At 46.8% G+C, this 49,187-nt stretch carries 35 protein-coding genes and 4 pseudogenes; 16 read left to right on the top strand and 23 right to left on the bottom strand.

The genetic code is table 11. The annotated features are described in order from the left end of the window. Positions 1–5,751, bottom strand: a 5,751-nt coding sequence (locus BLU87_RS09135; RefSeq protein ID WP_245706431.1) for a GLUG motif-containing protein, incomplete at its 3' end; no start/stop codon positions are given. Here BLU87_RS09135 and BLU87_RS17650 point away from each other — a divergent pair. Continuing rightward, positions 5,743–6,075 (top strand): hypothetical protein, encoded by a 333-nt coding sequence (locus tag BLU87_RS17650; RefSeq protein WP_245706430.1) that lies wholly within the window; start codon positions 5,743–5,745, stop codon positions 6,073–6,075. The genes BLU87_RS09135 and BLU87_RS17650 overlap by 9 nt on opposite strands. 642 nt (positions 6,076–6,717) lie before the next feature. Here the strand turns inward: BLU87_RS17650 and BLU87_RS17980 are convergent. Then, positions 6,718–7,287: pseudogene (locus BLU87_RS17980) on the bottom strand (two-partner secretion domain-containing protein); the annotation flags it as partial. Positions 7,288–7,299: 12 nt separating this feature from the next. Here BLU87_RS17980 and BLU87_RS17640 point away from each other — a divergent pair. Next, positions 7,300–7,443 (top strand): hypothetical protein, encoded by a 144-nt coding sequence (locus BLU87_RS17640; RefSeq protein ID WP_245706428.1) that lies wholly within the window; start codon positions 7,300–7,302, stop codon positions 7,441–7,443. A gap of 18 nt (positions 7,444–7,461) precedes the next feature. On the opposite strand, the pseudogene BLU87_RS17975 reads toward BLU87_RS17640, so the two are convergent. From BLU87_RS17975 to rhuM, 9 genes and pseudogenes are all read right to left on the bottom strand, one after another. Beyond that, positions 7,462–7,548: pseudogene (locus tag BLU87_RS17975) on the bottom strand (ESPR domain-containing protein); the annotation flags it as partial. Positions 7,549–7,631: 83 nt separating this feature from the next. Then, positions 7,632–7,844, bottom strand: coding sequence for an Os1348 family NHLP clan protein (locus BLU87_RS09130; RefSeq protein ID WP_092347162.1), 213 nt, complete (start codon positions 7,842–7,844; stop codon positions 7,632–7,634). A 202-nt stretch (positions 7,845–8,046) separates the two neighbouring features. Then, positions 8,047–9,402: a sigma-54-dependent transcriptional regulator gene (locus BLU87_RS09125; RefSeq protein ID WP_092347159.1), complete on the bottom strand. Its 1,356-nt coding sequence runs from the start codon at positions 9,400–9,402 to the stop codon at positions 8,047–8,049. Positions 9,403–9,415: 13 nt separating this feature from the next. Further along, entirely contained in the window at positions 9,416–11,869 is a 2,454-nt protein-coding gene (locus BLU87_RS09120; RefSeq protein WP_092347156.1) for an ATP-binding protein, read from the bottom strand. A gap of 311 nt (positions 11,870–12,180) precedes the next feature. After that, a complete protein-coding gene (locus tag BLU87_RS17970; RefSeq protein ID WP_217637486.1) occupies positions 12,181–12,537 on the bottom strand; it encodes a flagellin in 357 nt (118 codons plus the stop codon). 1,035 nt (positions 12,538–13,572) lie between these two features. Then, positions 13,573–13,983, bottom strand: a pseudogene (locus tag BLU87_RS17965) (flagellin N-terminal helical domain-containing protein); the annotation flags it as partial. Positions 13,984–14,292: 309 nt separating this feature from the next. Next, positions 14,293–15,648, bottom strand: coding sequence for a sigma-54-dependent transcriptional regulator (locus BLU87_RS09110; protein WP_092347150.1), 1,356 nt, complete (start codon positions 15,646–15,648; stop codon positions 14,293–14,295). Continuing rightward, positions 15,645–18,266 carry a hybrid sensor histidine kinase/response regulator gene (locus BLU87_RS09105; RefSeq protein ID WP_092347147.1) on the bottom strand — a complete coding sequence of 874 codons (2,622 nt, stop codon included), beginning with the start codon at positions 18,264–18,266 and terminating at the stop codon, positions 15,645–15,647. Before BLU87_RS09105 ends, BLU87_RS09110 begins: the two co-directional genes overlap by 4 nt. 379 nt (positions 18,267–18,645) lie before the next feature. After that, a complete protein-coding gene (gene rhuM, locus BLU87_RS09100; RefSeq protein ID WP_245706427.1) occupies positions 18,646–19,209 on the bottom strand; it encodes a RhuM family protein in 564 nt (187 codons plus the stop codon). Between the two features lie 702 nt (positions 19,210–19,911). Here rhuM and BLU87_RS09095 point away from each other — a divergent pair. Together BLU87_RS09095 and BLU87_RS09090 are read left to right on the top strand one after the other, a co-directional pair. Beyond that, positions 19,912–21,192 (top strand): MgtC/SapB family protein, encoded by a 1,281-nt coding sequence (locus tag BLU87_RS09095; protein WP_092347144.1) that lies wholly within the window; start codon positions 19,912–19,914, stop codon positions 21,190–21,192. Between the two features lie 304 nt (positions 21,193–21,496). Next, positions 21,497–21,835, top strand: a complete 339-nt coding sequence (locus tag BLU87_RS09090) for a recombinase family protein (RefSeq protein ID WP_092347141.1) — start codon at positions 21,497–21,499, stop codon at positions 21,833–21,835. A gap of 15 nt (positions 21,836–21,850) precedes the next feature. Here the strand turns inward: BLU87_RS09090 and zupT are convergent, their stop codons facing one another. Next, positions 21,851–22,681, bottom strand: a complete 831-nt coding sequence (gene zupT / locus BLU87_RS09085) for a zinc transporter ZupT (protein ID WP_092347139.1) — start codon at positions 22,679–22,681, stop codon at positions 21,851–21,853. A gap of 365 nt (positions 22,682–23,046) precedes the next feature. Between zupT and BLU87_RS09080 the strand changes: the two genes are divergently transcribed. The 8 genes from BLU87_RS09080 to nosR all read left to right on the top strand — a co-directional run bounded on the left by BLU87_RS09080 (position 23,047) and on the right by nosR (position 35,494). Next, the gene (locus BLU87_RS09080) at positions 23,047–23,349 is read left to right on the top strand and encodes a hypothetical protein (protein WP_092347136.1); all 303 of its coding nucleotides are present in this window, start codon (positions 23,047–23,049) and stop codon (positions 23,347–23,349) included. Between the two features lie 420 nt (positions 23,350–23,769). Further along, positions 23,770–25,337, top strand: a protein-coding gene (locus BLU87_RS09070) for an IS3 family transposase (RefSeq protein ID WP_425429686.1) whose coding sequence is annotated in 2 segments (ribosomal slippage) — positions 23,770–24,250 and positions 24,250–25,337 — 1,569 coding nt in all. Because the reading frame shifts where the segments join, the coding sequence is not laid out codon by codon here. 933 nt (positions 25,338–26,270) lie between these two features. After that, positions 26,271–28,130 (top strand): ATP-binding protein, encoded by a 1,860-nt coding sequence (locus tag BLU87_RS09060; RefSeq protein WP_139167516.1) that lies wholly within the window; start codon positions 26,271–26,273, stop codon positions 28,128–28,130. Between the two features lie 11 nt (positions 28,131–28,141). Then, positions 28,142–29,416 (top strand): sensor histidine kinase, encoded by a 1,275-nt coding sequence (locus BLU87_RS09055; RefSeq protein ID WP_175498329.1) that lies wholly within the window; start codon positions 28,142–28,144, stop codon positions 29,414–29,416. A 360-nt stretch (positions 29,417–29,776) separates the two neighbouring features. Then, a complete protein-coding gene (locus BLU87_RS09050) occupies positions 29,777–30,622 on the top strand; it encodes an HDOD domain-containing protein (protein ID WP_092347118.1) in 846 nt (281 codons plus the stop codon). Between the two features lie 669 nt (positions 30,623–31,291). Continuing rightward, entirely contained in the window at positions 31,292–33,268 is a 1,977-nt protein-coding gene (locus tag BLU87_RS09045) for a sensor histidine kinase (protein ID WP_092347115.1), read from the top strand. After that, a complete protein-coding gene (locus tag BLU87_RS09040; protein WP_092347112.1) occupies positions 33,261–34,115 on the top strand; it encodes a response regulator in 855 nt (284 codons plus the stop codon). Before BLU87_RS09045 ends, BLU87_RS09040 begins: the two co-directional genes overlap by 8 nt. Positions 34,116–34,138: 23 nt before the next feature. Further along, positions 34,139–35,494: a response regulator c-di-GMP phosphodiesterase, NosR family gene (nosR, locus tag BLU87_RS09035; RefSeq protein WP_092347109.1), complete on the top strand. Its 1,356-nt coding sequence runs from the start codon at positions 34,139–34,141 to the stop codon at positions 35,492–35,494. A gap of 197 nt (positions 35,495–35,691) precedes the next feature. On the opposite strand, the gene BLU87_RS09030 is transcribed toward nosR, so the two are convergent. From BLU87_RS09030 to BLU87_RS09000, 7 genes are all read right to left on the bottom strand, one after another. Next, positions 35,692–38,379: a hybrid sensor histidine kinase/response regulator gene (locus tag BLU87_RS09030; RefSeq protein WP_175498328.1), complete on the bottom strand. Its 2,688-nt coding sequence runs from the start codon at positions 38,377–38,379 to the stop codon at positions 35,692–35,694. Between the two features lie 362 nt (positions 38,380–38,741). Next, entirely contained in the window at positions 38,742–39,068 is a 327-nt protein-coding gene (locus BLU87_RS09025; RefSeq protein ID WP_092347103.1) for a TfoX/Sxy family protein, read from the bottom strand. 265 nt (positions 39,069–39,333) lie between these two features. Next, entirely contained in the window at positions 39,334–39,510 is a 177-nt protein-coding gene (locus BLU87_RS17415) for a hypothetical protein (RefSeq protein ID WP_217637471.1), read from the bottom strand. A gap of 14 nt (positions 39,511–39,524) precedes the next feature. Further along, on the bottom strand, positions 39,525–39,746 hold the full coding sequence (locus BLU87_RS17860) for a Rieske 2Fe-2S domain-containing protein (RefSeq protein ID WP_092347100.1): 222 nt from the start codon (positions 39,744–39,746) through the stop codon (positions 39,525–39,527). Continuing rightward, positions 39,743–40,183, bottom strand: a complete 441-nt coding sequence (locus BLU87_RS09010; RefSeq protein WP_092347097.1) for a DUF3795 domain-containing protein — start codon at positions 40,181–40,183, stop codon at positions 39,743–39,745. The genes BLU87_RS17860 and BLU87_RS09010 overlap by 4 nt, the downstream gene beginning before the upstream one ends. A gap of 105 nt (positions 40,184–40,288) precedes the next feature. Further along, on the bottom strand, positions 40,289–40,825 hold the full coding sequence (locus BLU87_RS09005) for a TetR/AcrR family transcriptional regulator (protein WP_217637470.1): 537 nt from the start codon (positions 40,823–40,825) through the stop codon (positions 40,289–40,291). A gap of 290 nt (positions 40,826–41,115) precedes the next feature. Further along, positions 41,116–41,697 (bottom strand): helix-turn-helix domain-containing protein, encoded by a 582-nt coding sequence (locus BLU87_RS09000; protein ID WP_092347091.1) that lies wholly within the window; start codon positions 41,695–41,697, stop codon positions 41,116–41,118. A 182-nt stretch (positions 41,698–41,879) separates the two neighbouring features. Between BLU87_RS09000 and BLU87_RS08995 the strand changes: the two genes are divergently transcribed. The 3 genes from BLU87_RS08995 (at position 41,880) to BLU87_RS08985 (ending at position 45,159) form a co-directional block, all read left to right on the top strand. Continuing rightward, positions 41,880–43,493, top strand: a complete 1,614-nt coding sequence (locus tag BLU87_RS08995; protein WP_092347088.1) for a hypothetical protein — start codon at positions 41,880–41,882, stop codon at positions 43,491–43,493. A 204-nt stretch (positions 43,494–43,697) separates the two neighbouring features. Further along, on the top strand, positions 43,698–44,498 hold the full coding sequence (locus BLU87_RS08990) for a DNA-binding protein (RefSeq protein ID WP_092347085.1): 801 nt from the start codon (positions 43,698–43,700) through the stop codon (positions 44,496–44,498). 109 nt (positions 44,499–44,607) lie between these two features. Continuing rightward, complete coding sequence (locus BLU87_RS08985; protein ID WP_092347082.1) at positions 44,608–45,159, top strand: recombinase family protein; 552 nt, start codon at positions 44,608–44,610, stop codon at positions 45,157–45,159. 77 nt (positions 45,160–45,236) lie between these two features. Here BLU87_RS08985 and BLU87_RS08980 read toward each other — a convergent pair whose 3' ends face one another. Beyond that, positions 45,237–45,788: a transposase gene (locus tag BLU87_RS08980; protein WP_281242537.1), complete on the bottom strand. Its 552-nt coding sequence runs from the start codon at positions 45,786–45,788 to the stop codon at positions 45,237–45,239. A gap of 552 nt (positions 45,789–46,340) precedes the next feature. On the opposite strand from BLU87_RS08980, the gene mobI reads away from it, so the two are divergent. Continuing rightward, the gene (mobI, locus tag BLU87_RS08975) at positions 46,341–46,871 is read left to right on the top strand and encodes a conjugative transfer protein MobI(A/C) (RefSeq protein ID WP_092347076.1); all 531 of its coding nucleotides are present in this window, start codon (positions 46,341–46,343) and stop codon (positions 46,869–46,871) included. Between the two features lie 46 nt (positions 46,872–46,917). On the opposite strand, the pseudogene BLU87_RS17960 reads toward mobI, so the two are convergent. The 3 genes and pseudogenes from BLU87_RS17960 to BLU87_RS08960 form a co-directional block, all read right to left on the bottom strand. After that, positions 46,918–47,993: pseudogene (locus BLU87_RS17960) on the bottom strand (IS256 family transposase); the annotation flags it as partial. 213 nt (positions 47,994–48,206) lie between these two features. After that, on the bottom strand, positions 48,207–48,713 hold the full coding sequence (locus tag BLU87_RS08965) for a GNAT family N-acetyltransferase (protein WP_092347073.1): 507 nt from the start codon (positions 48,711–48,713) through the stop codon (positions 48,207–48,209). A gap of 189 nt (positions 48,714–48,902) precedes the next feature. Beyond that, positions 48,903–49,187, bottom strand: a 285-nt coding sequence (locus BLU87_RS08960) for a tyrosine-type recombinase/integrase (protein ID WP_175498327.1), incomplete at its 5' end; no start/stop codon positions are given.

The raw sequence follows: 49,187 nt of genomic DNA, 5'->3' as shown, positions 1-49,187 counted from the left end.
ATCTGCACTGATGGTGTAGCTGCCGACGTTTTCACCAGCAGTGCGGCTCAAATTACCGGCAAGGGCATCGTCGCCAACCAGATTGCCGGTGGTGACTTGGTAGCTCAGTGCGGGGTCATCGTTGCCGTAGACTTTGCTCTGATCATCAGCGGTGACCGTAATCGGGCGGACGGTAATACTCGCAGTCAAGCCACTTTGCTGAATCAGGTTGTAGTTGTCCGCATCTGCCCCAGTGAGACTCAGACCCGTTATGGTAACGGTTTTGCCTACGCCAACATTCTTGTTGGCAAACTCGCCGGTTGCAGTACCGGTCAGACTGACCGTATCGTCGGTGTAGTAGAAACCATCGTCGTCAGCTGATGCACCGTTGATGATTGCTTCTGTACCGGACAATGATGCAACAACGCTTGCATTATAGACTTTGTCCGCTGCGATCAACCCGGTGACATTCAGGGCTTTTACCGTGACTTCAACCGATCCTGACAGGTCATAACTGATGTCATAACTCATTTGGTTAGAATAGAGTCCCGATCCGTTGAATCCACTTGTGTAGGTCGCAACATTCTTGCTACTGGTGTTGATAGCCAAGGTGCCGAGCAGGTTGGCATCGGGAGATGTGCTGTAGGTTGGTGTATTACCCAAATCAGTTACATCGGTGGTGCCGTCATAGACCTGGCTGCCGGAAACTGTAGCACTGACAGTCAGCGGAGTCAGAAAACTGCGAAGCAGCGGAGAAGTGAAACCTTCGTAGATGCGCCAGATTTTTTCGCTACCGCCCTCTGCATCGATATTCCATCCGCTAAAGGTGGCCAGCTGCATCATCTCTGCCGTGGTTTTGTCGGTGCCGCCGGCGCTGGTTTCCTGCCCGCTGGTTTGAGTATCCCAGAAGCTGTCGCTGACAACACTGTCATCTTCGTTATACCCCACCAACCCACCAACAGTGTTAGTTCCCTCTACCGTTCCACTGGCGTAGCTGTTGCTGATAGTGGAAGCTTCGGAAATCATCCCCACCAGTCCGCCAACAGCATTAGTTCCTGCAACAGAGCTATTGGAATAGCTGTTACCAATCGTGGTAGTTAAATTACCTCCTACCAACCCACCAACAATGCTTAAGCCTGTAACCGTACCGCTAGTGTAGCTGTTGTCTATGCTGCTACCACTAACCACTCCCGCTAGTCCGCCGACGTAGATCCCCCCGGTAACATTCCCACGCGCATAGCTGTTGAGGATTGAACCTCCATGACTATAACCCACTAACCCGCCGACGGCATTTTGCCCTGTAATATTCACATTGGTTAGCTCAATATTGCTGATCGTAGTGTCAAGAATGTAACCGAACAGCCCTTGTGATTCAGTGTTTAAACGGTCAGTCGTGAGGCCGTCGATAGTGTAATGGTTGCCATCAAAGGTGCCGATAAACGGGGTGCTGTTGTCAGTGTCAGGTTTGACATCATCGTCGAAATAGCCAATACCAATAGGCGCCCAGCCAGTGCCGTCGTTAGCGAGGGTATCGCCATCTTGCACCTGAGTGGTATAGCCGTCGGTTGCCGTGCCTAGATCGTTGGAGAGGACAAAATCGAATCCTTGAGCCAGAACGTTGTTGATATTTTGCAGCTGCGTCCAGTTGGTGATGGTATAAGCCCCACCACCATCGGTATCGCCCCAGCCCGCAGCAAAGAGAGTGGAACGAGACAAGGCCTCTTTGTCTTCTTCACGGGTGACATCGGTCAGATAGGGGGAAGCGACTTCGTAGCCCTCTACCGCGTCACCACTACCCGCATCAAATGACCAGATCGACTCATCCCAAGCATTAAAGGTAGCACTATTGGTCATCTCCTCCGTGGTTTTGCCGGTGCCACCATCGCTGGCTGTTTGCTCGCTGGTTTGAGTATCCCAGAAGCTGTCACTGACACCATCCGAATCATCATACCCCACCAGTCCGCCAACAGCATTAGCCCCTGAGACCGCGCCGCTGGCGTAGCTGTTACTGATGGTGGAGAAATCATGGTTATACCCCACCAACCCGCCGACCCCAATATTGCCTGTAACCGCGCCGCTGGCGTAGCTGTTGCTGATGGAAGCGTTTTCGAAGTTGTCTCCCACTAACCCGCCAACATAGTTTCCAGTACCTGTAACAACACCGCTGGTGTAGCTGTTGCTGATGGTTGCTTTCGAGCTGTGTCCGACCAGCCCACCGATATAATCGCCTCCTGACACATTACCGCTACTGTAGCTGTAGCTGATGGTTCCTTCCGAGATGCGTCCGACCAGCCCACCGGTATAATCGTCTCCTGACACATTACTGCTACTGTAGCTGTTGCTGACGGTTGTGGTGTAGGTGCCTCCAACTAATCCACCGATATAATCGTTTCCTGACACATTACCGCCACTGTAGCTGTTGCTGATGGTTGCTTCTGAGGTGCGTCCGACCAGCCCGCCGGTATATTGATCAAGTCCCGTTACGATGCCGGAGCTGTAGCAGTTGTCAACGGTTCCACTGTCAAGATATCCAACCAGCCCGCCGACATCATTCAATCCCTCTATATTGACATTGGTCAAGCCGAGATTTTTAATCTCCGCTGCATTCGTATCAACAGAACCGAAAAGACCTATAAACCCAGCGCTGCTGCGGGCAATGGTGAGGCCGTCGATGGTGTAATCCCCGCCGTCAAAGGTGCCGGTGAATGCTGCGCTCTCTTTACCAATGGGCATCCAGCCTTCACCACCGTTGGCGAGGGTGTTGCCATCTTTCACCTGAGTGGTATAGCCGTCAGTTGTCGTGTCCAGATTGTTGGACAGGGCGAAGTCATAGCTTTGGTCTATAACGGTGTTGATGTTTTGCAGCTGTGTCCAGCCTGTTATCGTGTAAGCGCTGCCATCGGCACCAGTCTGGTCTCCAACCGTCAATCCTCCCCAGCCACTAGCAAACAGGGTAGTTGTCGGTCGGTCTGCTGCGGTTGTTACATTGGTTAAATATGGCAAGGATAACTCATAACCTTCAACCGACTGCCCGGCACCGAACGACCAGGTTGCTTCATTCCAGGCAATATCAAGACCATCGGTGCTTGTATTAGTAAAAGTGGCACTATTGGTCATCTCTGCCGTGGTCTTACCGGTGCCACCAGCGCTGGTTGCTTGTCCAGAGGTTTCGGTATCCCAAAAGCTGTCGGTGACACTATCATCATCATCGTTTCTCCCTACCAGTCCACCGACGTCGCTTTCAGTTCCTGTAACCGCAACGCTCGCATAGCTATTTGTGATTGTTGAGGTGCTGTTAGCCCCAACCAGCCCACCAATTTTGCCACGCCCTGATACCGTGCCGCTGGCGTAGCTGTTGCTGATGGTGGAATTGTTATTGTTATGCCCCACCAGCCCGCCGTTATAGTAATTCCCTGTGACTGTTCCAGTGTTGTAGCTGTTACTGATGCTTGAGTCGTCAGCATATCCAACCAACCCACCAACATAGTCTGCCCCTGAGACCGCGCCGCTGGAGTAGCTGTTGCTAATGGATCCGGAGTTGATTCTCCCAATCAACCCGCCGGTATCATAGAGGCCTCCCGAGACGCTTGCGGTGTTGTAGCTATTGCTGATGGTACCTTTCCAGGTGCGTCCGACCAGCCCGCCGGTATATTGATGGAGTCCCGTTACGGTGCCGGAACTATAGCAGTTGTCGACGGTTCCACTGACGAGATATCCAACCAGTCCGCCGACATCAGTCAATCCCTTTATATTGACATTGATCAGGCCGAGATTTTTTATCTCCGCTGCATTGGTATCAACAGAACCGAAAAGACCCACATACCAGGTGCTGCTGCGATCAATGGTGAGGCCGTCGATAGTATGATCATCACCATCAAAGATGCCGGTGAATGAGGGAATGGGTAGCCAGCCTTCACCATCGTTAGCGAGGGTATCTCCATCTTTTACTTGGGTGGTATAGCCGCTGGTTGTCGTGCCCAGATTGTTGGACAGGACGAAGTCATAGCTCTGGTCTGCAACGGTGTTGATATTCTGCAGTTGTGTCCAATTGGTGATGGTGTATGGGCGGCCATCAGCCTCTGTGATACTGTCGTTAGCTTCAGTCAGTCCGCCCCAGCCACCGGCAAACAGGAGTGTTTGATCCGGGAGATCCGCCTCGACTGTCACATCGATCAAATAAGGTAGGGATATCCCATAACCCTCAACCGACTGCCCGGCACCGAATGACCAGATTGCTTCATCCCAGGCACTCTCAAGACCAACCGTGTTTGTATCAGTAAAGGTCGCAATATTGACCATCTCTGCCGTGGTTTTTCCGGTGCCACCAGCGCTGCTTTCTTGCCCGCTGGTTTCAGTATCCCAGAAACTGTTAGTCACTGTGCCTGTGCCGAAATGCTGCCCCACCAGCCCGCCGACGTGCTGGTTTCCATCTGTGACCACGCCGCTGGCGTAGCTGTTGCTGATGGTGGAGTCGCTGTTATACCCCACCAGCCCACCGACATATCTTACACCTGTAACCTTGCCGCTGGCGTAGCTGTTGCTAATCGTGGAGGAGATGTTAACCCCCACCAGCCCGCCGGAGTGGCTTCCTTCGACCACGCCGCTGACGTAGCTGTTGCTGATGGTGGAGTCGCTGTTATACCCCACCAGCCCGCCGACATAACTTACACCTGTAACCTTGCCGCTGGCGTAGCTGTTGATGATCAGGGTGGAAGCATTCCGCCCCACCAGCCCGCCGACAGTGTCTTGCCCTGTGATATTTATATTGGTCAGCCCGATATTGCTGATGGTGGCGAGATAGGTGTAGCCGAACAAAGCCTGATAGTCGCTCGAGCGATTAATGGTGAGACCGTCGATGGTGTGATCACCGCCATCAAAGGTGCCGGAGAATTTTGTGGTAAAGTTGCCAATGGGCGTCCAGCCTTCGCCGCCGTTGGCGAGGGTTGCGCCATCTTTTACTTGGGTGGTGTAGCCGTCGGTTGCCGTGCCCAGATCGTTGGACAGGGCAAAATCATAGCCTTGGTCTACAACGGTGTTGATATTCTGCAGCTGTGTCCAGTTGGTGATGGTGTAAGCGCCGTCACCACTGGTATCGCCCCAGCCATCGGCAAAAAGGAGTGTTTGATTCGGGCGATCCGCTTCGGTTGTCACATTGGTCAAATAGGGTCTGGACATCCCGTAACCCTCAACTGACTGCCCAGCCCCGAATGACCAAATAGCCCCATCCCATCCAGTGAAGGTGGCCAACTGCATCATCTCTGCCGTGGTCTTGCCAGTGCCGCCATCACTGAATTCTAGCCCGCTGGTATCGGTATCCCAGAAGCTGTTGGTCACTGTGCAGTCCGGATCGTTAGCCCCGAGCAGCCCGCCGATGGCATTCCACCCTGTGACCGCTCCGCTGGCGTAGCTGTTGCTAATCGTGGAGCTGGTGGTGTTAAACCCCACCAGCCCGGCGGCGAAGCGTTGACCTATGACCGCCCCGCTGGCGTAGCTGTTGTTGATGGAGGAGGAGACTTCGTTATACCCCACCAGCCCGCCGGCGTAAATGTCTTCACCTGTGACCACGCCGCTGGCGTAGCTGTTGCTGATGGTGGAGGAGGAGTTCACCCCCACCAGCCCGCCGACGAAGCTCCTTCCTGTGACCGCCACACTGGCGTAACTGTTGTCGATGGAGGAGTTGTTATACCCCACCAGCCCGCCGACATGGAGGTAACCTGTGACCACGCCGCTGGCGTAGCTGTTGTTGATGGTGGAGGCATCGTTATGCCCCACCAGCCCGCCGACTGCTATTCCCCCTATGCCTGTGTTGACAGCAGTGATACTGACAGCAGTGAGCCCGATATTGCTGATGGTGGCGCCAGAGGTGTAGCCGAACAAAGCCTGATAGTCAGTGCCTGGGCGATTAATGGTGAGGCTGTCGATGGTGTGGCCGAGGCCGTCAAAGGTGCCGGTGAATCTTGTTTCGTAATAGCCAATTGGACTCCAGCCGGTGTTGGTGTACCAGCCGCTGGTGGTGCTGGCGTCGATGTCTGCTCCGAGTGCGTATTTACCGCTAAGGGTGCCGTTCATTCCTTGCAGGTCGGTGCCGGTGGTTGAGCCCGCCGCGCCGAGTGCGGTGATGACGGTGTAGTTGACTGTGGCACCGTCACTACCCAGTTTAGTGTCGAAATTCTGCCCGGCTAGCAGATTTACTTGTGCGCCAGTGCCGAGGGAATAGGTGTCGGTGTTGCCGGTGGCAAGGGCGCCTTGACCATATTCGAGGGCGAGTTTGCCCCCACTCCCGCCGCTCGCGTCGATCGTGGCATTGATTTCAATATTGCGTTGGGCGTTCAGCGTCAGGGTATTTCCGCTGCTCCAAGTGATATCATCATTGACGAAGATATCGCCGTTGCCGCCGGTGTCTGCACCGTTAACACTTTCAATGGTGACGTTGGTGCTACCAAGATTGGTAGAAAGTTGCGTGCCGGTAATGTCGCCATCGCTGATGGCAATGGTATAATCGTTGGGATCAATCAACCATTCGCCGGTTTTTCCGTTCTCAGCTGTTGTTGTGACCATCAGATCATGCTGTATTCGCACCTTTGCCGCGCTGGTTTCGACAAAGCCGCCGTCGCCGCCGTTGGGGGCAGAGGCATCGAGGGTGCCGGCGACGATGGTTTCGCCGTGCACCATGTCGCCCATCAGGTAGATGGCACCGTTTTCGCCGGTGGTCAGGGTTTGCGCTTGGCTGATGCCGCTGTGGTTGATGACACTGCTGGCCAACTCACTGGCGGCTTTGGCAGTAAGGTAAACCATCCCGCCATCGGCTTTGATGGCTCCGCCCTGTTCAATGTAGGTATCAAGCAGAGCCTGTTCGACTTCTATCTTAACCGGGCCACCGAGGTCGAGGGTGACTTTATGTCCGGCACCGAAAAGGACGTTGCCATGTGGGGCTTCGATGCTGCCTTGATTGATGATGCGCGCTGCGATCAGGGCGATGGTGCCGCCGTTGGTGGCGTTGAGGTTGCCCTGATTAATGATGGCATTGGCGCTGGTGCCTGCAAAAGTAAAATTGCCGGCCATGAAATCGTCATTGCTTATATTCAATGTTGAAGCCACCAGTGCGCCAACATTGACTCGTGCTGTAGAAGAGAAGAGCACGCCGTTGGGGTTGACCAAGTACACCTGACCATTGGCGTTGAGGGCTCCCTGAATCACAGAAGCATCAGCTCCGGTCACCCGGTTCAGCGCGGCGGCAGTGTTGGAGGGCTGAACGAAGTTCACGGTATTATTCTGCCCGATGGAGAAAGATGTCCAGTCGGCGGCCATGCGCTGGCTGTCTTGATTAATGGTCAGGGTCGCCCCGCTCTGGTTGATCGTGCCGCAGCCAGCGACAATATTGCCACCAGTGGGCAGATCCGCCGCATTGGCAAAGCCGGAGCAGATTGTCAGCGTCAGAAACAGGGAGATGGCAAGCAAGCGTAAGCGGCCTCTTTTACCGGACCCTTTGCCACGCGCCGAAACGATTTCTGCGACCGCGATAAAAGTGCCAAGAGCCTCACTCCAGATACTACGAAAAATATGGTTCATGCTTTACTCTCCTGTTGATGCTAGGGATTCCTATCAAATAAACCTAGATGCGAAACAGATACCTCAGTGATTGCGTTGATGACTTAACCTCCAGCCCTTCGCAGGCCGGGATTAATTTCGTCAGAAAGTGCGGCGATGCATCCCTGCTTCAGATTCGCAAGCAGTAGAACCTCATTCGGGGCTAGAAGGTAGCCCTCTTGCTGACATGCTTTCGCGAATGATTCGGCTGCACGGTGACGGAACCGCTCATCCGTTATCAGTCGTCCCAACACCTGTTCGACAACATTCTGTGACATACGAACTCCCAATTTATCCATTCTGTCCGAAATGGGACAGATGCCCTCTGTGCGCAAGGGATAACCAGAGTAAATAGCGAGAACTGTGCCAAGGTTAGATTTGTTTAATTGCGGGGGATTATGGATTTAATCAAAAAACAGACCGTCCCATACGGGACAATCTGTCCGAAATGGGACAAACGCGAGAAAAAAAAAGGGGGGGTTAATAGAAAATTTTACGCGAGGCCTTCAGAAGCCGGGCTGCCGAAGATTTATTGTTGTTACATTTTTCCAGCGCCCATTCGATGACCTGGCGATGAATGGCAGCGAGGGAAAACTCTTCTGCGGAGAAATTGAAGTTGAAAATGACCCGGTCTGTGCCGTTATCATCAAGGCTCAAAGGAGAGGACTGCAGCCGCAGATGTTCCGGTTGGATCAACTCACCATTCGTGACAATGGCGGCATATTCTAGCAGATTGCGGAGTTCGCGAATATTGCCAGGCCAGTCGTGAGTGAGCATCAGGTTAAGAGCTGCTTTCGAGATGCCGGGCAACGTTTTGCCCTGGTGCTGACGAAAACTTGTCAGAAAATGTTCCGTCAGTTGTGGAATATCTTCAAGCCGTTCGCGCAAGGGAGGGATGGTTAAGGGAAAGATATTCAGCCGGTGGTAGAGGTCACGCCGAAAGCGGCCTTGATGACAGCATTCGTCCAGATGACAGTGGGTAGCAACGATAATTCGGAAATTGGCGCTGACTGGTTGATCCGAACCAACTTTTTCGTAGACCCGTTCTTCAAGCAGGCGCAACAGCTTGGGTTGCAGTGACAGGGGCATGTCGCCGATTTCATCAAGAAATAGAGTTCCACCTTCAGCCCGGCTGCACTTTCCCTGGCGGTCGCGATCGGCTCCAGTAAATGCCCCGCGCACATGACCAAAGAGTTCACTTTCTAAAAGAGTTTCCGGGATGGCAGCACAGTTGATCGCGACGAAGCTGGTCATATCCTTTTTAGTGGCAATATGAATGGCCCGCGCCAGCACTTCTTTGCCGACTCCGCTTTCGCCAAAAATGGAGACCGTCGTCTGCGGCGAAGTTGCCACCTGTTGCGCTGAAGCGAGCACCTGCCCCATTGTCGGTGAGGTGCTGACGATGTTCTGAAAACTGAACTTTTTCTGATCTGACGCAAGCATTCGCGCATAGCTACGTTGTTGCTGCGCGGACTCGACTAACCGCGCCACCTTAAACAACAATTCATCCCAGTTCAAGGGTTTGAGCAGGTACTCGCTGGCCCCCTCTTTCATCGCAGCCACAGCACTATCGACGCTGCCATGGGCGGTGATGAGGACAAAGAGCAGTTGTGGATAGAGCGCGTTGATTTGACGCAGCAACTCCAGGCCATCCATTTTTGGCATGACCATATCGGACAACACCATGTCATAATGGTTTTGAGCCAGTTCGGTTAAGGCTTCAGCAGCGCTGGCGACGCAAGTTACATGGTAACCGGCGTCATCCAGACAATTTTTAAGCAAAAAGCGAAAGCTCTGGGTGTCGTCGACAACGAGTATGTGGGTGGAATTTTGCATATATTTCACCTTTTTAAATTCCGCAACCGGTCAAATGTTGACAATCGGATTCCAGTTTATCAACGGCTTGTTGCAGTTGTGCAAAGGGAGCTTCGGCATTCTGTTGCAACCATTTGGCCTGTTTGGCAAGGGCTGGATTGGAGAGTTGTGCAAGTAAGCCTTTCAACGTATGAGCACTGAGTTCCATTTCGCTGCGCTTTTGCTGTTGCAGGGCGCGATGCAAACGCTGCAATTCAGCGTCGATATCATTGCGTAATAAATCGTGATATTGGCAGGTTCGCACCGGGTCATCACCCAGACCTTTTTGCGTCTGTACGTTCAAGGGCAAAACTTCCCCAACTGGGGTGGTCAGAGGCATATTAAGGTGGATCGCAATAGTTCGGGCCAATTGTTCCGGGATGATGGGTTTTGCCAGCACTGCGTTCATACCGGCCTCAAAACAGACAGTCCGTGTAACAGTGTCGGCATCAGCGGTTATAGCGATAATCGGCAGTGGAGACACGACGCGCTCCTGTTCATTTTTTCTGATCTGACGGGCAACTTCAATACCGTTAATGTCCGGCATACGGACATCCAACAGAATCAGATCGAATGTTTGATGATCGACAAGCTGTAACGCCTGCTGACCATTTTCTGCCAGTACCACTTGATGCCCCCAGGACAAGAGGATATCTGCCAGTAAGAGGCGATTAAACTCGTTATCCTCGACTAACAAGGTATTTACACGGGTCGTTAACGCTGAGAGGATATGATCTTCCGCAACAACTTCCGTTTCTTTGAGTGGCAGCTCGACGATGAAACAACTGCCAAGACCTTCATGACTATTGACCCGGATCTCTCCTTGCATCAGCATAACCAGACTATGGACAATCGCCAATCCGAGGCCGGTTCCACCAAATTGACGCGTGATGGAAGGGTCGAGCTGCCGAAAGGGTTGAAAGAGCTGATCGTGGTAACTACCCGGAATACCGATACCCGTATCACAGATCTCGAAACAGAGTCGTTGCTGCTCGACATCTGCAACTGATTTATTCAAGCCCAGAGTAAAGTTCACCTCACCTTTGTGGGTAAACTTGATCGCATTGTTCAAAAGGTTATCGAGAATTTGGCGAACTCTGACTGGATCACCGATATACCAATTCGACACATCGCTGTTCACAACCACATTGAAGACTAACGATTTTCCCTCTGCCAGTGGCCGATACTGGTCTTCAAGTTGGCTGATCAGTTGCTGCAAACTGAATGGAACGGCATCGACTTGCATGCGTTCTGCCTCGATCTTGCTCATATCAAGAATATCGTTAACCAGTGCCATCAAAGAGCGGGAAGATTGTTCAAGAATATTGAGGTACTGATCAAGTTTCTCTGGATTGGTCGTTGTGCGGGCCAGGGTACTGAATCCGAGCAGCGAGTTGAGTGGGGTCCGAATTTCATGACTGATGCTGGCAAGAAACTGGCTTTTTGCCTTGTTGGCTTCTTCCGCAGCCGCTTTGGCCTGTCTTACTTCGTCTTCAATCTGCTTACGTTCGGTGATTTCTCTGGAGATCCCATAATGACCAATAACAGCTCCGTCAGCATCACGCTCTGGAGTCGCGCTGACTTCCACCCAGAGCCAGCGGCCATCTTTACAGCGGTGACGCGCCTCAAACATGATGCTGCCGGTGTTTATTCCTTGCAATTCGGCCTGCAGTCTTGCAGCGGCAAACTTTTTGACTGTGGCAACCCCGGCTTCGTCAAAAAGTTCAAAAATATGCTGACCGAGAACTTCGTCGGCGCGGTAACCACGCAGTCTTTCATCAGAGGGGCTGATATAAGTGAAGCGATAGTCACGATCCAGCTTCCAGACCACATCCGAAACATTTTCGGCAATGAGCCGGAAATGGGCCTCACTCTCTTGGCGTGCCTTATTCGCTTTTTGATGTTCTGCAATTTCGTGTGCCAGTTGTTCATTGACCTGTTGCAGTGTTGCATTTACTTCAGAAAGTTGTTGGGTGCGTTCAGCCACCTGCTCTTCCAGAACACGATGACTCTCCACCAGTTTCTGGAGTGGGTAGACTTCACCGTCACGCACCAGATTGTAAGGGATAGAAATACTACTGTGGCAGATCTTCCAGCCGTGAGACTCCTGACGGAAAATCAGGACCAGACGGGCTGTTTCGCGCGACAGAATCTCATCTTTGATCGGGAGATGGATATGGAAAAAACCTGTCGCTACGGCAAGAGTCTCGGACAACGATTGAACTGATAGGTCCAAAAGTTCGATCTGTAGCGGCTCTTTAACCTGTGCAAAATCCTGACGTGTGATTTCCACCCAGGTATCACGATCTTTGACCAGAAAATCACCGCCACCGGTAAAACCAGAAAAATCCGCACTAAAATAATCAGTGAGTTGATCATCGCGAGAAGCGTACATCCGCACATAGTCATCGAAGAGTTCCTTTATTTCCTGTTTGTCTTTGAACTCCATCGAGTCGCCCTTGATTGCACTATGGTTTTGTTAAGATTTATTCCCTTGTCGGGAATGAAATTGGCAAGCGTCGAGAAGAATACGATATTTCCCGAGACATGATAACTCTTTTTCGTTCGATTCAGGCAAGGCGCTAACCTTTAATAGGTTAGATGCCAGCACTTTGACGGGGAGCAGGATAATCTTCCTCCAGGATTTGATATTGAGTAGAAGGCTTTCTACGACAGATGGGGAACCATACTATGAGTCAGGAAGGTACAATCTTGATGCTGGGGCTGTATATGGGTAAACATTGACGGCTTGTTAAGTGACTAACCAAGCAGACTCAGCGCCAGCTGAGGCATTTGGTTCGCTTGGGACAGGATGGAGATACCCGCTTGTTGTAAAATGTTCTGTTTGGTCATCGACGAAGTTTCCATGGCGATATCGGCATCTAAAATCCGGCTACAGGAGGCACTAAGATTTTCCGAAACATTCTGTAGGTTAGAGATGGTGCTCGCAAAGCGATTTTGAATTGCACCCAGTTCACCACGTATCGTGCCAATCGTAGCCAGAGCTGAGTCAACGCTGCTGATAGCAGAAACAGCTCCTTCACGGGTTGAGATGTCCACCCCATTAATGGTGGTCGTCGTTGCCTCACTTTCACTGGCCAAACCTGCGATAGTCATGCCGGTGCCATCAAATACGACATCTGCCCCACTGCTGATCGCTATTTTGTCGGCAAGGTATTCAGTGTAAGTGGAGTCAATACCAACAAAACCGCCTGTGGTTTCGTTACCGTTGGCATCAAGGTGGTTTTCTCTTATGCTAAAGCCTGCAACGTTATCCGAGGAAAGGACAATTTCACCCGCATCATTCAGAATAGCAGAAACACCATGATGATCAGTCCCATCATTAATTTTTTCAACCGCATCAGCCGCGGTAAAAGGTGCGGCACCAATACCGTTGGAGACCGTCCAGCCATTGCCCGCTACGTAAAGAGAGTACCGCGAGTCAGGATCAATAATGATAGCGTCCCCTGTTAAAACATCGGCTTCGGCTGTGACTGTATAATCAGCCGCGACGTTTTGAATAATGGTCAAATCAAAACTCGGGAAACCTCCGCCGTCGTCGTTAGTAACAGTAAAATCAGCCGCAATAGCTCCCGTTGAAGTGTAATTATCTGCAATCGCAGTGGCTAAGTCCTCTCCCGACAATAGTGCCCCGGTATTGTTGGTGTACGAAATTGTATCGTTTCCACCATCGCCAACACTAATGGTAATGCTGTCACCATCATCTAGTATAGCTTCCATAAAGTTGACTTCAACTTCCGCTTTTTCTGAAGTCAAAGTGTCACCGTCTCGTACCGTTGAGGCCGCTGCTGAATCTGCCGCAATTCTCGGAAGTATCACTTCCTCAAAAGTAAAAACTTGTTGATTGGTGGCCGATGCAATATTTTCTCCTGCCGCGGTGTTGATTGCCGCAACAATATCCGTTATGCCAGTGGCCGCTGCAACAGCGACACCGTTAACTGTCAAAGTGTCTGCCAGTAAAGCAGCATCGGTAGCGACAGTGGTGCCGGTAAAATCATCACCACCTGTGGTCGTTTCTTCAGCACTCCCTAGATCGGTTGTTTTAGCACTATCAATACTAAATGAGATTGTTTGGCTGACTCCAGAATTCGCACCCACCTGAAAAGTCGCATCGTTCATTGAGCCATCGAGAAGCTTTTTACCGTTAAACTCGGTGGTTTCAGCGATACGATCTAGCTCGGCTTTTAGCTGTGAAACCTCTGCTTGCAAGGAGGTTCGGTCGCTGGAGCTGTTGGTGTCATTGGCCGATTGAACAGCCAGTTCACGCATCCGCTGGAGGATATTGGTACTCTCTTGCAGGGCACCCTCAGCCGTTTGTGCTAAAGAGATAGCATCTTGGGCGTTTCGTGCTGCTTGATTTAGTCCACGAATTTGCGAGGTCATGCGATTAGAGATCGCTAGCCCAGCAGCATCGTCTTTGGCACTGTTGATGCGAAAACCAGAGGAGAGCCGTTGCATGGATTTTACGAGTTTTGACTGAGACCTGTTCAGATTCCGTTGCGCGTTAAGTGAAACGACATTCGTATTAATTGTTAAAGACATACTGTCCTCCGTGAGGGTGATGATTCGGGCTTCCTTGCCCTGAAATACTTTACGCTTCTGGTTCGTCAGTTATCAGTCAACTCAGTACGTGCTCAACGATTTCTAGTGACATGCTTACCCCCAATCAATAGATATCTGTCCGATATGGGACAGCTATGGCCTTTATGTAGGGAGCAACAAAGATAAGTAGCGAGAGTCGTGCCAAGAATGGGTTTGCTTTAATTACGGTAGGTTAAAAGTCCAACGAAAAGACAGGCTGTCCCGTTTGGGACAACCTGTTCGATATGGGACAAGTGTGCGAAGTGGGTTTTAGTAGAAGAGTTTACGCGAGGCCTTCAAAAGACGTGCTGCTGAGGATTTATTGTTGTCACATTTTTCCAGCGCCCATTCGATAACCCGCCGGTTGACAGCATCAAGTGAGAACTCTTCGGCGGAGAAATTGAAGTTGAGCATGACTCGGCCAGCGTCGCTCTCCTCGTGATCCAGGGGAGCGAGCTGCAAGCGCAGGTGTTCCGGTTGGATCAGCTCGCCATTGGTGACGATGGAGGCATATTCAAGCAGGTTGCGCAGTTCGCGAACGTTGCCGGGCCAGTCATGGTCGAGCATCAGATTCAGGGCCGCTTGCGAGATGCCGGGCAGGGCTTTTCCGAGATGCTGGCGAAAATCATTCAGGAAATGTTCGGTGAGTTGCGGAATATCCTCGCGACGTTCGCGCAGGGGCGGAATGGTCAGGGGGAAGATGTTCAGCCGGTGGTAGAGGTCGCGCCGAAAGCTACCCTGCTGACAACATTCGTCCAGATTACGGTGGGTGGCGACGATAATTCTAAAGTCGGCACTGACCTGTTGATCCGAACCGAGTTTTCCATAGGTCCGTTCTTCAAGCAGACGTAACAGCTTGGGTTGGAGTGACAGTGGCATATCGCCGATTTCATCAAGGAACAGGGTGCCGCCTTCCGCCCGACTGCACTTTCCCTGGCGGTCGCGGTCGGCACCGGTAAATGCCCCCCGCACATGACCAAACAGCTCACTTTCTAAAAGGGTTTCCGGGATGGCCGCACAATTGATTGCGACAAAGCGGGTCATGTCCTGCTTGGATGCAATATGGACAGCCCGCGCCAGAACTTCTTTGCCGACTCCGCTTTCGCCAAAGATGGCCACCGTTGTGCGCGGCGTGGCTGCCACCTTCTGAGCTGCAGCCAATACCCTTCCCATGATTGGTGCGGTGCTCAACAGGTTCTGAAAACTAAATTTTTCCTGCTCCGATTCAAGCATCCGGTTATAGCTGACCTGCAAACAGGTATGTTCCAGCTGCCGTTCAACCACCACCAGCAGTTCTGCCTGGTTGAGTGGCTTCAGCAGGAAGTCAGCCGCTCCCTCTTTCATGGCTGCCACAGCGCTATCGATACTACCGTGGGCGGTGAATAGCACAAAAGGAAGTTGTGGATGAAGGCTGCGTACCTTGCGCAGCAGCATGGCTCCGTCCATCTCCGGCATCACCATGTCGGACAGCACGAGGTCAAAGGGGGACTGCTCAAGTTTTGCCAGAGCTTCGACTCCGTGGGCAGCGCAGTTGGTCTGGTAGCCAGCATCCTCAAGATAGCCTTTGACCATGAAGCGGAAGCTCTGTTTGTCATCAACCACCAGTATTTGTGCACCACGACTCATGAATTGTTCTCCTGTGATAACCTGGACTGAAGTTGTTCGATCACCAGCCGCAGCCGCTCGTTAGGAGCAGACGGGGCATTGAGTTGCAGCCAACCTGCGAGTTCCGCTGGTTCTTGGTCTGCCAGGTGTCCACACAACCCTTTCAGAGTATGAGCTGCCTGACCCAGTTCATCGCGGGCTTCGCGTTCCATCGCGGCCTGCAGGCATTTCAGTTCTTCGTTGATATCGGCCATCAACAGTTTCCGATACTGCCGACTGCGTTCAGCATTATTCCTCAAGTCATGGCAGGTCCGCGTGTTTAGCTGCAGTTCAGCTGTGGGGGGCACCGCCATGGTTCCTTCGCAGTGTTCTGCAATGGTCCTGGCCAATTGATCGGGAATCACCGGTTTTGCCAGCACCGCGTTGATGCCGGCGGCGAGACATAATTTGCGCGTCGTGATATCAATATCAGCGGTAATCGCGATAATCGTAACGGGTGTCTGTGCTCCTTCAATTTCTCTCTGCCTGATACGCTGGGAGACCTCAATACCGTCAATGCCGGGCATGCGAATATCCAGCAGAACCAGATCGAAATGTTGCTGCTCCATAAACTGCAGGGCCTGATGACCATCCATCGCCAGCACAACCTGCTGGCTCCAGCTCGTCAGGATATCGCCCAAAAGTCGGCGGTTGAACTCGTTATCCTCAACCACCAGGACCGTACCTATTGCTGGTAGCGCCGTTACAGTATTCTGTGTTTCCGGCAGTGCTTCAGTTTCTGGCAGAGGCAGCTCGACAACAAAACAACTCCCAACCTGTTCGCAGCTGGTCAGAGTGAGACTTCCTTCCATCATTGCTAACAGATTCCGAGCAATGGCCAGACCAAGGCCGGTACCGCCAAATTTGCGTGAGATCGTCGGGTCTAGCTGTTGGAAGGGCTGGAACAGCAAGTCACGTTTGTCATCAGGGATGCCGATTCCGGTATCCTTGACCTCAAAGCGCACTAACGAAGGGCCTCCATCATCGGTCTGGCCGGGCACACTGACGCGACAGGAGACCTCTCCATTATTGGTAAACTTGATTGCATTGGACAGTAGGTTGGCGAGAATCTGGCGAAGCCGGATCGAATCGCCGAGGACCCATACGGGGACGTTGTCGGTTATAGAAAGCTGGAATTTCAACGTTTTTTGGTTAGCCAGAGGTTGATATTGTTCTTCCAGATTATCGAGAAGTTGTCGCAAGTTGAACGGCACGGTCTCAAACTCCATCCGACCAGCCTCGATTTTGCTCATATCCAGAATACCGTTAACTAGTTCCATCAGCGAGCGGGACGATTGTTCGAGGATAGCGTGGTATTCATCTTTTTGGGCAGGATCGGTTGTCTTGCGGGCCAGAGCACTAAATCCGACCAGAGCATTGAGTGGGGTACGGATCTCGTGGCTAACCAGAGCCAGAAACTCGGATTTGGCCTCCGATTCCAGAGCCGACTGTTGTGCTTCAAGCAGCAACCGACGCGAACGCGAGTTTAAGATCATGGCAAATATGCCGCCGATCAAAATACCGTTAACAACGAGGACCTGTCGGCCTAATAATTTATTATCCATATTCGTCGACGTACTGCTGACAAACCAGAAGATGGTAAAAAATAGGGTGATCGCAACAAAAAAGATCTGCAGCATACGCCGGCTCGGCAATTGTTCCTTACGCAGAGTAAAGGTCATGATGACAAAATACCACCAAGTGAATCTGAGCAGCAGAGCATTGAGAATTACGGCAAAGGGGGTATAGCCCAGAAGCATTGCGGCAAGTTGCAGGGGAAATGCCAGCAAAAAGAGGTTGAGTCCGCGTAACATCAGTGGCGCGGGTTGATAGGGCTTGAACAGCTCTCGGCAAAAAAGCAGCGTTGTAAAGTTTACTGCGCAATAGAGAACGGTGGTGGACAGATCAGCCAGCTGGGGAAAACCACTAGGAAGCCAAGGAGCCAAATAACCGGTTATGGCTAGGCCGTATAGGGTGTAAACAGCTTGGTGAATGGCAAATAGGGCCACGACCAGCTGCCGGTCTAGCCAATAACTGTTGATTGCCCAGAGCAATAGAAACAGCATGGCGGTTACAAAAAATACCGCCAGCAGATCAAGCTGGTGGTCACTGCGTTCGGCTTCTTCGGGGGTGAGTGCTTCCACACTTAATAGCGATGCGCCCCTGGTCTTGAGGCGCAGATAAAAAGTTGTCTCAGGAGCGGTTACATTGACGACAAAGCTCAGGGTTTGCTGATTTCGATCACGTTCTTCGTAAGGGTAATAGTTGCCGGTAACTCTCGATTTCCAGCTCGGAGGATCGCTTGCAACGGACTCATAAAGACGGATTTCATTGAGAAACGGCTGACGAATGAACAATACCACCTCGCTCCCTTTGGTTGGCGCGCGGACCTGGAGGCGCAGCCAATGCACGGAGGTGGTGAAGCCTTTGGAAAGCTTGGATCCAGTTGGCAAAAACTCGCGTTCAGTCACATCGTCGATCGACAGAGTGCCGGTTTTGTCTTCCAGTACGGCGCGTGAAACAGTCAAATCTTCTGCAATGACCGGCGGAGCGTTGATAAAACCGGCCAGTAGGACCAGTATAAAAATAAGGCATTTCATAGATTTCTCGATAAGTAAAAAGGGTTGATCGGTTGTGGTTGAGAACTTAAAAATTGAAGCCCCTGATGCTTGAAGGCCACCAATGTATTGAGGAGTTGCCGCATCTTTTGGCTGCCCCTTACATCCATCAAGTCGACCCTGATTACTATATGATTTGGAAAGACTGAATCGGTAATCCTCCCATTTTTAATAGTCGCCTGAAGTCGAGTTATGCCGCTATTGCCAACTTTTGCTTGGGTGTTATTCCTCCAATGGCCATATTGGGCTGATTATAGCGTTCCACATAAGCATTCTGCTGTGGATTGCCTGGCTGAATATATAAGTCTGAATTCACGTCGAAGCCATAGCTTGGATACAATTGCTGCCGGGGTCATAATATTTAGTCGTTATTCCAGTTGATCAGGGTGATGATGACTTTGACAATGGTCTCTTTCTCTTCAGGTCGACTTTCGGCGATAAGCAGGGTCAATGCTACTAGTGCATTATCAGCCAGCCGCTTAGAACCGTCGGGTCTGTAAAGAATGTCATTAGCGACGAGAAAATAGACAAACAGGGCGGCGGCGATACGTTTATTGCCATCACTGATAACTCGCAACACATCTTCACCGGTGTCAGTCACCAGTTGTTGCGTCTTCAGTGTGCGGGTCAGCAAATCGACTGTTTTTTGGAGCTCACGAAATTTTGCAGCATCTTCTTGCAAACGCTGCTCGTTGACTGTGTAGCCTTTGACAAGATGTTCACGCAGTATCCGCGTTGCCCCCTGTCGAAATTGTGTTCCACGCAGTGACTTAACCCGATAACCGACGGAGATAATGACGTCGAGATTATAAAATTGAATTTTTCTGCGGACCTGACGACCACCTTCATTCTGAACAACCGAGGATTCCTCGGCAGTTGCCGCCTGAATCAACTCACCCTCTTTGTACAGATTACGAATATGCAAACCAATAGTGTCGGTATCTTTATCAAACAGCTCAGCTATCTGGCGCTGATTTCACCAGACGGTCTCTTGATCAAGCTGCACCTCAAGACAGGATTTTCCGTCTTCAGCTTGAAACAAAACTACTTCACCGCCACTTGACTTCATTGTTGCCATGGTCCGTTCCTTCTTCTGCGTGTTGAGCCCGCAGGTAAAAACAGCACCCCTATTTCACCACTTCAGAGCGTGTATTCCAAGCCAATTAAGTATTATGTCCCTGGAACTCTGTTTCATTTTATGAATAAAAAACCGAGATCAATATCGACCTGAAGCTATATTTTTCTACTGACTCCCTTTGCAAATCAGTTCGTACTACAAAAGCATGCTAGTGTGACATAGGTACCGCTAGCATCATTGATTCCAGTATTGTTCGGGTCGCCCCACCAAGCCCATTCCCTCAAACGGGAACGCCTTAACCGCCCATAACAAGGAGGTCTAAACCAGGATCAGCAGCTCAAGAGGATCAATCTATTTCAAGAAGAAGCTTTGTACCGTATGCGTATGGATCATGTCCTCATGTTTAAAAAATGTTTTGATTAAGTGTTAAAATAATAGTGAGATTTAAATGCTCACTGACGCAACAGCTTCTCAATCTTCACCTGTCCTCTTAGCTTTGCTGGCTGTTGTCCTAATAACGCAAATCATCAAAAGGAGTTAAGTTCGTTCATGGACGATGTTGCATCCCAGTTTCTGGCTGCTAACCAGACCACGCTAAATCTTGCTGTAGCACTCCTTCTGGGGTCCATCATAGGGCTGGAGCGCGGCTGGGGAGCCCGCGAACAAAAATCCGGTGAGCGTATAGCCGGTATCCGCACATTTTCTCTTATTGGCCTTCTGGGCGGAATTTCTGTGGTTCTGGCTAAGGAAGTTACCGTCTGGGCGTTTCCTGTTCTTCTCCTGAGTGTAGTCGCCATGGCGATCGTGGCCTACAGTGAACGGCTCGATCACATCCGCAACTTCAGCATTACCGGTATGATTGGCATGGTGCTGACGTTCTGCTTTGGTGCCGTTGCAGTTGCTGTCGACCCGGTGATAGCAACTGCTGCTGCAGTGGTCACCGCGATTATTCTGGACAACAAGGAAGAAATTCACAGCTGGGTACACAAGCTTAAAGCACACGAACTGGACGCCGGGCTCAAACTTCTTGTTATTTCTGTGGTGCTGTTGCCGCTATTGCCCAATCAACAAATGGGCCCTGGTGGTGTCCTTAATCCCCAAGAAATCTGGTGGATGGTAGTGATGATCGCATCCATATCTTTCGTTGGATATTTCGCCATGCGGGTCGCCGGCACCAGCAAGGGTATTCTCTTTACCAGCCTTTTTTCCGGCCTGACCTCATCCACCGCACTGACCTTGCATTTTGCTCGTCAAGCAAAACGGCACCCGGCGTTGAACGCACAGTTTGCCACTGGAATCCTGATTGCCTGTGGCACTATGTTCCCACGCATACTGGTGTACTGTTTCATTATCAATCACGACCTTCTACCGAGCCTGATCTGGCCGGTGGCGGTGATGACTGTGCTGCTTTATGTACCAGCAATCATAATATGGAGCAGAAATTCCGGAACAAGCCAAGTTAGTCAGCCTACGTTCGGGCAGAACCCGCTTGATTTAAAATCAGCTTTGGTTTTTGGGGTTCTGCTGACCGTTATTCTGCTTCTTGGCGACTTTTTTAAAAACTGGTTGGGCGATACCGGTGTCTATATGTTGGCTGCCACCTCGGGCATTGCAGACGTGGATGCTATTACTCTGTCTCTTTCCCGCATGTCCAATAATGAGCTGGCAATGGATGTGGCGGTTCTAGGTATCGTTATTGCGGCTGCCACCAATAATCTGGTTAAATCCGGCATGGCTTGGGTAATCGGTAACCGACAAACAGGGATCTATGTGGCCGGGCCTATGCTGCTATCACTGGGAGCAGGACTTCTGGTTGCCTGGTTTCAGTAGTGGCAAACATAGGCGACGATAAGAAAGCCCGTCTTAAATACAGCCGATCTGGCCAAATCGGCGAAAGCGCGATTGCGACTGTTCGATTTCCCCTGTTTTCAGCCCCAAAAGTAATGGCAGGATATTAGGAACTATATTGTCCCCAAGGTCGAACAGGATAAACTACTAGAATCTTTAGTTTTCAATAGCTTCCTTGTCAAATGTCATGTCATAAAGGCTCCGACCCTGCCATCCTTCTGGTTCAAGCAACTTTTCTAAGCGTATTTTCCCGTCATAAGTCCGGCATTGAACGAAACTCTCGCTTATGTGCCGTAATGGTGACGTCTTTGTTGTCACCAAGCTGGATCGTCTTGCTCGTTCAGTTCACGATCTGATGCCGATCACCCAGATGCTGCAGGATAAAAACTGTGATCTAAAAGTTCTTGATCCGGGGTTAGACACCTCAACTCCGACAGGTCGGTTAATCTTCCATGTTCTTGCTGTTATTGGTGAATTTGAACGGGAATTAATCACCAAGCGAGTCAATGAGGGACGGATGCGAGCAATGGCGGCTGGTATAAAGTTTGGTCGTAAGCCGAAGTTAAAAAAGCTGGAAGAGGTATCTTTATCCACATGGACGGATCTTACGAGTCTTGAAGTCTGAGGAGAATAATAACATTTACAGAAACAGCAGCAGGCTCAATGCCATCACTCCCATTCCGGCAATCATCCCGTATATTGAAAGATGATGTTCGCCAAATTCTTCTGCTGCAGGCAACAACTCATCCAGAGAAATAAACACCATGATTCCTGCAACTCCAGCAAACAAAATGCCAAAAATAGTCGGCGATAAAAAGGGCATCAAAATCAGATAGCCCACTAACGCACCTATTGGTTCTGCAAGACCGGACAGGAATGATAATTTAAAGGCCTTGGCGCGACTTCCAGTTGCAAAATAAATCGGTACTGAAACAGCGATACCCTCTGGAATATTGTGAATCGCGATCGCCACAGCAATCGCGATCCCTAAACTTGGATCAGTTAGTGCCGCGGTAAAAGTTGCCAAACCTTCTGGAAAATTATGGATACCAATTGCTAAAGCGGTGAACATCCCCATCCGTTTCAGTTTGCCAAAGTCGTGGGCTTCATTGTCAGGAAGGGACTCCAGCTTTTTATCCATTTCTTCTATCGAATGTAGTTCATGCGGATTTTCGTAATTAGGTACTAACCTATCGATTATAGCAATGAGAGCAATGCCACCAAAAAAGGAGAGGACAGTGATCCAAGTACCGAACACTTCTCCCTGTGCTGACATTAATTCTTCACGCGCTTTTACAAAGATTTCAATAAAGGAGACGTAGATCATTACCCCGGCAGAGAAGCCCAGTGCTGCCGAAAGAAACTTGGTGTTGGTTCTTCGTGTAAAAAAAGCAAGAGCACTGCCGACACCGGTCGCTAAACCGGCAAAAAAGGTGAGTCCAAAAGCGAACAATACAGTACTGAGTTCCATCTTGTATCCGTTTCTAGAAGTCGTGTGGTTCCAATAGACAGGCAATATCAGATATTGCCCCACTGGAGTAGTATAGTCAATCGGCACGACGAGGAAATGAGTTTCAGTTTTGCTGGGTGTTCAGGACGGAGCTGTATTTGATGTTATCAGGTGTGACTGATTCCAAAAGCGATCAATTGCTGTCAACACTTCGTTAACAGGCCTCCGGTCAAATCATATTTGCAAATATCTATAGAAGTTCTGATCGAGGCAAAACTTAAATGACTGCCGAACCAAGTTTGAGTTACTATCACCAGTGAAGTTCCTACTAAATGAATTTACTCAGTGCTTTAGGTATAAGGATCAAGAGATAAAAGAGGGATTATATGAAAATGACGTTATTGATGGTTTGTCTGTTATTTCCCCTCTACGCTGGAGCTGTAGACAAGTACGATAATAAGTTTTGCAAAGATCCGGTTGAACTTCAGAAGTGGGACAACATGCTTGCAGAGAACCCCGACTCTGATATTGTCGCTGCTCTTCATGCCATGTGGATTGGCTTATGTGTAAAAGTTGAAGCCCATAACCTGACGACAGAAAGAGCCAATAAGATATTTGAGGATTTCAGGTGGGGGATTATTGAATCAATCAAAGCGCAGAAAGAAAAACCTGAAAAAGAGGCAACGTAAAACGACAAAAACCTAAAAGTTGGGACAGTGTAGGGACAAACCCCAAAATAAAAAAGGGACTCACAGCTCAAAGCCGTAAGTCCCTGTATTTTATGGCTCCCCACACTTGCTGAAAGTGGGCACTGGAAAGAGACCCTAGAACTGCCATAACTTACTACTTATGAGAAACGGCCTGCACGTTCTATTTTTGACTCTCAAAGATGAATTACGATTATTAAATTTCCCCCTGAGAGGTCAAAGGTCAAAGGATGAAGGTTTGAATACCCTTGATGTTATAAGGTCAATCTCGAAGCGTCTTCTGAAATTAGAAAACATGCAAATTTATGATTTTCCATACCTTTGAATAACCCCCCTGTGCCAGGATAGTTGTCGCCTCTAACTGAACTCCAAAAAAAGATATTGGGGGCAGCTTGGAGGAACATGTATAACAAAGCATACCGAGCCATTGTGGTTCAGAAGGCAACTGGCCCTAATGCTCCTACTCTTGAAGCCTTGGCGAAAGAGTTCGATGCTTCTCTTGCATCCATTTACCGATGGGTAAAAGCCGCCGCAACGGTAGAGTCTGAGCCCGACGTTCCAGAAGTTGAACCCATTTGCCTGCCAAAGCCGATTAAAATGAAACGACCACAAGACTGGAATCCCGAAGAGAAACTGGCAGCTGTACTTGAAGCAGCGTCGTTAACCGATGCAGAACTGGGTGCCTTTTTGCGCAACAAAGGTCTGCATGAAGCCCATTTACAACAGTGGCGCGAACAGATGCTGTCTGGGTTGAAGCCCATTCCGGTGCAAAACAAAAAGAATGCTTCAGAAAGTAAACGTGTTCGGGAGTTGGAAAAGGATCTCAGACGTAAAGAAAAAGCTTTGGCTGAAACAGCGGCCTTGCTGGTTCTCAAAAAAAAAGCCCAGGAAATCTGGGGGGACGAGGACGACGACACGGGCAGTTAGAACGGCAACGGGTTCTTGGATTGATTGATGATGCAGTCACCCAGGGTTCCAGACTGAATCCGGCCGCCCAAGTCTTGGGGCTGACGGTTCGCACTGTACAGCGATGGCGGCTCCAGTCAGGAGGGGATGATAAGCGACATGGTCCCCTGACCGCACCGGCAAACAAACTGACTCCCGCCGAACGGCAGCAGGTTTTATCGGTGGCCAATTCGCCAATGTATCGGGAACTGTCTCCGAAGCAGATCGTTCCCCGGCTCGCTGATCAAGGCAGGTACATGGCTTCGGAGTCGACCTTTTACCGAATTTTGCGAGAGACGAATCAACTGTCCCATCGGCAACGAAGTCGCCCGGCAACACACCGTCGCCCGAAAGAGAAAACGGCAACTGGACCGTGTCAGGTGTGGTCTTGGGATATTACCTACTTGCGCTCCACAATCAGAGGTCAGTTCTTTTATCTTTACATGATCCTGGACGTCTGGAGCCGCAAGATCATTGCTGCAACCGTTTTCTCCAAAGAGTGCGGAGATAATAGCGCACTGCTGTTCGTCAAAGCGTTCCACCGACACGGCGTTGACCCAAACAGCTTAACCCTGCACTCTGACAACGGCAGCCCGATGAAAGGATCGACGATGCTCTCGACGCTCCAGCGACTCGGCGTTGTTCCGTCGTTCAGCCGACCCGGAGTCAGCAACGATAACCCATACTCCGAGTCTCTGTTCAGAACTATGAAGTATCGGCCGGAATATCCATCGCGGCCGTTTGAAACCGAGAAAGAAGCCCAGGAATGGGTCGATGTCTTCGTTCATTGGTACAACACCGAGCACCTGCACAGCGAGATTCGTTTCGTGTCTCCGAATGATCGACATTATGGTCAGGATATTGCCAAGCTGAACAAGCGCAAAGATGTTTACGAGCAGGCTAGGAAAAACAAACCTGAGCGTTGGGCGAATCAGATTCGTAACTGGTCGCCAATTGAGATCGTTCGACTCAACCCAGAACAAAAAAGGCCCTCCGAAGAGGACCTGAGATCAAAAGCGGCATGAATGAATTGAGGCGACAACTATCTTGACACCCGCCGCTATGGTTGGTTGATTTCAGGCTTTCATAACTGCCAAGTTTTGATAAAGCCGTGAGCATCTAGGATACTGATGACAATTTAAACTTATAGGATAAATTAGCTCAGTTCATTCAAAAGCTTAAAGTAAATTAGAATTGTTGACCTTTTTCGTTTATTCACTTAGTTTTTTGAAAAAGTGAACATTAATAAAATCGATAAGATAAAGACTAGAGGAACCAAATGATACAAATCCATCCCCCCTCTCTCTTGGGCCGTAAAAGGGCAGCTAAAGACTGAAGGATGGCCATAAATGTTCGAGATTTTTTACGTCATCTCTGTTTGTAGAGGTGGTGTTTTTAAATTTTGTAGAACAATAGATGGGTCATGAAACGCTATGAAGATCAAAAAGAAGTTTAAACTCATAGTTGAAGGGCAGGACTCTTTTATCGAACCTTTACTCTTATTTGTGCTGGAGATATTTCTCTGCCATGGAGTGAAGTCTATATAAAAAGACTCTTGTCGATGGCAGTATTACCGCAACTTGGATTGCCAGTTATGACTGGGTCGCATTGATCGTAACAAAGGGCAACTTTCTTATCATTTCTCCTGAACTAATAAATTTATACAACAAAGACATTTGGAAGGTACTAGGTTCCGCAACTAATGGCTCAGTTATCAACAAGGTTGAGCAGTCCTTAAATCTTATTGGTTCGGAGATAGACAAAGAAACGTTCGTACACTACGGCATTGGTAGGAAACTATAACCTTGACAACACGATCTAAAATAAAGCGCAACGTACCACTCATACTGATTCTGCTGATTCTCCTGTTGGGGTTCTCTTGGCATATCTTTAATCATCATGAGACCGATAAACAACATAAAGCCTTTAACGATGATATCCATAATGCTGAAGCCAAAATGTTGTTGGGTCATACGGTTGTTGTTGATCTTGTTCAGGTGGCTCAAAACATAGGCCTCTATCGGTTAGAAGGGAAAGAACAAGGACAGTTCTTGCTGATAGACGCGTTAGCCATCATAGATGACATTGATCGAGTCCTTGATGTCTTGATTAACGGTGGCGTTTTGATAAAAAAAATCCCAACGAATATCTCGGAGTTGGAAGAAGCCAACATGGACGTTTCTTCTCGTCCACCACAGATACGGGCTTATGATCTGGATGCCCTCGTTTTGCGCACACAAGTTCAGGATCTGAAAGAAAAAATATCTACAGTGCAGGAGACTCCAAGACTTAATTTTTCCCAATTTGGTAAAGAGCTTAGCTTTCTTATCGATAGGATTGAAGAGGATGCGAATAAACTGTCTGTTGACGCGCAAACAACTTTACTTCATTTACATGAGAAAAGAGAGGCATTGCTGGTAAAAAGCAGTAAAATGGCCTTGATTGATGCCCTGTTCATACTAAGCGTCATCAGTGGTCTGATAGTTTTAGTTTTTAAACAGATTGGTAATGTAAGATCACAACTTGAATATTCAATCGTAGAGCTCAAGACAAGAGAAAAAGAATTGAATGAAAAAAACGAACTAATTTCTCAATTCAATGAGTCACTTGAAGAAAAAGTTCAGCAAAGAACTGAGCAGTTAAGGGCTGAAAGTGATGAACGAAAAAACATTGAAGCACAACTGCTTGAAACCAGAAAATTTGAGGCCATAGGTCAGCTTGCAGGCGGGATAGCCCACGATTTCAATAATGTCCTAACCATTATCTTAGGTTACGGTAGTTTGGTGAAACAAAAAGTTTTGTCTGATGAGAAATTAGTGCAAGATGTAAATACAGTAATAACGGCAGCAAAAAAAGCCGAAGGACTAACACGCCAACTTTTGGCTTTCAGTCGAAAGCAGATCTTAAAACCGACAGCGGTCAACTTGAACCTCTTTTTGGCTGAGTCAGAAAAGCTTCTAAAGCGCTTGCTCCGTGAAAATATCGTGTTGTCAGTCTGTGCCGCAGAGAAGCCGATTGTTGTTACCGCTGACTCAAGTCAACTGGACCAGGTACTGATCAATCTGGTTGTTAATGCCCGGGATGCGATTGGTGAAAATTCTGGGGAAATTCGATTTTCAATCAGTCAGTCTAGACTTTCAGAAGAATTAGTCGCTCAGTTCCCACAGGAAGCATCGAAGCTCTACGGTCTTATCACCATTGAAGATAGTGGTCACGGTATTTCGAAAGAGATACAAGATAAAATCTTTGACCCATTTTTTACAACGAAAGGTCAAGGTCAGGGGACCGGCCTTGGTCTGTCAACAATTTATGGAATTGTCAGGCAATCAAATGGGTATATTTCTCTCCAAAGTGAAGTTGGGAACGGCACCAAGTTTTTTATTTTTCTTCCCTTAACAGACAAAGAAGCGGTCGCTTGCAAAGTACCCGATAAAACAGGGCTGAAAAGAGTAACCGGTAAAACCATCCTAGTCGTCGATGATGAGGAAGGGATCCAGAACATCATCGCACAAGTCCTCATCAACGCCGGCCATATTGTCATATCAGCCTCAAATGGACAGATGGCTCTTGATCAATGGAAACAAAACCCGCAGAAAATCGATTTACTTCTTACCGATATCGGCATGCCAGGGATGACTGGAATTGAACTGGCTGAACAAATGACCGACGTTCGGCAGGATCTTCCTGTGATTTTTACCTCAGGCTACGGAGAATTCCACAGCGGTGAGACCGCCATGCTTAACAAGTACAAATATTTTCTCCAGAAACCATTTGAAACTATATCCTTATTTAATCAGCTAGATGAAATCTTTTTATAATGGAGGGACTGATGATTAAAAAAATTCTCATCGTTGATGACGAAGAGATGATTCGTGAAATGCAGAAACGCTATCTAGAAGACTATGGTTATCAATGTTTTCTGGCTGGAAGCTATGACGAAGCTTTAATTTTGATTGGACAACAGTCCATTGACTTGGCGTTGTTAGATATCAATATGCCGGGGCAGTCGGGGATTGAACTGTTGAAGGAAACTAAAAAACGATTTCCCGATATCGTGATCATCATGTTAACAGCGGTTGATGACTTTAATCTGGCTGAACAATGTCTGGATCTTGGTGCAGATGATTATATCATTAAGCCATTCAGTCTAAGCAGAGTCCTAGTCAGTGTGAAAAATGCCCTTGAGAAACAACGCTTGTTTCTAGCTCAACACTCTTATCAGGAAGACTTAGAAAGTCAACTTGCCAAGAAAGTGGAAAAGCTTAAGGCCTCTCAAGCGATGCTTATCCAACAGGAAAAATTGGCTGCAATTGGGCAGCTTGCCGCCGGAGTTGCTCATGAAATCAACAACCCCGTCGGTTATATTTCTGGCAATCTTTCATCAGCGAACAAATACTTGAGCAAACTGATAGGCTACTTTCAGCAACTGGATGAAATACATAAACAGCTACCCGAAAACCTGAAGCTACAGATTAAGGCCAATAAGAAAAAGTTTAAAGTAGATCTTGTCATGGAAGACCTTGCCGATTTGTTCGCTGAATCCCTTGAAGGAACCGACCGGATTAAGACAATTGTTCATGGCCTGAAAAGTTTTTCCCGAACAGACTCTGAGGAACCAGAATCTGTAGATATTAATGAGTGTATTCAAGACGCATTAACGATTGTCCAGAATGAAATAAAATACAATATCAAGCTGGAGCAAAACCTTGGCAAACTCCCAAGCATTATTGGATATCATCAGCAACTGGCTCAGGTCTTCATGAACCTTCTGGTCAATGCTTCGCATGCCATTGAACAGGAAGGTGTTATCAAAATAAAAAGTTATCTCAGTGATGAGATCATCATTGTCACAGTGACCGACAACGGTTGTGGCATCCCCGAAGAAAATTTGAAAAAAATCTTTGACCCTTTTTATACTACCAAAGAACCTGGCAAGGGGACTGGTCTGGGAATGAGCATTACCAGTGAGATCATACAAAAACACGGTGGGGAATTAGCGGTGCAAAGCACCGTAGGGCAAGGAACAGAATTTACCATATCATTACCTACGATGTTTTTTGGAAAAACCGAGACCGATCCTATTTCTAGGGGTATTGATATCTAACGAAGAGCCGAAATGGATATCCCTCTTTAAGAAATATATGTGCCGATTCAGTTCATCAAAAACCATGATTTAACTGATGGAACGAATTAAGAGATGATTATTGGAACACGCATGAGACAGTCGAATCCGTTGATATTTCGATATGCTAATAATAGCGGTATTGAAGGCTCTGAATGTAATGTGATTGTAGCGAATTTGGACTGTTTTAAATTCAATCTAAACAGACACACCAACTTCATTCTGTGACTAGCAATAGACCAATAAAGATAGTTAAATTGTTACTAGAAGTAAATTAAATCAACCTAATTAAGGCAGTGTTGGTCTTTTGACTAAATACCCGCTCAGAATCGGAGAGTACCAATGAAGGAAAGTTTTCAGAGTATAAATTTTGATTTAGATAATTTGCCAGCTATGCCCACAGTTGCTGCGCAAATGATGGAGTTAGTCAATGATCCAAATGTTTCAGCTAGGGCTATTACAAAAGTCATAACAAAAGACCCATCAGTTGCAGCGCGAGTATTGAAAATTGCAAATTCATCTTTTTATAGCATGACTCGCCAAGTAACAAGCCTTCCTACTGCGATTGTGCTTCTTGGCGAAACGACGCTTAGGAATCTAGTTCTGGCGACAAGTTTGAAAGGGATCAATCTGACTTTTGGTTCGCTAGAAAAAATGCTTTGGCAAGATTCAATAGTTTGTGCTCTGGCATCTCGTTATCTGTCCTGCAAGCTAGCAATCGCCGATCCAGAAGAAGCTTTCATTGCTGGGCTTTTTAGGAATATCGGCTTAATTGTTCTGAATAATCAGAAGGGCATACCTGCCGAGTTTATCTTTCGCACCCTACAATCAAGCAGGAACAACATGGCCAAACAAGAGCGTGAAATCTTCGGTGCCACTCACGCTGAGATAGGGGCTGCTGTGCTTGAAAGTTGGAAACTTTCAGATACCCTTTGCCTCGTGACTTTGCATCATTCAGATGTTCAGTTCGAGCAGGAACCAAATGCTAACGTCATTAACTTGACCTCTATTGTGAATATTGCTGATCAATTGCCTGGTTATTTTGGGGTTTTTGGGCGTCCCATCGAGCTGAACTTACAAAACTTGTCTGGTCCACAACGGTTAAATCTTGATTTGGAGCAACTGAGCGAACTGATTGAAGGGTTTCGTGTGATTTTCGAAGAGAATCGCAAGGACTTTCTGGCATAAGTCAAAAGATGATGGAGAAAAATTGCAGCAACAGTTTATTCCAACGACCTGAAGAGTATTGTTTCAGTCTTGCTTTTTCGTACTGGTGAGCAAATATTGTGATTACTGGTCCTGAAAGGAAAATGGTCTTTTTGTAATGATCAGATCACCGAATCTCTCACTCGTTTTAAACTGGTTCGCAAGAATGTTCAAAGCCTTAAAATGTTTTCCTAGGTAAGCCAGACAGAAGAACAGCATGTTGATTTCAATGAATGCCTAAAGAACACCATTGCAAGTATCTGGAGCGAGCTCAAATATAAATTACAGATTTTTACGACAAGTTTGCTGCTGCAATATAATCGGAATTAGCAAGTTTTTTATAAATATTATGAACAACAGAACCTTGGTGACGGTAAAGAATGGTTTGATTCGTGTCCATTTTTGGTTCGAGGAAGAAACGATATTACTCAGTCTCTCAGATAACAAATGAGAGATTCCAAAAGAAAATCAGCGATGAGACTTCTAGCCTTTTTTTACAACCTAGCTACCGCGAGAAAGGACGGAGCTCGGTATGCTTGTCGGTTACGAAATAATCAAGCGCTATGGGAGAGTTATGAGGATTGAACCTGAAATTAGACAAGGCACGATGTTTGTCATCCACTTACACTTGAGCCGGAAAAGGCTAACTTCATGAAACTGCGAACAAAGGTAATGATGATTCTGGTTCTCAGTGTTGTTGTTGTCATGGGGGGGAGCGGTCTATTTTTTTTAGAGCAGTATAAAGCTGCGTTTCGTAATTCTGTATACGAATCGATTAATTCCATTGCTGAGAATACCGCGCAATCCCTAGCGGATTATTTACGAATTCAGCATGACGTAGCAAAACATATCGGGATAATGATACCTCCCGAGGTTATCAAACACCATCAATTCACTTGGATAGAAGAATATTTTTCTAAATATTTTAAGGATTTTGATCAATTTACAAATGGATTTTTCTTTCTTGACAAGAATGGCATTTTACAGGCCGATTACCCCGTCCACCCTGAGTTACACGGCAAGGATTTTTCCTTTCGTCCCTATTTCCAAGAAACTATGGAAACACAACAAGGGATTATCGATCAACCTTATCGCTCAACCCGGACTGATGAAGGGGTACTGACATTTACTGTTTATTTGAAAGATGAAAATGATGAACCGCTTGGGATGGTGGGTGCTTCAGTTCCACTTGAGGCAAACGATATCTTGGGTAAGATCAGAACTAACAGAGTTGGTAAGACCGGTTATAGCTATGTTTTTGATAAGACTCGGTTAATGGTTCTGCATCCTAATGCCGAAAGAATACTGACCCGGGATGTGCCAGTTGGTGCCAACAAGATGTTCGATGCGGCAATAGATGGTTTTGCCGGTACGGCTGAAACAGTGACCTCCAAAGGGATCAAAATGTTTGTTGCTTTCCAACCTGTCTTGATGACGGATTGGATTGTCGCTACCCAAGTTCCGATTGCGGATGCTCTGGCACCGTTGTGGGCAAATCAGCAGTTGTTTATTTTGTTTATTTGTCTCGGTAGCGCCAGTTCGGCACTGGTTGGTTCATATTTTGTTCATCGCAGTATGCGGGACTTGGAGACTCTAGAATCTATCACTGCAAATTTGTCGATACCGGAGAAGACGACAAAGAACATAGAGGAAGCTTTGGTTGCTGAAACTGAAAAGCTTGAAATCCTGTCTAAACATGTGGAATTTGGGCCCCTCAGCAGAATCATCAACGAACTTTACCACCGGTTGGTGGGATCTTTCGTCGAGTTGCAAGAGATTACAGGTAAGTTAAATGATGCCTATCAGCTGTTGAAGTCAAGTCAATCACAAATTTTACAACAGGAAAAAATGGCTTCAGTCGGGCAACTCGCAGCCGGTATTGCACATGAAATCAATAATCCGATGGGATTCATCAACAGCAACCTATCAGCTATGAAACGTTATCAAGGTAAATTCTCCAAATATATTCATCAGTTGGAGGATTATCTTGATCTTGTTGCACCATATGAGGTTCTGAACCAGCAAAAAGGTTTAAAAAAAGATCAGAAAATAGATTACATGTTTGAAGATATTGAGGATTTGATCGATGAGTCGATAGAAGGTGCCGCGCGTGTCATAAAGATCGTTCAGGATTTAAAAAGTTTTTCCCGTCTGGATCAATCAGATTTTGCCAAGGCTGATATCAACAAATGCCTGGAAAGTACCATTGCGATTGCGTGGAACGAAATAAAATATAAAGTCACGTTGGTTAAAGAGTATGGTGAAGTGCCCATGATTGATTGTTATCCGCAACACCTGAATCAGGTTTTTCTCAACATTCTTCTCAATGCTGCGCAAGCAATCCCAGATACTGGAAATATCAAGGTTAAGACTTGGACGGAACAAGATAAAATCAACATCAGTATCAGTGATAATGGTATTGGCATCCCTGAGGATATTAAAGAACGGATATTTGAACCATTTTTTACTACTAAGGATGTTGGCAAGGGAACGGGGCTCGGGATGAGTATCTCCTATGAAATTATTAAAAAACATAAGGGAAGAATAACACTAGATAGCCTTGAAGGTGTCGGGACGACATTTAGGCTCGAACTGCCTTTGAAAAGTGAGGGGATGACCAATGCCTAAAGACATTAAGATTCTCTGTGTAGATGATGAAAGAAATGTTTTGAAAGCCTTTCGTCGCCTGTTCATGGATGAGGAATCGTTTGAAATTTTGCTTGCTGAATCAGGCAAAGAAGGTTTGGAAATACTTAAAAGTAATAATGACATCCGCCTGGTCATCTCCGATTACCGGATGCCCGAGATGACCGGGGTTGAATTTCTGCGGCAAGTGAATGAAAAATGGCCGGAAACAATTCGGATTGTGTTGTCAGGCTATGCGGATACGGTGGCAGTAGTCGAGGCGGTCAACCTTGGACAAATATACAAATTTATTCCAAAACCTTGGGATGATGAGGAATTATTATCAACTATCAAAGTAGCCTTGCAGCATCAGGAATTACGTTGGGAAAATAATCATCTGAATAACGAACTGAAGAAAAAGAATTTAGAACTTGAGGAGATGAATATTGAACTGAAAAAAATGAATGGGAACCTGGAACATCTAGTAGCAAAACGGACTGAAGCTTTGGAGTTACGCAACCACGTGTTGCAATTATCACGGGGTATCCTGAATATCCTGCCTGTCGCTGTCTATGGCATCGATGCAGAACAGATGATTGTGCATTGTAATGAATATGCCCTGGAATTATTTCCTTGTGGCAAACTTGGACCTTTAGGGCATGACCGACAGGTTGTGTTTTCTGCAGATATAAATCTATTACTCGATGGTTTAGAAAAAGCGAAAGTGTCAAAGATGGTTTTGAACATGAACAACCAAAAGTTTTACTGTGAAGCACGACGACTGCATGAGAGGTTATCACAGGGAAGCGTATTGGTTCTGATTCCTGAACTTCATTTCAATGGCCAATAAGATCATCTATTAGAGGTAATAATATGAGCGAAAAAAAAGCTCCTGAAAAAATGATTAAAATTTTATTGGTTGATGATGAAGTCAATATAGCAAAAGCACTGCGCAGATTGCTAATGGATGCAGATCTGTATGAGATTTACATTGCCAATTCAGGGGCTGATGCCTTGACTCTATTGACCAAGCATTCAGACATTGGTGTGATTATCTCTGACCAACGCATGCCTGAGATGACGGGAGTCGAGTTTCTGCAAAAAGCCCGGGATATCGTACCTGAAGCAATCCGTATACTGTTGACTGGGTATGCAGACATTGAAGCATCCATTGCAGCGATTAATAAGGGAGCGGTATTTCGCTATCTGAGTAAGCCTTGGGATGACAATAGTATTCTACAGGCGGTGGCCGAGGCAGCGAGAAATTTTTGGCTGGTGGCCGAGAACAGACGACTGAATGCCCTGGTTTTGAAACAAAAGGATGAGTTGCAAGAGTGGAATCAGAGATTAAAACAGCGCGTACTTGATCAAACTGCAACGATCAGAGCTAGAGGCGACGAACTTAGCATAAGTAATAAGTTACTGAAGAAAAGCTTTGATGAAACGATTAAAACTTTGGCTGGGCTATTCGAGTTGCGGGACAGCCGTGCTTCTGGACACAGTCGTAATGTTGCCGAGCTTGTTCGAGCCATGGCAGGCAAACTAGGCTTGCCTGAAGAGGAAAAAAATCAAATTTGTTCTGCTGGGCTTCTGCATGACATTGGAAAGATTGGCATCTCTGATAAAGTACTGGTCAAGTTGCCTCAGGAACTGGATAGCCAGGAACGTCAGGAATATCAGACTCATGTCATTCGGGGGCAAACAGCTATCGATATGGTTCCGACTCTGCGTGAGGTAAGTGTGCTGATTCGCCATCATCATGAACGTTACGATGGAAAGGGTTTCCCCGACAAGTTAAAAGGAGACGCGATCCCATTAGGGGCGCGTATTATCTGTGCGGTGGATATGTTTGAACGTAAACTCAATCAATTTCCAGAGTGTGATGCCTTATCTTCCGCCTTAAACTCTCTGGAAATGGAATGGGGGACGTCACTGGACCCGACAATGAGAGCGGCTTTGGAGGAGAGTGCACAAGAAGTTTATACCTATCTTGATCTTTCATCTGAAGTGATTGAAATAAAGATCGCTCCTAAAGACTTGAAACCAGGAATGCAATTAAGACGAGATCTTCACAGTGGCACCGGAGTTTTATTGCTGAAGCAAGGTATTATTTTTGACGAAAATTCCATTGATGCGGTAAAGCGTTGTTTTATGATTGATCCTTTTGAACGCGAAATTTGTGTCATGATCAAGCGAGACGAGTTGAATGTTTTTTGTGAAAGTGTCTGATGAAAAGCTGAAGATAGATTGGGGTTCCACCCCGAAATTACGGACACTTCAAAATAGCCTGTAGTGGCTTCAAGGAGACCCGGTACCGTTTGTAAACGTAGCAGTTTTGAAGTATCGCTCAATTAAGTTTATTAGAGACGTGAAAAAAACATACAATAAGCAGATAGCCGGCAATCTACTAATATAATTACCAGAAACTATTCCTTCTTCCTATCCAGAACCTGTCTTATTATTTGCAGTAAGGCAGAAAGTTCTAGCGGTTTCATCATAAAGGCGTCAGCTCCTAGTTTCTTGGCTTCTGCTTTATCAACTTTGCTACTATATCCAGTACAGATAATGGTCGGAATACTAGGTTTGATTTGTTTGAGTTTGTTGATCAATTCTTTCCCGGTCAATAAGGGCATGGTCTGGTCAGTGATCACAAGGTCAAAGCTGTCAGCATCGGTCATGAAAAGTTGCAAGGCTTTTTGGCTCTCCGTGACCATTGTTACTTGATAACCCATCTCTGTAAGCATTTTACTTCCAATGTCAGCTAGCATTTCATCATCATCAATAAACAGGATTCTCTCTGCACCTTTGTATTCTTCTTCATCACTGTTTTTTGGTGCTGAAACTTGTGGTTGTGCTGTAACCGGGAAAAATAGATCAAAGGTCGTTCCTTCACCAAGGTGACTCTTGACCTTTATTAAACCGTTGTGTTGATTGACAATTCCCTGAACAGTTGAAAGCCCAACGCCTGTTCCTTCATTAACCGGTTTGGTGGTGTAAAAGAGGTCAAAGGCTTTTTCAATAGTTTCTTTTGCCATGCCACAACCGGTATCAGTGATACTGAGCTTAGCGTAATGTCCCGGGTGGGCATCATACATAGAGGGAATATCTTCTTTCTGTACATCTTCTGTCTTCAGACAAATAGTGAGATTTCCTTTTTCATCCATCGCCTGCATAGCATTGTTGCAGAGATTGATCAGACATTCTTGCAGTCGTGAAGCATCTGCATGAATGGTTGCATTTCGTCCGTCTTCAGTGACCGTTGTTTGTACATTGATCGTTGCTGGCAGGGTGGCTCGAAGCAATTGAAGTGTTTCATCCAATAGCACGGAAAGTTGGATAGAGGTTTTGTACTGGGTGTCTTGACGGCTGTAGAACATAATCTGTCTGATCAGATCCCGAGAGCGTAAGACGGCAATCTTAGCGTCATTCAGATAACCAACCATTTCAATATTTTCCGGTAATTTCTTTTGAGCGAGCTCAATGTTACCGAGAATAATAGAGAGGTTATTGTTGAAGTTATGGGCCATTCCACCGGCCATGACTCCAACGGCTTCCATCTTGTGTTTTTGATTGAGCTGAGTTTCCAGTTCCTGCCGTTTTTCGTCAATTTGCATCCGTTCAGTAATATCTATCCCGAACGAAAGTAAACCAAGAACTGCTCCTGCTTCATCTTTGAGGGTATTGTTGTGCCACTCTATCATCAGTTGTTGTCCATCCTTAGTCTCAATAGGATAGATCTCTCTGTTGACATCAATGTTTGCAATAGTTTTTCTGAACTTCGCGCGGAGTTCCGTATTGTCTGCTGGTGGTAAAAATGTATCGAACCAGTCGTTGCCTTTAACTTCAGTCTCTTTGTATCCGGTAATTGACTCCATATAGGGGTTAATTTTTTTGATGTGACCATTTACATCTAGGATCAGGATAATTAATTGAGCTGTATTGATTAGAGTCGTAGAAAAGGCCATCTCTCTTTGAAGGGCTTTTTCTGTCAGCAATTGTTTACGATAGGCGACAATCATATTCCGGCTTGTATAAAACTTTACAGAAGCTACCACTGCAAGAAGTCCGAAAATGAAAGCTAAAACCGCAAACAATGTCACTTTGTGCTGCTGATAGAACGAAGGGGGACGATTGACGATGATGCTCCCTTTGGGGAGTTTACTGTCAGGGATGGAGAACTGTTTTAATTTGACATCATCAAACATATAAATTTGGGGGCTATCATACAGTTTTGATTTGATCTCGTTCTTCTCTCCCATTAACACTTTTGTCGCAATCTGCCCCGCCAATGCTCCATGCTCAGAAAGTTTCATCACCTTGCCACCAATAAACCCGTGGTTGAGGCCAAACTCCCAAAAACCGAACAGCGGAGCAGAACTTGCCGCGGACAAGATTTTCAGGGCATCATAGTTGTTATGAAATTCTCCAGAAAGACCTTTGACATAAGACGTGAAATAAATTATTGCAGTACCCGTAGGGAGGTTTTGAATGTTTTCTAGTAATACTTCAAGGGGTTGATCAACCCAATAGTCAAAGACCGCTTGCTTTTCGTAGTTGCCGATCTCGGTTCGGAAAGCTTTGCTGTTCAGTGTGCCCGTTATGGAGGTATCATGAATAACGATGACTTTCTTTGTTGCGGGAAAGAGCCTGAAGATTAGCCCGACTGTCTTTTTGAAGCTGAGACGTTCATCTACACCCCAAAAATTATTTTTCCCTTCCAGACGATTAATATCAAAATTGTTCGTTCCACAAAAGATAACCGGGACATCAGGAAATAGTGCAGCATAGTTTTGTTCAACAAAATTATATGCGTAATCATCGGATGCAAGAATAAGGTCAAATGGACGGTTTTTGTATTTGTAATTCAGAAGTTGAAAGAGGGATTCGTCATAGAGTGGACCTGAATAGTTTTTTGAATCAAGATATTCAAATTGAAATTGGGCTTCTGGAATCTTCTCAGTTATGATTCGTTGGAATCCCTGAATAAGACTATCTGTTCCGGGATGCCCTTGATTATAAGAGTTCAAAATAAGAATGTGGGGAGAATTAACTGTAGCGGACAGGGAATTCAGAAATAATAATTGCAACAATAACGTGATGAGCAGTACACGCACATGCCAAAAACACATCCACCAGTGACGAAGTTGCATACATAAAACCAATCGGTTAAAGGAGAAGCAATTTTCAAACATGATGGTCTAGTGACAACTATATCCTAAAACAAAAAAATATTACGACATATGAGATCCGTTTAGTGCAAAGTGGACTATTAATCCTTAGCTCATCCAAGAATCCATTATGAGGCAACTTCTAAGAAAGCTTCAGCCCGCATGTGCAGGTTGAGGCTGCGTTGATCATGAAACTTACGCGGTTTGAGACATAAAAAAGGCAAAAGCCTCGGTTAAAACCGGGGCTTCATTTTTGCGACAACTTTTGGGGCGGGGAATGCCAAAAGTGTATTATCTCGCAGGAAAAATCATTTTCGCTTCTGTTGAATGGATAGCGACTCTGCTGACCATTCTATCAACTCTTCTGGATCTTCCAAAATGTCTGCAGGGATCTCAAAGTATGACACACTGGTTGGTCTCTCAGGGAACGGTTTAAAAGGAGAGGACCCTGATTCCTCATACTTTCCACGGTTTGTTTCATCAACCTTTAAATAAGCAACATCATCAAAAACGAGGCCGAACATCTTGCCGTGACGGTAGAGACCGGCACCGCCAAACATTCTTTGGGTAGAGACGTCGTCCCACGCCGAAAATTGATCGAGAATATATTCAAGAAAGTCGTTTGATACGGACATCGAATTAGGCGCTTCTTCGCAAATATAATCTTGAGGCAATGTAGGATGCGACGACCGTTTCAAGCAACGCCATCGGTAGAACGACAATCAAATCACCCCAACTTGCCAGGAACATATTTGCCGAACCGACCCAGTACAGCACAAAGAAAAAAGCCCAGGACATAACACCACTGATTAAAATGGATTTGCTATTGTTGCCGAAAACCTGAGCACACAACCAAAAAAGGAAAACGTACAAAGCAGTGATCAGGGTATCCTAAAATCCTCAGACGGCCAGAATTTGCAGATCCCAGATTGTGCCCATTTCAGGAATAGAGGTAAAGTACTCCTGCATTTGTGGTCTTACATATCCAAAGTAGCGGACCAATTCGGAGATGTTGACCCATATGCTGGTGAGCAAGGCGATTACGACAAAATCTTTAACAACAAACTTTTTATCCATCTTCTCGCATCCTATTATGAAATCGAAATGATCAATTTTCCCTGATCGTTTTCTACGGGGAAACTCTTGATCGAATGACGAGCAGGACCAGCCATTTTCTCGCCGCAGCAATCAAAGGTTGAATGGTTGACGCTGCAACACTGCACAGTGTTTGTCCCCGGAACAGGGTCTAACCGCCGATGACCTATATGGGTACACCTGTTGTGATAGGCTCGATATTCTCCATCTCCTCCTATAAAAGTTCAGGGTCTTTACCGTAGGCAAACTTCCCCATGAAGTATTTCTGCTGAATCATTGCAGCCTCCTCGCCCCAAGCTTCAATGCCGATAAGCTTGATTCGGCTTAAATTGTAGAGCTTGGTGTTATGTGGCGCACGATCTGCCATATCTACGACCGGCATCAAGTATTCACAGGGGAATTCGTTGCACTCAGAGCAATTATGTAGCTCCTTTTCTTCGACACAGTTCTTAGTCGCACAGCCCGTACAATCGGTTAAAGCATTTTCGAAAGAACAGCCTCTTTCACTTCTGCAACCATCACAGGGAACTTCTTCAACCGCCAGACCTATACCCGCAGCCGTCTGCTGAGCTAGTTCATCGGTAATATTGTCTTTGTGGTACGCGCAGGCCCAACAGGGCAGTCCACATGGTGCGGTCATTTGTTTTACATCCATTTCGTTTCTCCTTGAATTGCCGTTTTGGAACGTTTGTTCCGAATTGGGTAAAAAAATAGGCCTGATAAACAGGCTGTTCAGTTTCAAGCGAATCTGCCTAAACAATCATGAAAAAACCACATTGATGGTACTGTCTGCCATTGTCTGCAACGTAGCTGCGTCCATTGTCGTTCTAGCCATGACATTTATCCCAACAATAATTGCAACCAACATGTGGACCAAATCTTGAAGGTTTTGGCTTGAAGAAATTTCTCCATCGGCTTTAGCTCGCTCCAGCAGAGCCAAAAAAGCCTCGTGGAAGCCTTTTCCCGACTCATTGACAATCTCTTTTATGCGCTGATCGTGAGGGTCCAGAGTAGTCGTGGTGTTGACCATAAGGCAACCACTCGGAGTCGATTCATCAAGGCAGGTTGCAATCAAATGATCGAAAAACAGCGTCAGCCCTTCTTTTGCGGTTCGTCCTCGCTGTAACTGGACTAAACGAACGCCAGTGATGCTGCGGTTATATTCTTTGATTGATGCCTCAAACAGCGCCTGTTTATCGCCAAAGGTTTCGTAGAGGCTGGAACGGCTTAGGCCGGTGGCTGCAAGAAGGTCAGGAACCTTCGTGGCTTCATAGCCTTTTTGCCAAAAAACATGCATCGCACTCTTGAGTGCCTGCGCTTCATTGAAATTCCGTGGTCTCGCCATAAGCGAGACAATACGCGTTCCGGAACAATTAGTCCAGAAAAGAACTTGAACAATCCTTGCTACAGTAATGGACTTTGCATCTCATAACTATGGAATTGTTGTACCGATCTTTGAAGCCATCATAAACCACGTATTTCCTTCTCATAAGTTGATTCAAAATAGATCGCAAAACTCCCTAGAAGTTCCTAACAAGATGGCAGATATCAGGACTTCAAATAGATTTCAGTGATCAACTATTGCACTCAAACTTCAAAGGTCCTGACAACCCTGAGGATTTTACCCAACACAGTTCGATTCTCTGCCGGCACAATCTGATCATAGATCGGGTTATCAGCTGCGAGAACCATTTGGTTGTTCACCCGAGACAAGCGTCTGACTTGGACAAGCCCTGTCTCAGTCAGACAGAGAAGCAGATCCCCTAAAACGGGTTGATGCTGTTGAACGACCACAAAGTCCCCCTGCCGAACCTGGGGTAACATCGCCTCATCTTTCACTCGATAAGCATAGTCACCCTCCACAGCAGGGATATCAAGCACGGTGCTGCGCTGTCTCTGATCCTCAGGCAGATTCAATTGTGACGCATCATAAACAGGGATAGATGGTTTTATCGCACTCTCTGGAGCGGCATTGTCATTGAGTAACCAGTTCAAATCCACCCCGAACAAGGTTCTCAGTCCGACTAAGACATGAACATCCGGGGACTGGTTGCCTTTTTCCAAACGGTTCATGGAAACAGGACCAATACCGAGCTTTTCAGCAAAGGCCTTCTGCGATAATGCCGACTCCTCTCTGACCTTCTTTAACTTCTGAGCAAAAACCGTCATATCTTCCTCATCATTCTCTCTCTTTAAAAAAAATGTCCGATCCGGACAGGAAATTCACCTATTTCTACCACAATAATTTATTCCCCTCAAATTAATTATTTCTCTTGACATTAGTTCATTATTTATTTATGTCTCAGTTATTTATTTAAAGTTAATTTATTCCTCTAAAAGAAAGGTATTACATGAAACAGTACAAACGCACTGAAGCCGAATGGAAAGCCTACCTTCATGAACACAACATTGAGTTGATCGACTATGACTGCCCGACGACTAAAAGCACGGCGATGCTCACGTTTCAATGTCTCACCTGTGGCACAGAAGAAACGGTCCGTGCTGACAATCTGGCCAGGCGCAGGAATACCCCCTGCCAAACCTGTGCAAACTACCAGCGATACACAACGGCCAGTATTAAAGCTCTGATTGAACAACATGGTGGCAGTTACATCTCCGGCGACGTCACAGGAAAGATGTCCACCGTTCACCTGCGCTGCCAATGTGGTGCTGTCACTGTTAAGTCTGCACATGACATCAGAAGGCGGCCGAGCAGCTGCAAACATTGCCGCAACCAGCAAATATCGATCACCCAACTGCGAAATAACAGAAATCGAGAGAGAGCCTTAGCGATTGCCGAAGAGCGTGGGGGGAAGTGCTTGACGGAAGAACAAATGTTTTCAACCCGAGAGTCTCTCTCCTGGCAATGCAGTCAAGGACATCAATGGCATGCCAATTTGGACAGCGTTGCAACACAGGGAACCTGGTGCCCTTCCTGCCAGTCAAATATTGCCGAAAACATGGTACGGGCAATCTTTGAGGCCACTTACCAACGTCCCTTCCCGGTCTCCCGACCAGACTTTCTGGCAACCTCAGGGTCGTCACTTCATCTGGATGGCTATAATAAGGAATTGGGTTTGGCCTTCGAATGCCAAGGCAGTCAACATTATCAGAAGAACAATCGTTTTCATAAATCAAGAGAGGATCTCTACGCACAGATGGAACGGGATGCATTGAAGGCTGTGCGCTGCCAAACCAACCTGGTCATGTTGGTGACCGTTCCCTACTCTGTGACCGACAAAGGCCTTGAAGAAACGCGAAACTTCCTCGCCAAAATGCTGATGGAAACAGGGATAATGGCCCTGCACGATCCGCGAGATGTGAAGATTGATCCGCGTAAGATTTATGATACCTATGCCGACGCTCCGTTTCTGGATTTCAAGAAGATCGTTGCGGACAAAGGGGGATCATTTGAGAGCCATGACTATGCGGGTTTAACGAAACCCTTATCTGTCCGTTGTGAAAACGGGCATCGCTTTCAGGCGCTCCCCTATTTAGTCAGGAACGGCCATTGGTGTCCTGAATGCGCCGGGAATAAGCGCCTGACACTGGATCATATCACGGAGCAATTACAGCAGGAAGGATGGTCTTTGGCAGATCCTGAGCAGCTGTCCTATACCAATGCGCATCAACCCTTAGAGATGTTCTGCCAGCATGGTCATCTCGTGACAAGAACCTGGAACAAATGGCAGCAAGGAAAACGGACATGCAGTGAATGCCAACGTTTGGATCGGGCCCACGAGTTTGTCGACAAGATGAAACAACGGGGCATCGACATGGATGTCAACCTTTCGACATACCAAGGTGAACGGCAACCTGTCAGGGGAATTTGTCGACATTGCGGTCAGGAAACAACGTTGCCGGTTGAACAATGGAAAAACCGCTCTCTGACACCCTGCTGCTCAAAACCACTGCCGGCCTACCATCGTTGTCACCTTAAGACTCAAGAGTCTTGTCCAACCTGACACCTCGGCCCCCGGTCTTTATGGCCGGGGGCATCATAATGATTTATGGAGGGGGTCAACAAAAGGCACTTTTTCCGGTGTTTTTACACCTCTAGCGACAAATCTTCAGGGTTAAACTGGTTTCGATGCAAACAGTGCAGTGTAACGTGACAGTGTAACGTGACGGTTTGTTACTGTCACAGTCAGTAAAAAGAGGATGAAACCATGAAACAAACAGCAACGTATGAAAAGGTCTGTAAAGCCTATCTCAGCTTGAAACAACAAGGGGAAAAACCGAGCGTTAGAAAGATCGTTGAACTGATCGGGGGCAGCAACTCCACAGTCACACCTCTGCTGCGCCGTTTTGAAGAGCAGAGGCGTCGAGAGCAGGAGCTCAACTGTGTCATGTCTCAGGAGTTTCGTGATGCCTACATCAATGACGTGATGGCGGCGATCTCAAACGCGAAAACAGAAGTGAAAGAGGACTTAGATTCGGCTCTGAATAACGAACGTCTCCTTTTAGAAAATCTGCAGACAGCGGAAAAGACCATAAAGCACCTCGAAATGCAGCTGTCTGAGACCAGCGCCCTGGTAGAAGACCAAAACCGATCTGCGGATTCACAACAAGCGGCCCTGAAACAAAGGGTGATAGACCTTGAGCAGGAGAAGCAACAGCTCTATCAAGAAAGAGAACTCTTACAGAATCAGATTGTCACAATGCAAGCCTCCCTTAGCGAAACCACACTCCTGCTTGCGCAAGAAAAAGATAAAACCCAATCGCTCACGACGGAACGATCCTGTCTGCAAGAGACCGTTGAAAAACATCAAACTCACGTCATCACATTGGAAAAACGTGTTGAAAAAGCGGTTGCCGAACTGGAATTCACAAAAGAGCAACTCAATAGCATGAAAGAGGATCTGCAACGTGCTGAGCAAAAATTGGACAGTGAACGCGACAAGCGCATTGAAGTCGTCAAACAGTTGGCGGGATTACAGGCAAAATCACAGGACTCAACGTCTCAATAGACCGTGCTCTTGTGGGAACAAACTCACCCCCCTTTCCAATTTACCAATAGAGTTGTTGTGACCTTTTGGGAAGGAATTCTCACAGGGTTTAAAGCTCAAGGAGAAATATATGGCAATCGTTGGCTATGCCAGAGTCAGTACAACGGATCAATCCCTTGATATTCAAATCGAGCAACTGAAGGCAGCTGGTTGCAAGAAGATTTTTTCAGAAAAAGCTTCTGGGTCTAAGTCGGACAGGGAGCAGCTTAACACCCTGCTCGAATATGTTCGCGAGGGCGATACTGTCATCTGTACCAAAATGGACCGGATTGCCAGGTCGACGAAGCATCTGCTGAATATCGTCGATAGACTTAAACAACAAAATATTGCCTTTAAAGTTCTGAACATCAACCTCGACACAGCCACACCGACCGGCAAACTGATGCTGACTATGTTAGGGGCTATTGCTGAGTTTGAACGAGAATTGATGTTAGAGAGGCAAAAAGAAGGGATTCAAAAAGCCAAAACTGACGGCAAGTACAAAGGACGAAAGCCTACAGCCAGAATGCAAAAAGACAAAATCCTTGTGTTACTTGGTCAAGACAAGAAAAAAGCCGATATTGCCAGAGAGTTAGGAATTGGCCTAAGTAGTGTTTACCGAATCATCAATGACATGAAATAAGCTGAAATAATCTTTGCGGAATGGCATCCACTATAAAAAGAAAGCCTGTAAAGTATTTTATGTAAATGTCCCGCCGGTTAGAGTTGCGGCATCTGCCCTTCAAACATAATTGAAAACTGGTTCAGTGCCGAGCGCCAATGGTGGATCGGCATTGTCCATTTTTTTGAGATATTTTGTAACGCCAAGGACATCAGCCTGATCATCGATTCATCTTTGGGGAACGATCCCCGGTTTTTTGCCACTTTACGTAGCGACATATTAACCGATTCAATTGCGTTGGTCGTGTAAATCGCCTTGCGAACATCTGGCGGATAGGTGAACAGCGGCGTAATCCGTTCCCAGTTGTTCCGCCAAGACTTGCCGATGGTCGGATGGCTACCGTTCCATTTTTCCTCGAATAGTTCAAGGTGATATTCTGCTTCTTCGAAGTTTGCAGCTGAGTAATGATCTGGATCTTTAAGTTCGAGCTCAATGTCCGCGTCCGACATTCTCTGAGCCTTGAATTGTTTTCGTAACTCAGTCTGACGCTGATCGAACAGGTCACTGGCCCTGAACAGCATACCGAAGATATATTCTTTATACTCATTGGCATCCATGCTGCCACGCAGTTCATCACAAGCAGTGAGCAGGAGGTTTTCGAGGCGAGATAAGGTCTATTTCATATCAGTTAATTACTCATTATTTCAGAAAATTTTTGACCGCAAAGTGAACATGTGAGGGGCAATACATTGTAGAAGCTGGTTTTCATACATACCAGTATAGAAACAAAAAACCGCCGGAGTTAAATTCATCATTCAATTGGTATTTGTCATATGTCGATTAGCGTCCCCCCCCCCCAACTCAGAAAAAGTCTTTTCTATTTCTACTATAGCAACATAGTAAAACCCTTGAGAAATTTTCAGTTATTTACAATCGCAACCAACACTCCAAACATTTAGATTCTCACCGTCTGATAAAAAGCGGAAAAAACGTCTTTTACAGACTAATCGCATCCTTATTTTATGAAAGAATTATTCAACTCTCAAAATATGGAATAACAAATTATCTCAGATCACTAGAGACAATGAAAAGTTTTCCCCCAAGAGAAGATAGCCGAAAAGAAGGTCAAAAAGCTCTTTGGGAATTTTTTTGTTCCCCATAGAGATAATAGTTTGGAGAAATAAATACTATAGGAGATTTTTATGAGTGATGGCGCAGATCAAGAAAATATTGAAGGTACCACATTAGTTGAAGGTTCAAAAAATTTCTCGGGATGGGTAGATTCTTGTGTAGCCGATATCAATTCGCGGATTGTGGCATTAATGGATGAGGCCATAGACGTTGCTACTGTTTTCTGGGATTTTAGATATTGTGAAAACTGCAAGCGTAGAGGTAAATTTAAACACACTAGCAAACTGGGAGTAAGGGTAAGAAACAAAGGCAAATACTACACGATCGAGTGGTTTTATAACGAAATTGTGAAAGATAAAAAGGGCAAATATATTCCTGTGAGCCACTATCTCAAAAAGGGCACGAACAAGTCTGTCTACAGTGACAGCACACTGATCCGAAGATGTCAGCCCTGGGAAGTGGAAATGGTCCTTGAGATTGAGAAGCGTCTTGCTTTTTATCGGGAAACTTATTCTGTCTTAGTTGCTGTCCGACGCGACTTAAACAAACTGCAAAAGGTGATCCGTGAGAGGAATAAAGGTGATGACAGTAATAAAGTTTAATGGGATTTAGAGCATGTAAAGTATTTTTGTGTAAATGGCTCGCTGGTTAGAGTTGCGGCATCCGCCCTTCAAACATAATTGAAAACTGGTTCAGTGCCGATCGCCAATGGTGGATCGGCATTGTCCATTTTTTTGAGAAATTTTGTAACGCCAAGTACATCAGCCTGATCATCGATTCATCGTTGGGGAGCGATCCCCAGTTTTTCGTCACTTTACGTAGCGACATATTAACCGATTCAATTGCGTTGGTCGTGTAAATCGCCTTGCGAATATCTGGCGGATAGGTGAACAGCGGCGTAATCCGTTCCCAGTTGTTCCACCAAGACTTGCCGATGGTCGGATGGCTACCGTTTCATTTTTCCTAGAATAGTTCAAGGTGATATTCTGCTTCTTCGAGGTTTACAGCTGAGCAAATAGACTTCAAATCCGTCGCAACATCTTTACACTGCTTCCACAAAACATAGTTCAGACAGTGGCGCACCATGTGAAGCATACAGAGTTGAACTTGGGTCTCTGGAAAGACTGTCTCAATCGCTTTAGGAAATCCTTTGAGCTCATCGACACAGGCGACGAAGATATCCTTAACGCCCCGATTCTTCAGTTCGGTCACAACCTGTAGCCAGAATTTGGCTCCTTAGGTCTCAGCAGTCCACATCCCGAGGACTTCTTTAAGGCCATCCATATTTACACCAACCGCCAGATAAACGGCTTTGTTGATGACCTGATTATCCTGCCACATCTTAATGCGGATAGCATCAAGATAGACGATCGGCCAGACTTCATCCAGAGAACTATTTCTTCCTGAACAGCCTTGGTTACCTGTGAAACCAGAGTCGGTGAAATATCAACGCCGGACATCTTATCCAGGTGCGCCTGAATATCACGTGTCGTCATGCCCTGAGCATACAAAGCGATGATTTTATCGTCGAAACCAGTAAAGCGACTTTGCCCTTTGGGAAGGATCACCGGTTCAAAACTGGAATCACGATCGCGAAGGATTGTGATGTCGAGATTGCCAAACTCCTCTTTGATTTTCTTCTGGTAGCTACCATTGCGGGCATTACCGGTGTTATTGTTCGAGGGAGCGTTCTCCTCGTAGCCAAGGTGATCGGTCATCTCGGCTTACATCGCTCGCACCAGAGATGATCTGGTTGATCGTTACCGCCACTCGATGCGAATACTGTTTAAGACATGGCCTATAAGGTAGACCTGCTCTCAGACTGAAGAGCCGAAGAGACATTATCGCCAGTTTTAAACACATTCACGAAGCATCAAAGGGAGTGTTATGTCTTCAATTGTGAAAGATCGGTTGACAAGCCCAAAGACATTAGTTTGTTAGCCCTGCGCATTGAATGCATCATGGTAGGCAACGATGCCTTGTGGCAGGCGCGATCTAAAAGATAGTGCTTGAAAATACTCTGGAGGAACATCTGGTAAAATAAGATTTGGGTTAGGTTTGAAGCCGAAACGACTGTAGTATGCTGGGTCACCGAGAAGGACGCAGCCTGCGGCCCCAGTATTTTTAAGAGCACTGATTGCTTCATGCATGAGCTTTGATCCGACCCCTCGATTTTGACATTCTGGGATGACTGAGATCGGACCTAAGCCAAACCAGTCAGGAGTCCCATCAGATATAGAAATAGGGGATACGGCGACATGTCCGACTATTACACCATCCTCTTCCGCAACGAGTGAAATTGTAAGTGCTCTTGAGTTGCGCAGGGCCTTGACGATGAACTGTTCTGTATGACTAGTGTGCGGAGCTTCCCGAAATGCTGAGATTGTAATAGCATCAATCGCTGTATCATCTTCAGGTGTTTCATTTCGAATAATGACGCTCATTGCTTATTTCCTTGAGGGCTAACTATAAATGGACAGGTCTGTATAAAACTGTAAACAAAGACACAAACCTGTCTGTCTAAACTATTAACAAAACTCCCGCCAATCCGATATAATCGCCTATCATTTCTGCTTTTCACTTACTTTGTGTAATTTTAATAGCCTAATATAGGCAGACCTGCCTAAGCTGGCTTAAAGACCATCCAAAGGACTGCTGACTCCCTGTCCGCCCTTATTCAATACATGAGTATAAATCATGGTCGTGTTCACATCCTTGTGACCCATCAGCTCCTGGATGGTTCGAATATCATAACCACCCATCAACAAATGCGTCGCAAATGCGTGACGAAAAGTATGACAGCCGACCCTCTTTACAATACCAGCCCTGAAAACTGCCGACCTGACTGCTTTTTGAAGCAGTGTTTCGTGCACATGATGACGCCCTTCTTCCCCGGTTTTTTTGTTCTTCCAGCGGTT

The sequence above is a fragment of the Desulfuromusa kysingii genome (assembly GCF_900107645.1).
Lineage (GTDB): Bacteria > Desulfobacterota > Desulfuromonadia > Desulfuromonadales > Geopsychrobacteraceae > Desulfuromusa > Desulfuromusa kysingii.
This window is presented reverse-complemented; position numbering and strand designations above follow the sequence as displayed.

Excerpts from the sequence above, each read along its gene's own strand:
- BLU87_RS17650 (WP_245706430.1), top strand. The coding sequence starts at position 5,743 with ATGCCCCACCAGCCCGCCGACTGCTATTCCCCCTATGCCTGTGTTGAC.
- BLU87_RS09130 (WP_092347162.1), bottom strand. The coding sequence starts at position 7,844 with ATGTCACAGAATGTTGTCGAACAGGTGTTGGGACGACTGATAACGGAT.
- BLU87_RS09125 (WP_092347159.1), bottom strand. The coding sequence starts at position 9,402 with ATGCAAAATTCCACCCACATACTCGTTGTCGACGACACCCAGAGCTTT.
- BLU87_RS09120 (WP_092347156.1), bottom strand. The coding sequence starts at position 11,869 with ATGGAGTTCAAAGACAAACAGGAAATAAAGGAACTCTTCGATGACTAT.
- BLU87_RS17970 (WP_217637486.1), bottom strand. The coding sequence starts at position 12,537 with ATGACTATCGCAGGTTTGGCCAGTGAAAGTGAGGCAACGACGACCACC.
- BLU87_RS09110 (WP_092347150.1), bottom strand. The coding sequence starts at position 15,648 with ATGAGTCGTGGTGCACAAATACTGGTGGTTGATGACAAACAGAGCTTC.
- BLU87_RS09105 (WP_092347147.1), bottom strand. The coding sequence starts at position 18,266 with ATGAAATGCCTTATTTTTATACTGGTCCTACTGGCCGGTTTTATCAAC.
- BLU87_RS09095 (WP_092347144.1), top strand. The coding sequence starts at position 19,912 with ATGGACGATGTTGCATCCCAGTTTCTGGCTGCTAACCAGACCACGCTA.
- BLU87_RS09090 (WP_092347141.1), top strand. The coding sequence starts at position 21,497 with ATGTGCCGTAATGGTGACGTCTTTGTTGTCACCAAGCTGGATCGTCTT.
- zupT (WP_092347139.1), bottom strand. The coding sequence starts at position 22,681 with ATGGAACTCAGTACTGTATTGTTCGCTTTTGGACTCACCTTTTTTGCC.
- BLU87_RS09080 (WP_092347136.1), top strand. The coding sequence starts at position 23,047 with ATGAAAATGACGTTATTGATGGTTTGTCTGTTATTTCCCCTCTACGCT.
- BLU87_RS09060 (WP_139167516.1), top strand. The coding sequence starts at position 26,271 with ATGTTGTTGGGTCATACGGTTGTTGTTGATCTTGTTCAGGTGGCTCAA.
- BLU87_RS09055 (WP_175498329.1), top strand. The coding sequence starts at position 28,142 with ATGATTAAAAAAATTCTCATCGTTGATGACGAAGAGATGATTCGTGAA.
- BLU87_RS09050 (WP_092347118.1), top strand. The coding sequence starts at position 29,777 with ATGAAGGAAAGTTTTCAGAGTATAAATTTTGATTTAGATAATTTGCCA.
- BLU87_RS09045 (WP_092347115.1), top strand. The coding sequence starts at position 31,292 with ATGAAACTGCGAACAAAGGTAATGATGATTCTGGTTCTCAGTGTTGTT.
- BLU87_RS09040 (WP_092347112.1), top strand. The coding sequence starts at position 33,261 with ATGCCTAAAGACATTAAGATTCTCTGTGTAGATGATGAAAGAAATGTT.
- nosR (WP_092347109.1), top strand. The coding sequence starts at position 34,139 with ATGAGCGAAAAAAAAGCTCCTGAAAAAATGATTAAAATTTTATTGGTT.
- BLU87_RS09025 (WP_092347103.1), bottom strand. The coding sequence starts at position 39,068 with ATGTCCGTATCAAACGACTTTCTTGAATATATTCTCGATCAATTTTCG.
- BLU87_RS17415 (WP_217637471.1), bottom strand. The coding sequence starts at position 39,510 with ATGGATAAAAAGTTTGTTGTTAAAGATTTTGTCGTAATCGCCTTGCTC.
- BLU87_RS09010 (WP_092347097.1), bottom strand. The coding sequence starts at position 40,183 with ATGGATGTAAAACAAATGACCGCACCATGTGGACTGCCCTGTTGGGCC.
- BLU87_RS09005 (WP_217637470.1), bottom strand. The coding sequence starts at position 40,825 with ATGCATGTTTTTTGGCAAAAAGGCTATGAAGCCACGAAGGTTCCTGAC.
- BLU87_RS09000 (WP_092347091.1), bottom strand. The coding sequence starts at position 41,697 with ATGACGGTTTTTGCTCAGAAGTTAAAGAAGGTCAGAGAGGAGTCGGCA.
- BLU87_RS08995 (WP_092347088.1), top strand. The coding sequence starts at position 41,880 with ATGAAACAGTACAAACGCACTGAAGCCGAATGGAAAGCCTACCTTCAT.
- BLU87_RS08990 (WP_092347085.1), top strand. The coding sequence starts at position 43,698 with ATGAAACAAACAGCAACGTATGAAAAGGTCTGTAAAGCCTATCTCAGC.
- BLU87_RS08985 (WP_092347082.1), top strand. The coding sequence starts at position 44,608 with ATGGCAATCGTTGGCTATGCCAGAGTCAGTACAACGGATCAATCCCTT.
- mobI (WP_092347076.1), top strand. The coding sequence starts at position 46,341 with ATGAGTGATGGCGCAGATCAAGAAAATATTGAAGGTACCACATTAGTT.
- BLU87_RS08965 (WP_092347073.1), bottom strand. The coding sequence starts at position 48,713 with ATGAGCGTCATTATTCGAAATGAAACACCTGAAGATGATACAGCGATT.